The sequence below is a fragment of the Lachnoclostridium sp. An76 genome, from assembly GCF_002161355.1.
Lineage (GTDB): Bacteria > Bacillota > Clostridia > Lachnospirales > Lachnospiraceae > Mediterraneibacter > Mediterraneibacter caccavium.
In genome coordinates, this window is record NZ_NFHL01000006.1 from 57,672 (window position 1) to 115,136 (window position 57,465).

A 57,465-nucleotide genomic window follows, 5' to 3' on the forward strand; every position below is an offset into this window, starting at 1 on the left:
ATGATGAGGATCGCGACAGTAGAGTAAGTCAGGAAGATGATCAGGATACGAGAAGGAGAAGAGAAAAATGAACAAAAGACCGTTTGTGACAAAGGAACAGATCGAGGAGATCGTAAAAACATATCCCACACCGTTCCATCTTTATGATGAGAAGGGGATCAGAGAGAATGTAAAAGCATTAAAGGAAGCATTTGCATGGAATGAGGGGTATAAGGAGTATTTCGCGGTCAAGGCAACGCCCAATCCGTTCCTGATCCAGATCCTGAAGGAGTATGGCTGCGGCTGCGACTGTTCTTCCTATACGGAACTTATGCTCTCTGACGCTATGGATATCAGGGGAGAGGACATCATGTTCTCATCCAATGACACGCCGGCCGAGGATTTTGCCCTTGCGGCAAAGCTGGGCGCGATCATCAACCTGGATGACATCACCCATATTGATTTCCTTGAGAAGACGATCGGGTATATCCCGGAGACGATCAGCTGCCGCTACAATCCGGGCGGGCTGTTCAAGATCAGCAATGACATCATGGACAACCCGGGAGATGCAAAATACGGGATGACCACGGAGCAGATCCTGGAAGCATACAAGATCTTAAAGAGCAAGGGCGCGAAAGAGTTCGGGCTCCACGCATTCCTTGCCAGCAATACAGTGACCAATGACTACTACCCGATGCTCGCGAAAGTGCTCTTCGAGCAGGCGGTGCGCCTGTCAAAAGAGGCCGGAGTGCACATTAAGTTCATCAATCTTTCCGGCGGGATCGGGATCCCGTACCGGCCGGATCAGGAGCCGAACGATATCCGTGCCATCGGTGAGGGAGTCAGGAAAGTGTACGAGGAAGTGCTCGTCCCGGCGGGGATGGGCGACGTGGCGATCTACACGGAGCTGGGCAGATACATGATGGGGCCTTACGGCTGCCTTGTGACAAAAGCCATCCACGAGAAACATACCCACAAGGATTACATCGGCGTGGACGCCTGTGCGGTCAACCTGATGCGCCCGGCGATGTATGGGGCATATCACCACATCACAGTGCTCGGCAAAGAGGACGCTCCCTGCGACCACAAATATGATGTGACCGGATCCCTGTGTGAGAATAATGATAAGTTCGCCATTGACCGGATGCTCCCGGAAATCGAGATCGGCGATTACCTTGTGATCCATGACACAGGCGCGCACGGGTTTGCCATGGGTTACAATTATAACGGCAAGCTGAAATCAGCGGAGCTTCTCCTGAAAGAGGACGGCAGTGTGCAGCTGATCCGCCGTGCGGAGAAACCGTCGGATTATTTCGCTACATTCGACTGCTTTGAGATCGGGAAGAAGCTGCTTGGAAAGTAGAAAAATGTTGCAATGAGATATTACTGGTGATATAATAAAATCCGGCTTCCATAAGAAGCCGGACGTGCCGCTGTGGCGGAATTGGCAGACGCACTTGACTCAAAATCAAGCGGGAAACCGTGCCGGTTCGAGTCCGGCCAGCGGCATTTACAGGTTTGGCTCTCCAGCTTTTCGGCTGGGGAGCCTTTTTTCATATATGTATAACCGGCTTGGTTTATGTTTAAGGATCGTAATATCTGAATGGAGGGAAAGTACATGTTTCAGGGAAAACAGTTGTGGTCACAGGCGGGGCCCAGGGGATCGGAAAGTGTATTGCAGATGAATTCCGCAGGAACGGGGCGCGTGGGCAATCCAATGGGTATCGCCAACATGGTGCTGTACCTTTGCTCGGATAAGGCGGGATTCATTACCGGGGAGAATATCTGTATTGACGGCGGGATGACCCGGCAGATGATCTACCACGGGGATTTTGGATGGTCACTGGAAGGGTGAGACGGACAGAAGAAACCGGAGAATGGGGAATCTGGTAAATTTTGTATATAATGTATACATGTATACATGCGATGAGAACTTGTGATTGCCATTTTTGACAGAAAATGTTATGGTTAAATCGTATCAGTATCTATATCCATAAATAATTAATAAGGTCAAGGAGGGAAGTAAACAGGTGATAAAAAGAAACAAATTACTGATATGCGCGCTCGCTATGTCCATGGTATTTACAATGATGCCGGGGATGACGAGTAAAGCAGCCGGGGCTGAGGGGGAGACAGAAGCCGCGGTATCAGACATTCAGGACGAGAACAGCCAGCGTCTTGAAGAGGTTACGGCAATGGATGAGGACGGAGCTATCCGTGAGATCGCTGATGTGGACGGTACAGTCGATGAGGCGGACGGGGCAGATGGGATCGCGTTGTTCGCAATGCGTTCTTCCAGTCCCCAGGTAGTGAATTTTAATACAAAAGGAAATGCTGTGACTAATTATACAGATGAGGACACCGGGAGCTCAGGGTACACAAACGGAGCTTATGGCGCGGATGCGGCATATCTGGGCATGACTTCTGATGGAAAGATCCGCTTCATGCTCTCTGGGGTGACCGGGACGGTCAGTGCATCTGATGTTCAGCTCGTAGATTACAGCTCTGTGGCAGATCATGTAAGTTACTATACAGTATCATCAGGAAAACTGATCCACTATATCTCTCAGGATCTGGAAAAAGCGCCCACATCTGCTGTGAACAACGGCACTGCGCCGTCTTATTTAAGTGAAGGCGTGAAATACTACAGTTACGACGGGCATTATTTTTATACAGATTACAGTGTAATGCTCACGGATTATCAGAGCGGGGCGGACGGAGCGTCAGCTGTGAATGCGGGCAGTCCGTTCAGCAATTATTTTCAGTTCCTGGATATGAATCTTTCCACAGGCTACAGCGGGGACGAGCTTGACAGCATCTTGAACGCAGCAATGGCAAATGCCGGCGTGGACCAGGCTGCTTCTAAGCTGACAGGAACAGGAAACAGTTTTGTGAAATACCAAAATACATATTCTGTAAATGCACTGCTGTCCCTCGGGATCGCGATCAATGAGAGCGCATGGGGAACGAGCAGCATCTGCCTGACAAAGAATAACATTTTCGGACTCAATGCAGTAGACAGTTCGCCGGATGATGCATATGCATTTCCGAGTATTGACGGCTGTATCCGTGAATTTATGGATTACCAGATGGCAAATGCTTATCTGAAGGACGGACAGTGGTCCAATCATGGGGAATATCTTGGCAATAAAGGCGGGGGGATCAATGTGAGCTATGCTTCTGATCCATACTGGGGAGAGAAGGCAGCAGCACATGCCTGGAACCTTGATACGCTCGGCGGCGGCAGAGATTATCTCAGCGGGACCGGCGGAGCAGAGGATCCGGTGACACCGCCGCCAACGACGGAGGAACCGACAACACCGCCTCCGACGACAGAGGAACCGACAACACCGCCGCCAACGACGGAGGAATCAACAACACCGCCGCCAACGACGGAGGAATCAACAACACCGCCGCCAACGACGGAGGAACCGACGGCACCGCCGACGACGACTACAGGGGAACCGACGACACTGCCGCCAACGACAGAAGAAACGACACCACTGCCGTCGACAGACGGGACGGTGACGGGATCGCCGTCGGATGAAACAGTGACAGTGACGGAACCGCCGGCAAATGAAACAGTGACGGCTGCGCCGCAGACTGGGTCGGAGCCCTCTGACGAAACAGCGGAAACGACAGCGGAACCAAAAGCGGAACCGGCAGGGGTACAGACACAGCCGGCTAACAGCGCCGTGACGATAACGCCGAAGGCGGAGACGCAGCCGACAGACACTGCGGTCAGATCTCCGAAGACCGGTGATGCGGCAGATGCAGCACTGTGGATCGCACTGGCCGGAGTGTCAGGCGTGCTGCTGATCACTGCGTTGTCAGTGAATACAGCGAAGAAAAGGATAAAATAAGCATATGGTGTATGCCATATGCGTGGAACTGATCAACATATTATGAATCTAGATACATGATATCAAGGCTGCTGCCCTGCGGATGGATAACCGCAGAGCAGCAGCCTTTTCAGTACAGAAAATATACAGAAAGACCCGATTGGGAAGTGTTTAAAGGAACATCCCGCAGAGATCGGAAAAACTGCGGATCCTCCTCTCTGCATCCGGCACATCGCCGAAGCCGTATTCCGCGAAGATGAACGGGATCCCAGCCTCCCGGCAGGCGTCGGCATCACCCTGGGTATCGCCCACATATACCGGGTCTTTGAGCCCGTTCCTATCCATCAGCATACGGAGAGTCTGGCCTTTGGGCACCTGAGTCTCCCCAAAGCAGAGGTGGTCCCTGATATAGGACTCAAGACCGCCGCTCCTGACCGTTACTTCGATATATCCGCACTGGCAGTTGCTCACGATAAAGAGCGGGTACTTTTCAGCAAGTTTTTTGATCGTCTCGATGACACCGTTATAAAAAATGCCCGGGTGATCTTCCAGATAAAGATTCTCCTGTTCCATGCAGATCGTGAGGAGACGTTCTTTCTCCTCTTCCGGCATGCCGGGGAAAAGGATATTCCCGATCTCGGTCATTGTCTTCCCGAAAAGGCCGCTTAAGGTCCCGGCATCGATCGTGAGATCCAGGGAAGAGTTCTCGCGGATCGCCTGATTCCAGGAAGCTGCCACGGGATCTGTGGAGTCCCACAGCGTGCCGTCTATATCAAAAATAATTCCGTCCATAGTCTGGTCACTCCTTTTACTGAATATAAGATTTCTGGATACAAGCCATGATGAGCAGATAAGAAGCAAGCTTTCTGCCGCATTATAATACCACAAAATCATCCTTTTAAAAAGAAGGTTTTTAGTGTATACTTTAGTAAGCTATGCGTTGTGCCGACGGCGGCGGGAATCCGGCTGGCCGACGGCTGCTATGGACGGAGGAAGATTTTGATGAGAGAAAAGATCGTACTGATAGACGGGCACAGTATCTTAAACCGTGCTTTTTACGGGGTCCCGGACCTGACGAACTCGGAAGGGCTGCACACGAACGCAGTCTACGGATTTTTGAATATCATGTTCAAGATCCTGGATGAAGAGAAGCCGGAGTACCTGACTGTCACATTTGACGTGCACGCGCCGACGTTCCGGCATGAGATGTATGCAGACTATAAAGGGACGAGAAAGCCTATGGCGGAAGAGCTGCGGCAGCAGGTGCCTGTGATCAAGGATGTGCTGCGGGCCATGGATATCGAGATCATCGAGCAGGCGGGCCTTGAGGCGGACGACCTGCTGGGGACGATCTCCTGCATGTGTGAAGCCAAAGGCATGGATGTGTCTATCATTTCAGGAGACAGGGATACACTGCAGCTTGCCACAGAGCATGTGAAGATCCGCATCCCAAAGACAAAGCAGGGAAAGACGGAAGTGGAAGATTACAATGCTGCGGATGTAAAGGAGAGGTACGGCGTCACTCCGAAAGAATTTATCGATGTGAAGGCGCTGATGGGCGATGCCTCCGACAATATCCCCGGTGTGCCTGGGGTGGGAGAGAAGACGGCGACAAAGATCATACAGGACTATCAGACTATTGAAAATGCATACGAGCATGCAGATGAGCTGAAGCCGCCCCGCGCCAGCAAAAATCTGAAAGAGTACTGGGAGCAGGCGAAGATGAGCAAGGTGCTGGCTACCATCAACACTCATGCGGATATTGAGTTTGATATTGAAAAGGCGCGCCACGGAAATCCATATACAAAGGAAGCGCATGAACTTTTCAAGCGCCTGCAGTTTAAGAACATGCTGAGCCGGTTTGATGTCGAGGCGTCTGCAAATGAGATAGAAAAAGCGTTCCGCGAAGTGACAGATAAGGAAGAGATCCGGAAGATCTTTGCGGAAGCGGCAAAAGCCGGTCGGGCAGGCGCGGCTGTCTCAAAAGATCCCGGGAATGTGCTGCCCCTGTTTGCTCATCCGTCCGGTTTCGGAAGAATCGCCATTGCCTATGGGAAGGACAAGATCTGTTCGATCCCGTGCGGTATGGATACGGACATGGATTTTCTGTTTTCTGAGCTCTCTGAGCTTGCGGGAAAGGTGGAATGCTTTGCCATGTGCGGCCTGAAAGAGTACCTTTCCTATCTTCCGGGGGCAAAGAAGGAAAACAGCTTTGACGTGATCGTGGCAGCATATCTGCTGAATCCGCTGAAAAGTGACTATGATCATGAAGATGTGGCAAGAGAACAGTTAAATCTTCTGATCGATGAAAAGGCAGATGATGCGGCAAAGGCCTGCTATGAGGCATATACCGCTTATGCGGCAGCGCCCATCCTGGAGGAGAAGCTCAGGGAGCAGGAGATGGACCGGCTGTTCTTTGATATTGAGATGCCTCTGGTGTTTACTCTGTTTGATATGGAACAGGCAGGTGTTAAGGTAGAGGCGGAAGCGCTGAAGGTTTACGGCGATCAGCTGGGGAGCCGGATCGTGGAACTGGAAAAGGAAATCTATGGACTGGCGGGCGAAGAGTTTAATATCAATTCACCGAAGCAGCTCGGTGTGATCCTCTTTGAGAAGCTGGGCATGCCCCATGCGAAAAAGACGAAGACAGGATACTCTACGGCTGCGGATGTGCTGGACAAACTGGCGCCGGATCATCCGATCGTGGCGAAGATCCTGGAGTACCGCCAGCTTACAAAGCTGAAATCAACCTATGCGGACGGGCTGGCAGTATATATAGGAAAAGACGGGCGCATCCACGGGAAATTTAACCAGACGGTCACAGCGACCGGACGTCTGAGCAGTACGGAACCGAACCTGCAGAATATCCCGGTGCGCATGGAGCTGGGAAGGCTGATCCGCAAGGTCTTTGTGCCGAAAGAAGGATGTGTGTTTGTGGATGCGGACTACTCCCAGATCGAGCTGAGGATCCTGGCGCACTGCTCCGGCGATGAGCAGCTGATCCAGGCATACAGAGAGGCAAGGGATATCCACAGGATGACCGCGTCCCAGGTATTCCACACGCCTTTTGATGAGGTGACAGACCTTCAGCGGCGAAATGCCAAGGCGGTGAATTTCGGCATTGTGTACGGGATCAGCTCCTTCGGCCTGAGCCAGGACCTGAGCATAACCAGAAAAGAGGCTGCTCAGTATATCGAGCATTATTTTGAAACTTATCCGGGCATTAAGAAGTTTCTTGACGATTCGGTCGCGCATGCAAAGGAAAAAGGATACGCAGTGACTCTGTTCGGGAGAAGAAGACCGGTTCCGGAGCTGAAATCCAGCAATTTTATGCAGAGGAATTTCGGGGAGAGGGTAGCCATGAACGCGCCGATCCAGGGAACTGCGGCTGACATCATCAAGATCGCCATGATCGGCGTCAACGAGGAGCTGAAAAAAAGGAATATGAAATCCCGCCTGATCCTTCAGGTGCATGATGAGCTTCTGATCGAGGCGGAAGGGTCGGAAGTGGACGAGGTGAAAGCAATCCTGAAGGACAAGATGGAGAACGCTGCGGATCTGTCTGTGCCCCTGATCGCAGACATGCATACAGGAAAGAACTGGTATGAGGCCAAATGACAGGGACGAGCAGTGAGGATATGGCAGGAGCAGTAAGGAGAGCAGAAAGGTGAAGGTTCTTGGTATTACCGGCGGGGTAGGCTCCGGCAAGAGCAAAGTGCTCCGCTGGCTGAAAGAGGCATATGGAGCTTATGTGTGCCAGATGGATGAGACGGCAAAAGAGCTCCAGAAGAAAGGGACTGACTGTTTCCGGCGGATCAGAGAACGTTTCGGCAGCCGCGTGGTCGGCAGGGACGGGGAACTGGACCGGGCGGAGCTTTCCCGGATCGTTTTTTCTGACGAGGAAGAACTTGAGGCGCTGAACGAGATCGTCCATCCGGCGGTGATGCGCCGGGTAAAAGAAGATATCGCGCAGAGAGCGGCGGAGGGCGTGAGCCTCTATGTGGTAGAAGCGGCGCTCCTCCCGGATGCGGGGAAGGAGCTGTGCGATGAACTGTGGTATATTTATACGGAAGAAAGTGTGCGCCGGGAGCGGCTGAAAGCTTCCCGGGGGTATACGGATGAAAGGATCACGCAGATGATCGCTTCACAGCCGGGGGAGGAGAGGTTCCGCTCGGTGTGCACTGCTGTCATAGACAACAGCGGGGATTTTGAAGATACAAAGAGACAAATAGGAGAGAGATTAGGATTATGAGAATGTGCAGCATTGCCAGCGGCAGCAGCGGCAACTGTATCTATGTGGGGAGCGATGATACGCACCTGCTCGTAGATACAGGGATCAGCAAAAAAAGAATAGAGGAAGGCCTGAAAAAGCTGGAGATCAAAGGGGAGGAATTAAGCGGGATCCTGATCACGCACGAACACTCGGATCATATCCAGGGGCTGGGTGTGTTCAGCAGGAAATATGAGATCCCGGTGTACGCGACCCCGGGGACGATCGAAGGGATATTAAGTTATTCTGGGCTGGGGAAGATGCCGGAAGGCCTCCTTCACCCGATACATACGGATGAGCCGTTTACTCTCGGAGATGTGACCATCGATCCGTTCGCCATTTCCCATGATGCGAACGAGCCGTCCGGATACCGTCTGGAGTGCGGCGGCAAGGCAGTGGCAGTAGCAACAGACCTGGGCAAGTATGACGGGTATACAGTGGACCATCTGAAAGACCTGGACGCGGTGCTCCTCGAGGCCAACCATGACATCCATATGCTGGAAGTGGGCGGGTATCCCTACTATTTAAAACAGCGTATCCTGGGGGATAAGGGGCACCTGTCAAATGAATTGTCAGGGCGTCTGCTTTGTGATATACTACATGATAATCTGAAGCACATTGTCCTCGGACATTTAAGCAAAGAGAATAATTATGCGAAACTAGCATATGAAACGGTGAAGCTGGAGGTGACTCTCGGCGACAATGATTACCGCGGCGAGGACCTGGATATGTTCGTCGCCAGCAGAGATACCGTTTCCGATATCATCATGGTCTGATCAGGGAGGATAAGAAAAATGAAGAAATGTATAGTGACAGTACTCGGTAAGGATACAGTTGGGATCGTGGCAAAGGTGTGCACGTATCTTGCGGAAAATGAGATCAATATCCTGGATATCTCTCAGACGATCATCCAGGGATACTTCAATATGATGGTGATCACAGATGTGACAGATCTGAAAAAAGACTTTACGGTCCTGTGCGATGAGATGGCGAAGCTGGGAGAGGAGATCGGTGTGAATATCCGCTGCCAGAGAGAAGAGATCTTTGAAAAAATGCACAGATTATAAAAATCAGGCAGCAGGCACAGACTGGAATAGATGGAGATTGTGAGGATACAGATATGATCAATATGTACGAAGTGTCAGAGACAAATAAGATGATCGAGCATGAGAACCTGGATGTGAGGACGATCACACTGGGGATCAGTCTTCTCGACTGTATCGACTCTGACTTAAATGAACTGAACCGCAAGATTTATGAAAAGATCACGAAGACAGCAGAAAACCTGGTATCTGTGGGACAGGATATCGAGACGGAATTCGGGATCCCGATCGTGAACAAGAGGATCTCAGTCACTCCGATCGCCCTTGTAGGCGCGGCGGCGTGCAGGACGCCGGAAGATTTTGTGACAGTGGCGAAGACGCTGGACCGGGCAGCAGAGACTGTGGGCGTGAACTTTATCGGCGGTTATTCCGCGCTGGTGTCCAAGAGTATGACAAAGAGCGAGGAAAACCTGATCCGCTCGATCCCGCAGGCACTTGCGGAGACAGAGCGCATCTGCAGTTCTGTAAATGTGGGATCCACAAAGACCGGGATCAATATGGACGCTGTGCGGCTCTGCGGAGAGATAGTAAAAGCTTCAGCAGAGGCGACAAAAGAGAGAGATTCTCTTGGGTGCGCGAAGCTGGTGATCTTCTGCAATGCCCCGGACGACAATCCGTTCATGGCGGGTGCCTTCCTCGGCGTGACGGAAGGAGATGCGGTGATCAATGTAGGAGTCAGCGGTCCGGGAGTTGTAAAAAAAGCTCTGGAAAAGGTGCGCGGCAAAGGGTTTGAGGAACTGTGCGAGACCATCAAGAAGACTGCGTTCAAGGTGACCCGTGTGGGACAGCTCGTGGCAGGGGAGGCTTCCCAGCGCCTGGGGATCCCGTTCGGCATCGTGGACCTGTCCCTTGCGCCGACCCCGGCAGTGGGCGACAGTGTGGCAGAGATCCTGGAAGAGATCGGTCTGGAGAGAGTGGGCGCCCCGGGTACCACGGCAGCCCTTGCGATGTTAAACGACCAGGTGAAGAAAGGCGGCGTCATGGCTTCTTCTTACGTGGGCGGCTTAAGCGGCGCGTTTATCCCGGTCAGCGAGGACCAGGGCATGATCGATGCGGTGCACGCAGGCTCCCTGACACTGGAAAAGCTCGAGGCAATGACCTGCGTCTGCTCGGTGGGGCTTGATATGATCGCGATCCCCGGAAAGACAAGCGCAGCTACGATCTCAGGGATCATTGCGGATGAGATGGCGATCGGAATGGTAAACCAGAAGACAACGGCAGTGCGCCTCATCCCGGTGATCGGAAAAGACGTAGGAGATATGGCGGAATTCGGCGGGCTTCTGGGCTACGCGCCGATCATGCCGGTCAATGAATTCGGCTGCGAGGCATTTATCAGCAGAAAGGGAAGGATCCCGGCGCCGATCCACAGCTTTAAGAACTAAAACAGACTTGCAATAAAACACAGAAAATCTGACACCGCCGCGGCAGGCGGCAGAAACGGAGAAGAAGATGACGAAGCCATCAAAAACAGCGATCGTTACAGACAGTAACAGCGGGATCACGCAGGACAGAGGCAGAGAACTGGGGATTTACGTGCTGCCCATGCCGTTCTTTATTGACGGGGAATTGTTTCTGGAAGATATCACACTGACGCAGGAGCAGTTCTATGAGAAGCTGGGGGCGGATTCGGACATTTCCACGTCACAGCCTTCACCCGGCAGTGTGATGGAGCTCTGGGAAAAGGTGCTCAAAGAGTACGATGAGATCGTCTGCATCCCCATGTCCAGCGGACTTTCCAGTACGTGCTTTACAGCAATGTCCATCGCGGCAGAATATAAAGGAAGAGTCCAGGTCGTGGACAACCAGCGGATCTCAGTTACCCAGGAGCAGTCCGTATATGACGCGATGAAACTCAGGGACCAGGGAATGTCCGCGGCACAGATCAAGGAGATCTTGGAGCGTGAAAAACTCCAGGCGAGTATCTATATCACGGTCGATACGCTGAAATATCTGAAAAAAGGCGGGAGGATCACACCGGCGGCAGCAGCGATAGGCACAGTGCTCAACTTAAAGCCCGTACTCCAGATCCAGGGAGAGAAGCTGGACGCCTTCGCCAAAGTAAGAGGCTGGAAAGCCGCGAAAAAGACCATGCTGAATGCCATTGAGAATGATCTGAACGAACGCTTCGCGGACGTGAAAGACGACATGATCCTGGGAATGGCATACACGTGCACAAAAGAGGAAGCACAGGAGTGGAAGCAGGAGATCATGGATCGCTTCCCGGGATATGAGATCCTGGAAGGACCGCTGTCGCTGAGCGTGGCGTGCCATATCGGACCAGGGGCAATGGCAGTGACGTGTATGAAGCGGGTGTAAATCTGCATTTGTGGGGGAGCCTTCCTTGTGAATATGACGTCCGAAAACCGTCGGTTTGATGCAGGACGTTTTCGCGGCGGACGGGGATATGGCTCAGGTTCCGGTTCCGTAATCTGGGAAAGACGTAAAAGGGAGAAAGCATGGCTAAAAGCAATTGTCCGGCGGAAGATTCGGCTCCGCCTCAGGCATCCGCCGGACAATTAACGCCACGCTTCCTCCCTTTAAGTCTTTCCGGCAGATTACTCCAAGTCACCGTCGCCATATCCCCGCCCGCCGCGAAAGGTGCATCAAAGGGGCCGGTTTTCTGCGCGCATCCGATCGGCAGGTCCCCGCAGTCAAATGCAGGATTTCGAAAGTTGGATGAAAGGGGAGCTTCTGTGGCGAAACAGAAATTTAAACTAAGTGGCAGTTCAGTCTGGACTTCCGGGAGAGGGTTAGCCGTTCGATTTGGCGCAGCGAGCTGCGCCTCTCTGGTCATAGAATTCTGCCGGTTGGGGGGGATTTTATCTTTTGGCGGATAGTTTTTCCCCATTGTATGTTTCTGCCGGATGGGGAGGGGGGGCTTTTTGTCGAAGAAGTTCCCCTCTCTCACTACGTTTTTAAATGCTGTATTTGTCGGGGACCTTCCGTCTTGAGCAAAACCAGAAAACAGCGAAGCGCCTTTTTCGAAAACCTTTCAGCACGGGTGTGTGGGTGACTGAGGTGACTGCGGAGGGGCTTGAAAAAACTTGAAATCCGGAACTATGCGTTGAAAGCAGCAGGGGGCTTGTCTGAGCCAAAGGCGAGTTGCTCCCTGCTGCTTTCTGCCTTTAGCATAGTCCCGGATTTCTTAGTTTTTGCTGCCACGGAGCCCCGGAGCCGAAGCCACCCACACACCCGTGCTGAATACGTCTTCTATAACCGCGCTTCACTGTTTTCGGACGTTTAGCCAACAGGAAGGCTCCCCCACAAATACAGATTTCATCAACCGATGCCCCCGAAAAATATCCCAAGTATATACACGAGCACTGCCACTCCGCAGAACACGTATTTTGTCATCGGCTCAAACCACTTCCCGAGAGTGCGGTTCCTGCCGAGCTGTACAGCGTTGCGGGCGAATGTGCTGCCGCATACCCAGAATATTGTGATTCCGGCAAGGAGTGCGCCGAGGGGGATCACATAGATGGAGATACTGTCCATCCAGGGACTTAAGAGTCTGCCTTCTACGAAGATGCCTGCGGCTGCAGTCACAGCGCCGACTGCGGCGATGGCGGCTTTTCTTGACCAGCCGAGCCGTTTCTGGAGCGCTTCCACAGGGCTTTCCAGAAGGTTGATCAGAGAGGTCACCCCGGCGAAGAATACAGCGAGGAAGAACAGGATGGCAAATACCTGTCCGAAAGGGATGCTCCGGATCACGGCGGGGATGGTGATGAAAAGCAGCCCGGGGCCGGAGTTCGGTTCCGCGCCGTAGGCGAAAACGGCGGGGATAATGACCAGACCAGCCAGGATCGCTGCCAGTGTGTCAAAGATTGCCACATATTTTGCACTGCTTACTACGTCAACATCAGATTTCAGGTAGCTTCCATATACAACAGTCCCGTTTCCGGCGATGGAAAGGGAGAAAAATGCCTGCCCCATAGCGTATACCCATGTTTTCGGATCAGCCATAGCGGTCCAGTCCGGCTTAAAGAGATAAGAATAGCCGGCAGCTGAACCGTCGAGGAAAGCGACCCGCACTGCGAGAAAGAGAAACAGGACAAAAAATGCAGGCATCATGACTTTGTTCATGTTTTCGATACCCCGGGAGATGCCGAAAGACATAAAGATCAGTACAAGGACCAGTCCGAGCAGATGCCACGGGATGCTCCCGAATTCCCGGGAAAGATCTGCGAACACTGCTGCGGGGTCTTCCGTATTTATGATGCTGCCGGTGATGGAGTCTGCGAGAAATTTCAGGATCCATCCGATGATCACACTGTAACCGATGGCAATCCCGAGAGATCCGATCACTGGGATCAGTCCGATGAAAGAACCAAGACGGGGATGCTTTTTCATTTCAAATGCTTTTTTGAAAGCGCCGAGAGGGCCGGACTGCATGGCGCGCCCGAAAGCCATTTCCCCGATGACGCCGGAAAAGCCGATCAGGATGACAAAGATGATATATGGGATAAGAAAAGCGGCGCCGCCGAATTCCCCTGCCCGGTATGGGAAGAGCCAGATATTAGCCATTCCCACGGAACTTCCGATACAGGAAATGATAAAGCCCCATTTGCTGTTAAATTTATCTTCTGATATTCTGCCTTTGGATTTCATGAAACATTTGCTTCCTTTCCTTATAATAGGCGCCGCCGGCTGCAAAGGCAGCGGAACGGGCCCGAAAACAGTCTTATTATAGCATGCCCCGGATGGCTGTGGAATAAGAAGAGTGGCAGAAATTCCGAAATGATTCAGAAAAGCCACTGAAATAGAGGCTCTGAAATAGACCAGAAAATATCGGGAAAATGTTGACAGGGAAGAGGAAATGTGGTAAATTAATCTCTGCGTGAAGCAAAAAACAAAGTAGAGTATCCACTCTCACCATAGCACGATCGGGTGACTATTGGTCTGATATTGATGTATCGGTTCTCCTGTCCGTTTAGGAGGGCGCGGTTTTATTGATTGTCGGGTGGATATGATATTCACTCGTTTTTTTGTGTTTCGCATAAGAAACCTGAAGGAATTCATTTGACGGAGGTATACGACAATTAGCGATTTAATGATTAACGAGCAGATCAGGGACAGGGAGATCCGTCTGATCGGTTCGGATGGGGAACAGTTAGGTATCATGTCAGCCCGCGAGGCTATGAAAATCGCTCAGGAGGCAGAGCTTGATCTGGTGAAGATCGCGCCCACGGCTAAACCGCCGGTCTGCAAGATCATCGATTACGGCAAGTATAAGTATGAGCAGACGAGAAAGGAAAAAGAGGCGAGAAAGAAACAGAAAACGGTCGAGATCAAAGAAGTGCGTCTTTCTCCGAACATCGACACCAATGACCTGAATACAAAGACAAACAATGCGAGGAAGTTTCTCTCTAAGGGAAACAAGGTGAAGGTGACGCTCCGTTTCCGCGGAAGAGAGATGGCTCATGTACAGCAGAGCAGGCATATCCTTGATGATTTCGCAGAATCTCTTGCGGACATCGCGGTGGTTGAGAAACCGGCGAAGATGGAAGGAAGAGCAATGAGCATGGTTTTAACTGAGAAACGTTAAAATAATATATGTCCGGGATGAAGATCCGGTAAGGCAGCACAATAAAGGAGGAAATTATCATGCCAAAGATCAAAACAAATAGAGCGGCAGCAAAGCGCTTCAAAAAAACAGGTACAGGAAAACTGAAAAGAAATAAAGCCTACAAGAGCCATATCTTAACAAAGAAGTCTACGAAGAGAAAAAGAAATCTCAGACAGTCAACGATCACTGACGCAACAAATGTAAAGAACATGAAGAAGGTATTACCGTATCTGTAAGATTCCCGCCCGGCTTTACAGCTTTACGGCTGACGCAGGCCGGATTGACGATGGAAACAGCAGGTATCGTATTTTGATAGGAGGATTAAGAAATGGCAAGGATCAAAGGCGGAATGAACGCTAAGAAGAAACATAACAGAACATTAAAACTGGCAAAGGGATACAGAGGAGCGCGCTCCAAACAGTACAGAGTGGCAAAACAGTCTGTCATGAGAGCTCTCACATCTGCTTACGCGGGAAGAAAGCAGCGCAAGCGTCAGATGAGACAGCTCTGGATCGCTCGTATCAACGCGGCGGCAAGGATGAACGGACTGTCATACAGCAAGTTTATGCACGGCCTGAAGCTGGCAAACGTTGACATGAACAGAAAGATGCTGGCTGAGCTCGCAGTGAATGACAGAGAAGCATTCGCAACACTTGCAGCACTTGCAAAAGAGAAGGTTGCGTAGTAAAATAGAAACAGAAGCCCGGTCCCGGTTGGGATTCGGGCTTTTTCTATTCGCTGACATGGGGAGTGATGGCTATGAGAAATCATGAAGTAACGGAATTTCAGCCTCTTTTGGATGCTGAGGGGCGGATCAGGGAGCCCGGCTGGGCGAGGAAGCCGGTCTGGAAGTATGACCGCAGCATGATCAAAGCCGCGAAATTCCGCATCAAAGAATGGGATTACTATCTTGTTATGAATGAGGACTACGCAGCGGCGTTTACACTGTCTGACGACGGGTATATCGGGCTTCAGTCGGTCTCTCTTCTGAATTTTAAAGAGAAGTGGGAGCATACGGAGACGATCCTGAAGCCGTTTCCCATGGGTAAGATGAAGATGCCCGCGTCGTCATCAGAGGGAAATGTCGTTTACCATGACAAGCGCCTGCGGCTGGAATTCAGGGCGGAGAGAGGCAAACGGATGATCTCCTGTGATTTTAAGGATTTTTACCAGGGAAAGCCGTTCTTCTGTGAGATCGCCCTGGAACAGCCCAGGATGGACAGCATTGTCATGGCGACGCCGTGGCAGGGCAGGAAAGCGTTTTATTATAATCAGAAGATCAATTGTATGCCCGCGGAGGGGTATATGTCATTCGGAGATGTGACTTACTGGTTCAGCCCAAAGACGGATTACGGCACACTTGACTGGGGACGGGGCGTATGGACTTACGACAACACATGGTACTGGGGATCCGGGAACGGGACAGTGGGCGGAAAGCCGTTCGGGTTCAATATCGGATACGGGTTTGGCGACACTTCGGCGGCCACGGAGAATATTCTCTTTTATGACGGAAAAGGCCACAAACTGGATGATGTGACATTCCATATACCGGAAGGGGATTATATGAAACCGTGGACCTTCTCGTCCAGCGACGGGCGCTTTGAGATGGAATTCGAACCGGTTTTAGACCGGTCGGCAAGCCTGTCGGCATTTCTCATATCATCCGACCAGCATCAGGTTTTCGGGCGGATGAGCGGCAGGGCGGTCCTGGATGACGGGAGGTTTATAGAGCTGAAAGATTTTATGTGTTTTGCGGAAAAAGTGCATAACAGATATTGATGAAAAAGGAGTCCGGAGTTCAGGACGAGTGATTTCAGATGCACGATTTCGGGGGTTGACATCTATGCTGTACCGTGGTAAAGTTTTTTTAAACCGTTGAGGAAGAGTAAGTAACTTCAGGATACTGCTTTACAGAGAGCCGCGGCTGGTGGGAAGCGGCATGCAAGTGGTGAGGCGAATGGGCTTCTGAGGGCGAGCTGAACGTGCGGCGCAAAAGTGCAGTGCAAGTAGGTGAGACGGAGACCATACTCCGTTAGGAAAAGGAGCATATGTCAGTATGCATGAGAGGATGTTTTTACATCAAGCCGGGTGGCACCGCAGGAGTTTGCATTATCAGCTCTTGTCCCTGCAATGTATGATTTGTATGGGATGAGGGCTTTTTCATTTGATCAGACAGGCTTGAATCCCGGAATGAGAAAGGAGAAGAAAAATGAGTGAGAAAAAGATTCCTTACAAAATCTATCTTGAAGAGAGCGAGATGCCGAAGACATGGTATAATGTCCGCGCGGATATGAAAAATAAGCCGGCGCCGCTCCTGAATCCGGCGACACACGAGCCTATGACAGCCGAAGAGCTTGGGGCTGTGTTCTGCGATGAGCTTGTAAAACAGGAGCTGGACAATGACAACCGGTATATCGAGATCCCGGAGAAGATCAGGGATTTCTATAAAATGTACCGTCCGTCGCCGCTTGTCCGCGCGTACTGCCTTGAGGAGAAGCTTCAGACTCCGGCAAAGATCTACTATAAGTTTGAAGGAAACAATACGAGCGGAAGCCATAAGCTGAATTCTGCGATCGCGCAGGCATTTTACGCAAAAGATCAGGGCCTGAAAGGCGTGACCACAGAGACAGGGGCAGGACAGTGGGGAACCGCGCTGTCGATGGCGTGCTCTTACCTTGACCTGGACTGCAAAGTGTATATGGTGAAATGTTCTTATGAGCAGAAACCGTTCCGCCGTGAAGTGATGCGCACCTACGGCGCAAGCGTGACACCGTCCCCGTCGGAGACGACTGAGGTGGGCAGGAAGATCCTGGCTGAGCATCCGGGGACAACAGGAAGTCTCGGGTGCGCGATCTCGGAGGCAGTTGAGGTGGCGACCCACACAGAAGGATACAGATATGTGCTCGGAAGTGTGTTGAATCAGGTGCTCCTGCATCAGTCAGTCATCGGTGTAGAGACAAAGATCGCAATGGATAAATACGGGATCAAACCGGATATCATCATCGGATGTGCCGGCGGAGGCTCAAACCTGGGCGGCCTGATCTCACCGTTCATGGGCGAGCAGCTCCGCGGAGAGGCAGATTATCAGTTCATCGCTGTAGAGCCGGCATCCTGCCCGAGCCTGACAAGAGGCGTGTACGCTTATGATTTCTGCGATACCGGAATGGTATGCCCGCTGGCGAAGATGTATACCCTGGGAAGCGGCTTCATCCCGTCTGCAAACCATGCGGGAGGTCTCCGCTACCATGGCATGAGCTCCGTCCTGTCACAGCTTTATCATGACGGATATATGGAAGCCCGTGCGGTCGAGCAGACATCTGTATTTGAGGCGGCAGAAAAGTTTGCGCGCGTGGAGGGTATCCTTCCGGCTCCGGAGAGCAGCCATGCGATCAAAGTAGCGATCGATGAGGCGATGAAGTGCAAGGAGACAGGAGAAGAGAAGACGATCCTCTTCGGCCTTACAGGCACCGGATATTTTGATATGTATGCATATGAGAAGTTCCATAATGGAGAGATGACAGACTACATCCCGACAGATGAAGATCTGAAAGCAGGATTCGATGGGATCCCGAGATTCCCGGGGAATATGGAATAAATGTGAAAAAAGTGTGAATGGGGTCAGACCCCTTTGAGGAGAATTTTCTGATAATTTTCCCCAAAGGGGTCTGACCCCATTTGCCAGAATCGTCTAAAATTTTTTCGAATTTTCGAACTTCTTTTTTTTGAAAAATAATTGTTGACTTTTTAACGATGAGATAGTATTATATCACTTGTGGTCAGCACCGAGCGGTAAAGACCACAGCCAATATGGAATGCGGAAGTGTCGGAACTGGCAGACGAGCAAGACTAAGGATCTTGTGACATTCGTGTCGTGTGGGTTCAAGTCCCATCTTCCGCATTGAACGAAAAGCCTTGTATTCAGGGCTTTTTTCTTTTATTCTTTTTCATCCGGTATGATCAGTTCAGACCGCCCGGTCAGCTCGTCCAGCGACACTCCGAAATAGTCTGCGATCTCGATGAGCGCAAGGACATCGGGCAGTGTGACTCCGCGCTCGTAAGCGGATAATGTCTGTCTTCCGATATTGAGCTTTGAGGCGAGCACCGCCTGCTTTATTTCCTGCTGTTTCCGCAGTCTTTTGATATTTTCACCGATCACATTTTTCATATGGCGCTTCCCGCCTGTCCGACACCAAGTCTATTTTACCATGCAATCTTCATGGATATTGCAGATATCCCTATTGTGAGTACCAGGATATGTAAAAATATAGTGCAGCAGTGGTCCTGCAGCCCCAAAAGAGCCGGTCGGCCATCCGGCAGCCTGCTTTGGTGCAGAAAATGATATCCTAAATATGAGTGCTACAATATATTGCATTTGGATAGCACACCTGTTTGTTTAAGATACAATAAATATAATGTAAAATACTAAAGGGTGTGAGGTACTTTGGATAACCGCGTGAGGGAGCTGCGGTGCGAGAAAGGACTCAGACAGGAAGATCTTGCAGGGGCGATCAATGTTTCCCAGCAGACGATCAGCCGGATAGAAAACGGAATGAATTCGATCCCGGCGGATATCCTTATCCATCTGTCTAAATACTTTCGGGTATCAGCGGATTACATATTAAAACTGAGCGACGCTAGAGTGACGCAGGAATGCCGGGTCGAAGTGGAGCGGAAGATTGAAAAAGGCAAAGAATTTTTTCTCGCTTTTGAAAAACTGAGCAGGACCAACCAGGAACTGATCGGCTGTCTGATGAGACAGCTTGGAGAACAACAGAAATGAAATGGTGGATGAACAGAATAAAGGTTGAAAAAAGAAAGGATCTTTCGGGGATTTTTTCTTTTTTTTATGCATTTTATGGTATAATTACAATAATTCAGACGGATAAGTCAATAATATCAGAATAAGAGAGACGGAGGAAAAGTTATGTTAGAAAAAGTTGATCTCACAAAAAAATTGTCAAAGGAAGAGTATAAGGAAAAAATGCCTCAGCTGGAGGCTGAGATTGGACGTCTCCAGCGAGAGTGCAAAGCGCTGGGGATCCCGATCATGATCGTTTTTGAAGGATTCGGCGCATCGGGAAAAGGGCTCCAGATCGGACGCCTGATCCAGAGCATGGATCCCAGGGGATTTGAGGTGCATCCGATCAAAAATGAGACGGAAGAGGAAAGGATGCATCCGTTCATGTGGCGTTTCTGGACAAAGACGCCTGCCAGAGGCAGGATCGCGATCTATGACGGGAGCTGGTACCGCAGAGTCCTTATCGACCGATTTGAAAAACGGACGAAAAACAAGGATCTGGCCGCTGCATTCCACTCCATCAACTCTTTCGAAGAACAGCTGGCCGAGGACGGGAACCTGATCATCAAGCTTCTGCTGGATATTGACAAAAAAGAACAGAAAAAACGTTTCGACAAACTGGAAAAGAATAAAGAGACCGCATGGCGGGTGACGCAGGGGGATAAAGAGCGGAATGTCCATTATGATGAATACGCCGCAATGATGGAAGATATGCTTTTTAAGACAGATACAGATTACGCGCCGTGGACGATTATTGAATCTATGGACAAACGGTTTGCTACGCTTAAGATTTATACGACTGTGATCAAGGCAATGGCGGATCAGATCGAAAAAGTACAGAAGGAAAAAGCGGAGAAGGCGGCGAAGAAACTGGCGGAAGCAGAAGGGACAGAAGGCGGGAAAACAGATATCGTGGCTGAGATCGCGAAGAAAGCGGACGAAGAGATGAAGGATCTCCAGGTGTCGATCCTGTCAAAGACGGATCTGTCGCTTCACTATACGCGGGAAGAGTATAAAGAAAAGCTTGATAAACTCCAGAAAAAGATGGAAAAACTCCACGGGGAGCTGTACCGCAGGAGGATCCCTGTAGTGCTCGGCTTTGAAGGCTGGGATGCAGGCGGAAAAGGCGGAGCGATCAAGCGGCTCACAGAGCGGATGGATGCCCGCGGTTATGTGGTGAATCCGACGGCATCGCCCAATGACATCGAAAAAGCACATCATTACCTGTGGAGATTCTGGAGGGCAATGCCAAAAGACGGACATGTGGCAATCTTTGACCGTACATGGTACGGGCGTGTCATGGTGGAGAGGATCGAAGGCTTCTGTACGACAGAAGAATGGAAGCGCGCATATAAAGAGATCAATGACATGGAGAAGGATCTGTATGACGCGGGCGCGATCGTGATCAAATTCTGGATGCATATCGATAAGGACGAGCAGGAACGGCGCTTCAGGGAGCGACAGGAAAATCCGGAGAAACACTGGAAGATCACGGATGAGGACTGGAGAAACAGAGAAAAATGGGATCAGTATGAGGACGCGGTCAACGAAATGCTGATGCGCACGTCCACGGATTACGCGCCGTGGGTCGTTGTGGAAGGGAATGATAAGTACTATGCCAGAGTCAAAGTGCTCCGCACGGTCGTGGAGGCTATTGAGGCAAGGCTGAAAGAGGAAGAATAACATTATCAGAGTAAGGCGGCACGGCGTCCGCCGGGTATACCTGCAAAAGGGGAGGAGAAAATGATGACGATCAGAGAACAGCTTGAAGAACGTGAACTCGGATACTTAAGCCCGTATGCCACATTGAGCAGAGCATCAAAAGGCAGGATGCGTGATGAGCCCCAGTGCGATATCCGCCCGGTCTTCCAGAGAGACCGGGACCGGATCCTGCACTGCAAAGCATTCCGCAGGCTGAAACAGAAGACCCAGGTCTTTCTTCTCCCAAAAGGCGACCACTACCGGACACGGCTCACCCATACACTGGAAGTGTCCCAGAACGCGCGGACCATTGCAAAGGCGCTGCGCCTAAATGAGGATCTGGCGGAAGCGATCGCGCTGGGGCATGACCTGGGGCACACGCCGTTCGGTCATGCCGGGGAGCGCGCGCTGAACACGGTTTATCATTTCTCCCATCACAGACAGAGCCTGCGGGTCGTGGACTGTATTGAAAAAGAGGGCAGAGGGCTGAACCTGACCTGGGAAGTCAGGGACGGCATCCTGAACCATCAGACTGCCGGACATCCCCATACTCTGGAAGGCTGGGTAGTCCGCCTTTCAGACAAGCTTGCCTACATCTACCATGATATGGATGATGCGATCAGGGGCGGGATCCTCACGGAGGATGACATACCGGCGGATATCAGGGCAGTGCTGGGAAATTCCTGCAAGGAAAGGCTGAACCGGCTGATCCATGATGTGGTGACGAACAGCATGGACCGTCCGGAGATCAGGATGTCGCCTGATGTGGAAAAAGCGATGGCAGATCTCCGGGCGTTTATGTTTGAGCATGTCTACCTCAACCCGAAAGCAAAGGGAGAGGAAGACAAGGCGGTGCATATGATCGAACAGCTCTTTGACTATTATATGAGACATCCCAGCGCCCTGCCACAGCAGTTTAAAAATGCGCTGGAAAATTCAGATACGTGCAGAGAGCAGATCGTCTGTGATTACATAGCAGGGATGACGGACCCTTATGCGGTGAAGAAATTCCAGGATCTGTTTGTCCCGGAAGCGTGGAAAGTATGAGGCGGTGAAAAATTTAAAAAAATAAAGGAAAGAAAAAACTTTTGTCGAATATATATTATAGGGTATTCTTTATGGAGGGAAAGCATGTACTATCCAGATGAGCTGATCGAAGAGATAAGGACAAGAAATGATATAGTAGATGTGATATCCGGCTATGTCCGGCTGCAGAAAAAAGGCAGCTCTTATTTTGGGCTGTGCCCTTTCCACAATGAGAAATCGCCTTCTTTTTCCGTGAGCAGGCAGAAGCAGATGTACTACTGTTTCGGCTGCGGGGCGGGAGGCAATGTATATACCTTCCTTATGGAATATGAGAACTTTTCTTTTGTGGAGGCGGTGAAATACCTGGCGGACAGGGCGGGTATCGAGCTCCCGGAGGCAGAATACTCAAAAGAGGCAAAAGCAAAGGCAGACCTGAAGACATCGATCCTGGAGGTGAACAAGACCGCCGCGAAATATTTTTATGCCCAGCTCAAATCCGAGAGAGGGACCCAGGCGTATACATATCTGAAGGACAGGGGGCTGTCCGATGAGACGATCACAGCGTTCGGCCTGGGATATTCCAATAAATACAGCGATGACCTGTACAAGTACCTCAGAGGGAAGGGGTACAGCGAGGAACTGATCCGACAGGCGGGGCTGGTAAATACAGATGAGAAGCATGGAGTGTATGACAAGTTCTGGAACCGGGTCATCTTCCCGATCATGGATGTGAACAGCCGGGTCATCGGCTTCGGCGGGCGGGTTATGGGTGATGCAAAGCCCAAATATCTGAACTCCCCGGAGACTCCGGTCTTTGACAAGAGCCGGAACCTGTACGGGCTGAACCGGGCCAGGACATCGAGAAAGCCCTATTTCCTTCTCTGCGAAGGATATATGGATGTGATCTCCCTGCATCAGGCGGGATTTACAAATGCAGTGGCATCGCTTGGGACAGCGCTCACATCGGGACATGCCTCTCTGATCAAACGGTATGTCCATGAAGTGTACCTGACTTATGACAGTGATGACGCAGGAACGCGCGCTGCACTCCGCGCGGTGCCGATCCTCAGGGAAGCGGGGATTTCTGCGAAGGTGGTGCGGATGGATCCTTATAAAGACCCGGATGAATTCATCAAGAACCTGGGAGCGGAGGAATATGAAAAGCGGATCCAGAATGCACGGAACGGCTTTATGTTCAGCCTTGAGATGCTGGAAAGGGAATTTGACATGGCATCTCCGGAAGGAAAGACGGATTTCTTCCGGGAGACGGCAAGGCGATTGCTGAGTTTTGAGGATGAACTCGAGCGGAATAATTACATAGAGGCTGTATCCTCCGCCTATAAAGTCAGCAGGGAGAGCCTGGAAAAGCTGGTTGCAAAGACTGCGGTCAGCGCAGGGATGGCAAAGCCGGTCAGCCGGCCGAAGCGGGCGGATGGCGCTGAAAAACCAAAGGAGGACGGCATCCTGACATCTCAGAAAGCGCTCCTTACCTGGATGATCGAAAGCGAAAAGCTGTACAGGACGATCAGCAGCCTGATCAGCCCGGACGATTTTACCGAAGGCATATACCGCACAGTGGCGGAGCTTTTGTATGAACAGCATGAAAACGGCGGCCTGAACCCGGCGAAGATACTGGACCATTTCACGGCGGAAGAGGAACACAGGGAGGCTGCGTCCCTCTTTCACACGAAGATACGCCAGCTGAATTCAAAAGAAGAAGAGGAACAGGCGCTCAAAGAGATCATACTGAGAGTCAAAGCCCACGGCATCGACGCGAAATCATCAGAGCTGGATCCCACAGATATGGCGGGATTACAGCGACTGATGGAAGAGAAGCGGAAGCTGGAGGACCTCAGGGCACTGCATATTTCTATTGATTAAGGATAAAATAAAACAAGATAGCCCGCGCTCCCGCGCCGGCGAAGGAAGGATGGACACATGGAAGAAAACACACAGAAATTTCTGGAAAGAATGAAGGAACTCGTAGCGCTCGGGAAAAAGAAAAAAAGCGTGCTGGAAGTTCAGGAGATCAATGATTTCTTTACAGATATAGAATTGAGCCCGGACCAGATGGAGAAGGTGTTCGACTATCTGGAGGCAAATAATATTGATGTGCTCCGGATCAGCGCGGATGTGGATGACACAGACGTGGATATCGACGACATGATATCTGACGAGGACGAGGTGGATATGGAGCATATCGACCTGTCTGTGCCGGAGGGTGTGAGTATCGAAGATCCGGTCCGCATGTATCTGAAAGAGATCGGAAAAGTCCCCCTTCTGAATGCGGAGAGGGAGATCGAGCTTGCAAAAAGAATGGAAGAAGGAGACGAGGAGGCGAAAAAAGAGCTCGCGGAGGCAAACCTTCGTCTTGTCGTCAGTATTGCAAAAAGGTATGTGGGAAGAGGCATGCTTTTCCTTGATCTGATCCAGGAGGGAAATCTGGGTCTGATCAAGGCGGTTGAGAAATTTGATTACCACAAGGGATATAAATTCAGTACGTATGCTACCTGGTGGATCCGCCAGGCGATCACAAGGGCCATCGCGGACCAGGCAAGGACGATCCGTATTCCGGTGCACATGGTAGAGACGATCAACAAGCTGATCCGTGTATCCCGCCAGCTCCTCCAGGAACTGGGGCGGGAGCCGCTCCCGGAAGAGATCGCAAAGGAACTGGACATGCCTGTGGAGCGTGTGCGTGAGATCCTTAAGATCTCCCAGGAACCGGTATCGCTGGAGACTCCGATCGGCGAGGAAGAAGACAGCCATCTGGGCGATTTCATCCAGGATGACAATGTGCCGGTGCCGGCAGAGGCGGCTGCCCAGACTCTCTTAAAGGAGCAGCTCGACGAGGTGCTCGATACTCTGACAGAGAGGGAGCAGAAAGTACTCAGGCTCCGTTTCGGCATGAATGACGGAAGAGCGCGCACACTGGAGGAAGTGGGCAAGGAGTTTGATGTTACCAGAGAGCGTATCCGCCAGATCGAGGCGAAGGCGCTTCGGAAACTCCGCCATCCGAGCAGGAGCAGAAAATTAAGAGACTACCTTGACTGACAGCCGGCGCGGACGGAGCGCGGGGATCCCGGGCTGTCACAGAGACATGGGGAAATGTATGGAATTATCAAAGAGACTTCAGGCGGTCGCAGGACTTGTGACCGCCGGGTCTGTACTGGCGGATATCGGTACGGACCATGCTTATATCCCGATCTGGCTTGCGGAGAACGGGCGGATCAGAGGAGCGGTGGCAATGGATGTGAACCGCGGCCCTTTGGAGAGGGCGGAAGAGAATATACGGGAACACGGACTGGAAGACCGGATCCTCACAAGGCTGTCGGACGGATTCGCGGCGCTGGAGCCAGGAGAAGCGGACTGTGCCGTGATCGCCGGCATGGGAGGCGGGCTGACAGTGCGCATCCTGAAGGAAGGGATGGGGCTTGTCAGGACGCTGAAAGAATGTATACTCCAGCCCCAGTCAGAGATTGAAAAAGTGAGAGCCTTTCTTTTAGAGGAAGGTTTTTTGTTTATCTCGGAAGATATGGTGGAAGAGGACGGCAAATATTATCCTATGATGAAGATCGCCTGTCCGGGGAGAAAAGAAAGCCTGATAACGGGTGAGGATCCCGCGGCGGAGGAGCGGCGTGAAAATGACTGGGATGAGACGGAGCTGTTATATGGGAGATATCTTCTGCGGGACAGGAATCCTGTGCTCAGGCAGTACCTGGAGCGCGAGATACATATAAAACAGCAGATCCTGAAGGGGATCGAGGGCCAGGATTCCCCGAGGATAGCTGCGAGGAAGCAGGAACTGGAAAAAGAGATCAGAAAAGCAGAGAAAGGGCTGGTGTATTATGCTGTGTAAAGAGATCATACAGGTGATAGAGGCTGCTTATCCGAGGGAGGCCGCGTTGGATTTTGATAATGTGGGCCTGATCGCCGGAAGGACGGAAAAAGAAGTTAAGAGAGTATATATCGCGCTGGACGCGACGGACGCTGTCATCGACCGTGCGGTCGAGGCGGGGGCGGATATGCTTATCACGCACCATCCGCTGATCTTCTCCCCGCTGAAAAAAGTGACGGATGAAGATTTTGTAAGCAGGAGAGTCGTGAAGCTGATCCAAAATGATATTTCTTATTATGCGATGCACACGAATTACGATGTGCTCGGAATGGCGGAGCTTGCGGAAAAGATCCTGGGCATCCGCAATACCGAGGTGCTGGATATCACGATGGAAAAGGATGGGAAGCCGGAAGGGATCGGAAGGATCGGCGAGCTTGAAAAGCCCATGACACTGGAGGAATGCTGCGTCTATGTAAAGCATAAACTGAATCTGGGGAGCCTGAAAGTATTCGGGGATATGCAGGCGGAAGTCTCCAGGCTCGCCATCTCCCCCGGGTCCGGGAAGACTGCCATCGCAGCCGCGATCGCAAAAGGGGCGGATGTGCTCGTGACAGGGGATATCGGGCATCACGACGGGCTGGATGCCGTAGAACAGGGATTGTCTGTGATCGACGCCGGGCATTACGGGACGGAATATATTTTTATCGATGATATGAGGAGATTCCTGGAAGATAAGCTGCCTGTGCTCGATGTTATAACGACGCCTGTGATCCATCCGTTCCAGGTCATATAAGTGCCGCAGGCTGTACGAAGAATAAGGAGGAGCAGATTTGGAAAGTCGGAAATGTAGTGTCTGTATCAATGGAGAGACGAGAGAGTATGACGCGGGGACTTCTTATCAGGATATTGCCGAAGAGTTCCAGCCCCGGTATGAGCACCAGATCGTGCTCGCTTTCGTGGATGGGAACCATCTGAGGGAGCTGCGCAAAAGGGTGGAGAGGGACTGCGAGATCGCGTTTATCACAACAGGGGACCCGATCGGGCATGAGGCTTATAAAAGGAGTATGTGCTTTCTCCTGGTCAAGGCTGTCCATGATGTGGCGGGACATGACAGGATAGAGAGGGTGCGGATCCATTTTTCGGTGGATAAAGGGTATTACTGTACAGTGGAAGGCGGTGTCGAACTGACAGAAGGATTCCTGGAGAAGGTATCCGCCCGGATGAGGGAGCTCTCTGCTGAAAAGATCGCCATCGGAAAGCGGAGCGTCCATACTTACGATGCGGTGGAAATGTTCCACAGGCACGGCATGTATGACAAGGAACGGCTGTTTGAGTACAGGCGCGTGTCAAAGGTCAATATATACAGCATCAATGAATTTGAAGACTATTACTATGGCTATATGGTACCTGATGCGGGATGCCTGAAATATTTCTCCCTGCATCTGTATGATGAAGGCTTTGTGATCCAGATGCCAACCCGGGAAAAACCTGAGGAAGTGCCCAGGTTTCAGCCCAGCCCGAAGCTCTTCCAGGTGCTGAAGGAATCGGTGCTCTGGGGCGACTGTCAGGATATTGAGACTGTGGGCGCGTTGAATGATATGATCACAAAGAATGATATGCGGGAGGTAGTCCTGGTCCAGGAGGCCCATCAGGAACGGCAGATCGGAGAGATCGCCAAGAAGATCGCTGAGAAGGGAAATGTCAAGTTTGTCCTGATCGCAGGGCCTTCATCATCAGGGAAGACGACTTTTTCGCACCGTCTTTCCATACAGCTGCGCGTAAACGGGATGAAGCCCCATCCGATCGCAGTGGACAATTACTTTGTGGACAGGGAGTACACGCCGAAGGATAAGGACGGGAATTATAACTTTGAATGCCTGGAAGCCATTGATATCGCGAAATTCAATGAGGATATGAAGGCGCTGCTGGAGGGAAAAGAAGTCTATCTCCCTGTTTTTGATTTTAAGACAGGGAAGAGGAAGTATGAGAACCGGCCGAAGAAACTGGGACCCCATGATATCCTCGTCATAGAGGGGATCCACTGCCTGAATCCGAAGCTGACAGAGCTGATGGATGATGAAAATAAATTTAAGATCTATATCAGCGCTCTGACCCAGCTTAATATCGATGAACACAACCGGATCCCGAGCACGGACGGGCGGCTGATCCGCAGGATCGTCCGGGATGCCCGCACGAGAGGCGCTTCTGCCACGAAGACGATCGCCATGTGGTCCTCTGTGAGGAGAGGGGAGGAGGAGAATATCTTTCCTTTCCAGGAGCAAGCGGATGTGATGTTCAATTCCTCTCTGCTCTATGAGCTCGCTGTGCTCAAGCAGTATGTAGAACCGCTGCTGTTCGGCGTGGACAAAGATTCGCAGGAATATCTGGAAGCAAAGAGGCTGCTGAAGTTTTTTGATTATTTTGTCGGGATCGGAAGCGAATATATTCCGACGAATTCCCTGCTGAGAGAATTTATCGGGGGAGGGTGCTTCCATGTATGAAAAAAAACCTCGTTCAAAACGAGGTTTTTTATAAGTAGCGGAAACTGGATTTGAACCAGCGACACCACGGGTATGAACCGTGTGCTCTAGCCAACTGAGCTATTCCGCCATGATCAGGTTTTATATGGGGCCTATAGGGCTCGAACCTATGACCCTCTGCTTGTAAGGCAGATGCTCTCCCAGCTGAGCTAAGACCCCATATTTTGGCGGGTTTCGAAGTTCTTTCCGCAACCCGCTTTGCTATTATACTATCAGGATGAGCCAAATGTCAACACTTTTTTTGAAAAGTTTTTCAAAGTATTTGACCGGGGATATTTCTGGAATTGCAGTGCAAGTTATGATAGAATAATGCACAGAATGATCACGGAGGATAAAGACAATGAACAACAGGACAGGATATGGATTACGGATCGTGCTCGGAGGCTATCTGGCTTACCTCGGTATCAGGATGCTGATCCAGACAGTAAACGAAAGACCGGCGAATATGATGTTTATGGGAGCGATGGCTGTTATTTTTTCAGTGGTAGGTATCGCGTATGTGGCATACAGCCTGAAAAAAGTATGGGAGCTGAGGAAAGAAGAGTTAAAATCCCAGGGAGACGGCGAAAGTGGGACAGACTTATATCAGGAAGAAGCAGCCGGTGTGCAGGAGAAAGAGGAAAAAGAAGTAAAGTCACCGGCGGAAGATACAGAAAAGATATCTGATGAGAAAACAGAGAAAGCCCCCGGACCGGAAGCTGTTCCGAATGAGCCGGCAGAAGCGAATGAGCCGGCAGAAGATCAGTCGGGGACGCAGGGGACGGAAGAGCTTGAAAATGACTATGAGGAGAAGTAAAGATGCGGGTAGGTATGGGATATGACGTCCACAGGCTGACTGCGGGCAGGAAACTGATCCTGGGAGGAGTGGAGATCCCTTATGGCAAAGGGCTCCTGGGACATTCGGATGCGGACGTGCTGGTGCACGCGGTGATGGACGCCCTTCTGGGGGCGGCTGCCCTGGGGGATATCGGGAAGCATTTCCCGGATACGGATCCGGAATATGAAGGAATTTCCAGCATCCGGCTCCTGGAGCATGTGGGCAGGCTTTTGGATGAAAAAGGATATGTGATCGAGAATATCGATGCTACGATCATCGCGCAGCGGCCGAAGATGCGTCCGTATATTGACCAGATGCGGGAAAACATCGCAGAGGCGCTGAAGATCGAGACAGACCAGGTGAATGTAAAGGCGACGACAGAGGAAGGGCTTGGATTTACCGGCTCAGGCGAGGGTATTTCCTCCCAGGCGGTCTGCGCGCTGGAAAGATATCTGAATTACGGGAGCATGGATGTGACGGACGCTGGTCCGGCATGCGGTGGATGCTGTGCCCGTGCGGCGGGAAAGGAAGATCAGGATGAAACTGCGCAGGCTTGACCCGTCGGAACACGGGAAGACGAGAGAACTTTGGGAAGAGGTCTTTCCGGACGACACAAAAGCTTTTCTGGATTACTATTATTATATCAAGACAAGGGACAATGCGATCTATGTCATAGAGGAAGACGGGGAAATCTGCTCCATGCTCCAGCTTAACCCGTATATGGTCAGGGTGGAGGGGCAGGAATTCCCGTCCGCCTATATCATTGCGGTCGCCACGAGAAAAGAATACCGTAGCCGGGGCTATATGGGGGCTTTGCTCAGGACCTCCCTGAAAGAAATGTACAACAGGGGGCTCCCGTTTACGTTCCTGATGCCCGCGGCGGAAGCGATCTATACGCCGTATGATTTCCGGTATATATACAGCCAGGACCAGGGAACGCTGATCTGCGGGAAAAGAGACGGAGAGCTGCACTGGAAAAGCGAAGGAGTCCTCTTTTCGGACGCCGGGCTCTGGGACGCGGAAGAAATGTCGCACTTTTTCGAAACATATTTTGCGGACAGGTTCCAGGTGTGTACGGTAAGGGACGCCGCCTATTATCAGACTATGATCCTGGAACAGCAGAGCGAAAGGGGCGGTGTGCGGCTCATGCGCCGGGACGGTGTCCTGAAAGGCTTTTATGCCTATGCGGGTGAGGAAGGTCTGGAGATACGGGAGCCGCTCTTCCTGTCTGGTTATGAGGAGAATTTCAGGAACTCTGTGGAAGAACTGGCAGACAGGATGCAGGCGGGGCAGCAGGAGATTCCAGTTTATGCGTGCCCGCCGGAGTATGCGGATCGCAGGAAGCCACTCATCATGGCCAGGATCGTCAGCCTCAGGAATCTCCTGTCCGCGCTGATGGTGCCGGAAGAGGAGTGTGTGGAGTGCTCTTTCGCTGTGATCGATCCTCTGATAACGGAGAACAGCCGTGTCTGGAAGCTGACAAGCGGGATCGGTGAGACAGAGCTCCATGTGGGAGAGACTGAGGATTCGGAAGGCGTCCTGCCGGTCGCGGACTTTACAGAGCTGATCTTCGGGCAGGTGACGCCGGAAGAACTCGCGGGCAGGGAGGGTGTGATCCTGACAGAGCATCTCGCCGGAGAGTTCAAAAAGATCATCAGACTGTCCAGGGTGTGCTTTAATGAAATCGTTTAAGCGGCTTATTATAATGAGATCGTTTGGGCGCTTTGGGTTGACAAACCGCTGAAAGTTGCATAAGATAGGGAAGAAAGGCGAAGAACGGGAAGAGTAACGGTTTTGGTAATGCTCAGAGAGGGGATGCCGCCGGCTGAGAGCAGCCCTGTATGGATAAACTGTGAAGTGCGCCCGGGAGCTGATCCCGCGAACAGACAGAGTAGCGGGATACGTGTGGCAGACGTTACAGGCTCATGAGTGAAAGAGAAATTCTTTTATTAGAGTGGAACCGCGGAACTAACTTCGTCTCTGAGCAGAGGCGGAGTTTTTTAGTCTTTCGGAAAATCCCGGGGCAGTTTCTGCGGACATTTTTGACGATAAGACGATAAGGAGAAAAAATGGGGCTAATATCGTATATTAAAGAAGAGATACAGGTTGTCAGGGAGAGGGATCCGGCGATCAAGTCCAACATGGAGGTATTCCTGTATCCCAGCTTCCGGGTGATACTGAGATACCGGCTGGCACATAAGCTGTATTTAAAGAAACATTATTTCCTGGCCCGGTGGATCTCCCAGAGGGCGGCGAGGAAGACCGGGATCGAGATCCATCCCGGAGCGACCATCGGGAGAGGGCTGTTTATCGACCACGGAAGCGGCGTGATCATCGGTGAGACAACAGTTATCGGCGACAATGTGACCCTGTACCAGGGCGTGACCCTGGGAGGCACGGGGAAGGAGCAGGGGAAACGCCACCCGACCCTGGAGGACAATGTGATGGTAAGCGCGGGGGCAAAGATCCTCGGATCGTTTACCATCGGTGAAAATTCGAAGATCGGCGCCGGCTCTGTCGTGCTGGAAGAGGTGCCGCCGAACTGTACGGTGGTCGGGGTGCCGGGAAGGATCGTCCGCATGGGCGATAAGAAGGTGCCGAGGACAGATATGGACCAGATCCATCTGCCGGATCCTGTACTGGATGATATCAGGAAGCTGCAGCAGGAAAATATCCGTCTGCACGGGGAGCTGAGGCGGCTTGTGAAAGAAATAAGATGCGTGGAGAAGAAAGGAGACTATTATGATGAAGATCTATAATACGATGTCAAAGAAGAAGGAAGAGTTTATTCCCCTGGAAGAGGGGAAAGTGAAGATGTACGTGTGCGGGCCGACGGTATATAACTTTATCCATATCGGGAATGCACGCCCGATGATCGCGTTCGATACGGTGAGGCGCTATTTTGAGTATAAAGGGTATGACGTGAATTTTGTGTCTAATTTCACGGACGTGGACGACAAGATCATTAAGAAAGCGATCGAGGAGGGCGTGACCGCGGACGAGATCTCAAAACGCTATATTGCCGAGTGCAAGAAGGATATGGAGGCAATGAATATCAAGCCCGCGACTAAGAATCCTCTTGCCACGGAGGAGATCTGCGGCATGGTGGATATGATCCAGACCCTGATCGATAAGGGCTATGCCTATGAGAAGAACGGCACAGTGTACTACCGTACCAGAAAGTTCGAGGGATACGGAAAACTGTCGCACAAAAATCTGGACGATCTCCGCTCCGGCGGCAGGACCCTCCTGGTGACCGGTGAGGACGAGAAGGAAGATCCCCTTGACTTTGTGCTCTGGAAGCCGAAAAAGGAAGGGGAGCCTGCGTGGGAGTCACCGTGGAGCGAAGGACGTCCGGGATGGCATATCGAGTGCTCGGAGATGTCCAAGAAATATCTTGGCGAGCAGATCGACATCCATGCGGGAGGGGAGGACCTGATCTTCCCTCACCATGAAAACGAGATCGCACAGAGCGAGGCTGCCAATGGCAGGGAATTTGCAAGATACTGGATGCACAACGGATTCCTCAACATCGACAACCGCAAGATGTCCAAATCCCTTGGGAACTTCTTTACGGTGCGCGAGATCAGCGAGAAGTATGATCTCCAGGTACTCCGCTTTTTCATGCTGAGCGCGCATTACAGAAGCCCGCTGAATTTCAGCGCGGAGCTGATGGAGGCCGCGAAGAACGGGCTGGAGCGTATCCTGACCGCTGCGGAAAACCTGAGGTTCCTGTCCGGAAACGCAGGGGACGGAGCGATGACAGAGGAAGAAAAAGAGCTGTTCTCCAGGACGGAAGAATATGTAGCTGACTTTGAGCGCGCCATGGACGATGACTTTAATACAGCGGACGCGATCGCGGCTGTATTTGACCTTGTGAAATATATCAACACCACAGCGGACGGATCCCGTTCCAGGGAGTATCTGGACAGCCTGTATGCGCGCCTTCAGACATTGACGGATGTACTCGGCATTATCGTTGACAAAGAGGAAGAGATGCTTGACGCGGACATCGAGGCTATGATCGAGAAGCGTCAGGCAGCGAGAAAGGAAAGAAATTTCGCCCTGGCTGACCAGATCAGGGATGAACTTCTGGCAAAAGGGATCATTCTTGAGGATACGAGAGAAGGAGTAAAATGGAAAAAAGCGTAGAGTTCGGGTTTGAGCATTATATGGAACAGATACCTGGTATGGGGAAAGTGGATCCCCGTGCCAGCTCTCCGCTCGTGCTGGCGTATATCGGCGACTGCGTCTTTGACCTGATCATCAAGATGATGGTGGCAGGCAGGGGCAACAGGCAGGTCCATAAGCTGCATGAAGAGACCAGCCATTATGTACAGGCGTCTGCGCAGTCCTTTATGATGCGTGCCATGCAGGAGCATCTGACAGAAGAAGAACATGCAGTGTACCGGAGAGGAAGGAATGCCCGGAGTGTCTCCCCGGCGAAAAATCAGTCGATCACAGATTACCGGCGGGCTACTGGTTTTGAGGCGCTCATCGGGTATCTGTACCTGAACCGGGAGTATGCAAGGCTCACGGAGCTGGTGTCCATCGGGCTTGAGAGCATGAGGGCGGCAGACAGGGAAGAGAGCACAGAAGATGCAGGGAAATCATAGGATGCAGGAGAATTACAGTATGCAGGAAAATCACAGAGTGCAGAAAAATGTCGGGAATCAGGACGAATATACAGGAAGGCCGGGACAGGACAGGGAGCACACGCTTGTCATTGAGGGGCGCAACGCGGTGCTGGAGGCGTTCCGGTCCGGGCGCACCATTGACAAGCTCTTTGTGCTGGACGGCTGTCAGGACGGCCCGGTGCGCACTATTATCCGGGAGGCGAAGAAGCACGGCGCGATCCTGAATTTTGTCGGGAAGGAACGTCTCGCCCAGCTCAGCCAGACAGGCAGGCATCAGGGAGTCATAGCCTATGCTGCCGCGTATGATTATGCAGAGGTGGAAGATATGCTGAAGCTGGCAGAGGAGAGGGGAGAGGATCCGTTTCTCATCCTTCTGGACGGGATCGAGGATCCCCATAACCTGGGCGCGATCATACGGACCGCGAATATCGCAGGCGCACACGGGGTCATTATCCCTAAGAGGCGCGCTGTCGGGCTGACGGCGACTGTGGCAAAGACCTCCGCAGGAGCGCTTAATTATACTCCGGTGGCAAAGGTGACGAACCTGGCAAAGACGATGGAAGAACTGAAGGAAAAAGGGATCTGGTTCGTCTGCGCGGATATGGACGGAGAAGAGATGTACAGCCTGGACCTGACAGGCCCCATTGGCCTTGTGATAGGAAACGAAGGGGAAGGGGTGAGCCGGCTGGTAAAAGAAACCTGTGACTTTACTGCCGGGATCCCGATGAAGGGGGAGATCAATTCCCTGAACGCATCTGTGGCAGGAGGAGTCCTGGCGTATGAGATCGTGCGCCAGCGGCTGCAGAAAGCGCGGTGACCGGGATGGGGAAATATGACAGGCTGACGGACGAGCAGCTCATCGAAAGGCTCAGGAAGGGCGAGCGGGAGATCATGGACCATCTTATGGTCAAATATAAATCCATGGTCCGGAAAAAGGCGCGGGCAATGTATCTCCTGGGCGGAGAGAATGAGGATCTGATCCAGGAAGGGATGATCGGTCTGATCAAGGCGGTGCGGGACTATGATCCGTCCCAGGGCACATCTTTTTCCAGCTTTGCGGAGCTGTGTGTGTCCAGGCAGATGTACAGTGCGATCGAGGCGTCGAAGAGAAAAAAACATCTTCCTCTGAATACCTATATCTCACTGTATGAAGAGAGCGAAGTAGAGAAGGACGGCAGGAAGATGCCTCTGATCGATACGATCGAGCCGGAGCAGGAGACTGACCCTGAGGCGCTGTATTTTGGGAAAGAATACACAGAGGCGTTCGTGGAGCAGCTGAAGGGAAACTTAAGCGCCCTTGAAAACCATGTCCTTTATCTTCACCTGATGGGGACGGATTACAGAAAGATCGCGGAGCTGCTTGACAAGAGCCCGAAATCGATCGATAATGCACTGCAAAGGATAAAAAGCAAGGCGGAGAAGATGCTCCGCCGGGACGAGTGAGAAAGACAGGAGATGAGACGATGAAGAAAACAAATAATTACTGGATGGCTGTTCTTGTTTTTGTTCTGACGATGGTACTGCTGTATGGCGGGACGCTTTTTATTTCCCTCGTGGCAGCAGTCGGCGGGGCCGTGATGGGCGGCGACAGGGCTTTGGACCTGGTCGAACGCTTTATAATGGAAAATCAGAACCTGCTCTCCTGCCTGATCTATATCGTGCCGGGTGCGGTATTCCTTACGTGGTACTATTTCGCATTTGTTGAAAAGAGGGGCGTCAGGCAGACTCTGGCTTCCCACACAAGGCGTCTGACCCCTGCGTGCTTCGGCTGGGTGGTGCTCCTGGGATTTGCTGTGCAGCATGTGATCTCCCTCATCATGGCGCTGATCTATGTTCTGCTCCCGTCTGCCATGGACCAGTATACGGAGATGATCGACTCCTCAGGAATTACCGAGTATTCGATCCTGTGGGCAGTGGCTACGCTGATCCTTCCGCCGATCGTGGAGGAGACAATCTTCCGCGGGCTGATCCTTCAGTATCTGGGACGCGCGGGCGCCGGATTTGTCGTGGCGAACCTGATCCAGGCGGTCCTTTTCGGAGTTTTCCACATGAACCTCGTGCAGGGCATCTACACCGCCCTTCTCGGCTTCCTGCTCGGCTGGCTGGCGTACCGATATGACAGCATCCTGGTGCCAATGCTGCTGCATGCCATATTTAACCTGTTCGGGACAGTGCTTGTGGATCTGGAGAGCAGGTTCCTCCCGGACATCGTCCTGACACTGATCATACTTGTCAGTGTCCCGCTGCTCATCGTCACGATCCTGATGATCCACTTTGGGGTCGGCGAGAAGAAAAAGAAGATCAGAGAGGTACAGCAATGAGATTTGTGATACAGGTGGTTAAGGAAGCGTCAGTAAAAGTGGAAGGGGAGACGATCGGACAGATCGGGAAGGGGTACCTTGTCCTGATCGGGGTCTCGGACAGTGATACAGAGGCTGTCGCTGATAAGATGATAAGAAAGATGACCGGGCTTCGGATATTTGCCGATGAAAACGGGAAGACGAACCTGTCCCTCGCGGATGTGGGTGGAAGCCTTCTTCTTGTTTCCCAGTTTACCCTTTACGCGAACTGCAAGAAGGGGAACCGCCCCAGCTTTATCGAGGCGGGAGCACCGGATAAAGCGGAGGCACTGTATGAGTATATCATCCGGGAGTGCGGGAAGACAGTCCCGGATGTACAGACCGGGAAGTTTGGGGCGGAGATGGAAGTAAGCCTGGTCAATGACGGGCCGTTTACCATCCTGCTGGATTCGGAAACGTTATAGATATCTTTTCAAAGAGGAGGATCAGGTATGACGATGAATGGAAGAAGAATAGGCAAAATGATTTTAAACTGCTTTGCGACAGCATTCATATATCTGGTGATGTACTATTTATCATACCGGGTTTTCCGTGAGTATTTATTTGTATGGACAGCGGATAACAGATACTGGTATACATGGATCTTGCCATTTGTATTCATCTTCCTGGGAAAATATATTATAAGTTACAGTATAACTTTTGGCAGTATCGCCGGCACATTTACAGGACAATATCTGGGCGACTATATCCAGAAAATAAGAATGGAAAAGATCACGTTATATTCGACTGCCGAAGAGAGGTGGCATCTGTCCCTGCATTATGGAGTGGCCATATGGCTTGCTGTTATCCTGATCTTTTTAGTCATCGGAATATTGCTGGAAAAGAAATTAAAGAAAAAAACCTCTTCTTAAATACAACCCGAATGAGAAACCGGGAGAACTTCCGTTTATAGTGCGGAAGTTCTCCCGGCTTTTTGAAATAAAAAAGAATTGCTGCTCCGGCAGATCCTCTGTCTGCTTTTGCAGCAATTCTTTCAAAGTAAAAAAGCTGTCTAGGGGACTTGAACCCCCGGCCTCCGCCTTACCAAGGCGACGCGCTACCGACTGCGCCAAGACAGCCTGCTGTATGGTGTTTCATACGCAATGACTAATATACACCAGCAAGAGCGGGATTGTCAAGAAAAAAATGCAATGATTTCTGTCATTTCATGTATGTCTGCCCGGGGTGTGCTATACTGAATGAAACGCAGTGGTGCTTCCCGGACAGGCGGGAGGAAAAAGCTATGAAAATAGGAATGGAGGAACTGGAAGATTTAAGAGACGGACTGGAGCGGCTGCTGGAGTTTATCAGAGGGATGGAGCAAGGGGAACTGCCGTATTTTTATCGGTATTTCCATACGATGAAATCAAATATCGAGATGTTTTTCTGTATCGGCTGTGAGGATATCGCTGACTTTTTTCCTGTGCTGGAACGGGACTGGAAAGCTTCCCACACGATGTTCATCGGAGTGCAGGACTATGACCTGAGAAAGGAACACCCCGAGGCGGATCCCATGCTGTGTCTGTATTTTGCGCGGCTTCTGGCTGAGGTGGGAAAGTATTTTGAGAGAGGGAAAGCGGAATTTGTAAGAGAAGGTTCCTCTGCGGTCTGACGCCGGAGATGCAGGGAGACTGTTGGAACTGCTTATGGGACAGACTGCTGGAACTGATTATGTGATCATGGGACAGGGAGCAGGAGGCGCAGATAATACGCTGATATCGTGAGAGAGCAGGATGAGAAGTCCAGTCTGCTCTCTCACGATGCGGATTACTTCCTGTATGTTGTCTGGTGTTTGAAGGTTTTCTTCTTCCGGCTGACCATGAATACCATGAGCAGGAATGCGATGCCGATCACCATCCACACAGCGAACACGGCAGGACCCTGTGTGCTGAATTTGTCATAATATCCTTTCAGATAGATGATGACAACGATCCATGGCAGCACATAAGTCATATATCCGCGGATGAACTGCGGGAATTTCATGCCGTTCCCGGAATTGGCCTCCCGGATGAAATTATCCCATCCCCAGCCGTTCTTATGCGTACAGAACATCAGGTAGATCACAGAGCCCAGCGGCAGGATGTTGTTGGAGACAAGGAAGTCCTCCAGGTCCATGATGGTGGAACCGCTGCCCAGGGGCTGGAGTCCGGCGAGGACGTTGAAGCCCAGGATGCAGGGGATGCTGAGCACGATAATGATCACGATATTGATCCCCACAGACTTCCTGCGGCTGGCTCCGAACAGGTCCATGCCGAAAGAGACGATATTCTCAAACACGCCTACGATCGTGGACAGCGCGGCGAAGAACAGGAACAGGAAGAACAGCGCTCCCCAGAACCGCCCGCCCGGCATCTGTGTAAAAATATTCGGCAGGGTGATGAACACCAGGCCCGGACCGGCTCCGGGTTCTACGCCGAAGGCGAAGCATGCGGGGAATACGATCAGCCCGGCAGTCAGGGCGACGAAAGTATCCAGCAGCACGATGCTTAAAGATTCTCCCATGAGGGAGCGGGATTTATCCAGATAGCTGCCGAAGATCGCCATGCCGCCCATCCCGATGCTGAGCGTAAAGAAGGACTGGCTCATAGCTCCGAAGATCACATTCCCAAGCCCGGCTTCTTTCAGACGTCCGAAGTCCGGGATGAGATAGAAGCGCAGGCCCTCTGACGCCCCTGTGAGGGTGATGGAGCGGACCGCCAGTACGACCATGATCGCCAGCAGACAGAGCATGGTGGCTTTCATGATCTTCTCCACGCCTTTCTGGAGCCCGATGCTGCAGATCCAGAAGGAGAGCAGGATGACCAGTATGGTCCAGAACATGAGCGTGCCCGGGGACTGGAGCATGGAGTCGTACTTCTCTGCGACAGCTTCGGCGGTGACGCCGGTGAACTCGCCTTTCGCCATGCGGAAGCAGTAGTAGAGCATCCATCCGCCCACCATGGAGTAAAACATCACGAGCAGATAATTGCCCGCGATGGCAAACCAGCGCGTGTAATGCCAGCGGGAGCCCTCAGGTTCCAGTACATTGTAGGATGTGGCGATGCTCTTCTGGCTGGCGCGCCCTACGCTGAACTCGCACACGATGATAGGCATCCCGAGGATCACGAGGAACAGTAAGTAAATAAGGATAAAGGCAGCGCCTCCGTACTGGCCCGCCATGTACGGGAATTTCCATACATTTCCGAGCCCGATGGCGCATCCCGCGGATACGAGGATGAACCCGAGGCGGGAACCGAACTTTTCTCTTTTCATAATATCATTTGTTTCCTTTCTGTAATTCTTTTGAGAGTATAGCACGGAACAGGCGGGATGGAAAGTAAAAAGTGCGCGGGTGCACGAGTAGAAAATGCGGGTTATCCGCCTCTTGTGGTCATTTGTATTTTATGGTAAGATAATCTCCATGAAGTTTTTGCGTTATCAGAGGAGGATATAATGGAAAACGAAGCTGTTTCAAAGAATTTTATCGAGCAGGAGATCGACAGGGATCTGGCGGAAGGTGTATATGATCATGTCTGCACCCGTTTCCCACCTGAGCCGAACGGATATCTCCATATCGGACATGCCAAGTCTATCCTTTTAAATTACGGGCTTGCCCAGGAATACGGCGGGACCTTTCATATGAGATTTGACGACACGAACCCCACGAAGGAGAGAATGGAGTTTGTTGATTCGATCAAAGAGGATATCAAGTGGCTGGGAGCGGACTGGGGAGACCATCTGTATTTTGCTTCCGATTATTTTGATCAGATGTATGAATGTGCGGTCAAGCTGATCAAAAAGGGTAAGGCGTTTGTCTGCGACCTGACTCCGGAGCAGATGAGGGAGTACCGCGGCACGCTGAAAGAGCCGGGGAAGGAGAGCCCGTACAGGAACCGCTCTGTCGAGGAAAACCTGAGGCTCTTTGAGGAAATGCGCGAAGGGAAATATAAGGACGGAGAGAAAGTGCTCCGCGCGAAGATCGACATGGCTTCCCCGAATATCAATATGAGGGACCCGATCATTTACAGGGTGGCGCACATGACCCACCACAACACAGGGGACAAGTGGTGCATCTATCCGATGTATGATTTCGCCCATCCGATCGAGGATGCGATCGAGGGGATCACGCACTCCATCTGTACGCTGGAGTTTGAGGACCACAGGCCGCTCTATGACTGGGTAGTGAGAGAGTGTGAGTTCGAGAATCCGCCGAGGCAGATCGAGTTCGCGAAGCTGTACCTGACAAATGTGGTGACAGGGAAGCGCTATATCAAGAAGCTGGTGGAAGACGGCATTGTAGACGGATGGGACGACCCGAGGCTTGTATCCATCGCAGCGCTGAGACGCCGCGGGTTCACGCCGGAGTCCATCAAGATGTTTATCGATATGTGCGGGGTATCCAAAGCGCAGAGCTCTGTGGATTACGCGATGCTCGAGTACTGTATCCGCGAGGACCTGAAGATGAAGAAGCCGCGTATGATGGCAGTGCTCGACCCGATCAAGCTGGTGATCGACAATTACCCGGAAGGACAGGTCGAGTATCTCGATGTGGCGAATAACCTGGAGAATGAGGAACTCGGCTCAAGGAAAGTCCCGTTCGGACGGGAGCTTTACATTGAGAGAGAAGATTTCATGGAAGAGCCGCCGAAGAAATATTTCCGGCTGTTCCCGGGCAATGAAGTCCGTCTGATGCATGCTTACTTTGTGAAGTGTGAAAGCTTTGTTAAAGACGAAAACGGAAATGTGACAGAAGTGCACTGTACCTATGACCCGGAGACAAAGGCAGGAAGCGGATTTACCGGAAGGAAGGTAAAGGGCACGATCCACTGGGTTCCGGCTGCTTATGCACAGAAGGCAGAGGTAAGGCTGTATGAAAATCTGATCGATGAGGAGAAGGGAGTCTATAATAAGGAAGACGGTTCGCTGAACTTAAACCCGGATTCTCTGAAAGTGATAAAGGATGCTTACGTAGAGCCAAGCTTTGAGGGCGCGGGAGCCTATGACAGCTTCCAGTTTGTGCGCAACGGATATTTCTGTATTGACGCCCATGATTCTGCGCCGGACCATCTGGTGTTTAACCGGATCGTTTCGCTGAAGAGTTCGTTTAAGCTGCCGAAGTAAGGTGCAGGCTGTCAGTTTAACTGGCAGGATCAACAGGGCAGGCGGAATAAGAGGGATTATGAACGAGCTGACGATCAGTTTAAAACAGGGGGATAAAGTCCCCCTGTACGAGCAGATTTATTCTTATATAAAAGAAGAGATACAGAAGGGAGCCATCCCCAGCGGGGAAAAGCTCCCTTCTACTCGTGCGCTCTGCCGTCATCTGGACGTGAGCAGGAGCACTGTGGAGCTGGCTTATGAGCAGCTGCTGTCAGAAGGTTATATTGAAGCGCAGCCTTACCGGGGATATTTTGTATCTGAGATCGAGGGGCTGTATCAGTTCGGTACGGAGAGCGGGACAGAAGAAAAGAAGGAGAGGGCGGAAGAAAAGCAGTATCAGTATGATTTTACTCCGAATGGGGTGGACCTGAAAAGCTTCCCCTACAATGCGTGGAGAAAGCTCTCCCGTGAGTGCCTGACAGACGACCGGGCGGAGCTGTTCCGGCTCGGTTGTCCCCAGGGGGAGTACGGGCTGAGGAATGCGATCAGCAGTTATCTCCACCAGGCAAGAGGGGTGAACTGTACTCCGGATCAGATTATCGTGGGAGCGGGAAATGATTATCTCCTGATGCTTCTCTGTGCGGTGCTGGGGAACCGGCACCGGGTCGCCCTGGAGAACCCGACCTACCGTCAGGCTTACCGGCTTTTTGAGAATCTGTCCTACGAAGTCTGTACGGTGGACATGGACAGCAGGGGCATGCGCGCGGACGGGCTGGAAAAGTCCGGGGCGGACATTGCCTTTGTCATGCCGTCCCACCAGTATCCGCTTGGCACGGTCATGCCTATCCGCCGGAGGATGGAGCTCTTAAGATGGGCGGAAGGCAGCAGGAACCGATATATCATCGAGGATGATTATGACAGTGAGTTCCGGTATAAGGGAAAACCCATCCCGGCGCTCCAGGGATTTGACGGGAGCGGGAAGGTGATCTATATCGGGACGTTTTCCAAATCCATTGCCCCTGCGATCCGCATGAGCTATATGGTGCTGCCGGAGCCGGTGTGCGCCCTGTACCGGAAACGGTGCGGGTTTATCAGTTCTACTGTGTCAAAGGTGGATCAGATGATCCTTCAGAAATTTATCGAAGAAGGCTATTATGAACGGCATCTGAATAAGACAAGGGCATTGTACCGGAGCCGCCATGATACACTGCTGGCGGCTCTCAGAGAGCTGGATCCGGCTGTCCGTATTTCGGGAGAGAATGCAGGGGTCCATCTGCTGCTCCATTTCCGGGACGGAAGGAGCGAGGAAGAACTGATCCGAAAAGCAGCCGAAAAGGGTGTGAAGGTATACGGTCTGTCGGAATACTATGTAGATGGAAAGGAAAATACAGGGGAGACGGTCATTCTGCTGGGATATGCCAATATGAACGAGGAGAAGATCCGGGAAGCTGTAAAGCTTCTGGGTGAAGCGTGGAGGAAATAAAAAGGAGACTGCCCGGCGGATCTGTGGTCCGCCGGACAGTCTCCTGTATTTTATATCACTGATGCTTATTTTTCTTTTGGCTCTTCTGATGTAGTTTCCTCTGGCTTATGAGGTGTTTCTTCTTCTGAGCTTTCTGCCTCTTCTTTTCCGGCATCTTCTTCCGAAGCATCCTGTTTGTCTGTACTTTCAGGATCCTTGCTGAGGGAAACGTACTCCCTCTCGGATGCGGGCTTTAAGTCTGCGTCAAGGTCAAAATCCTCTTCCTCTGTGTGGCCGGAACCGTTTTCGCCGCTGTTTTCGGAATTATTTTTACAGAAATACGCAATCACGAGTCCGATGGCAGTTCCGATCACAGCAAAAATACTGAACCATTTGATCACCTTTTTCAATGTCATGTCTCCTTTCCCTCTGCCTGCCGCCTGTCCGCAGCATGACGGTGCACCTTTAGGTGTTTTTCTGTATTCTAATACTTTTCCCTTTTAATTACAATACCAACACAAAAAACAGGAAATAATATTTTACAGAAAGAAAAAAGTATAGTATAATTCTAACGGCGGTCAATGATAAGTACCGCTGATAAATATTTACAAGCACAATACGCAGGAGGAATAGAGATGGTAAAAGCAGTAGTTGGTGCAAACTGGGGCGATGAAGGCAAGGGCAAGATCACGGATATGCTCGGAAAAGAATCAGACATCATCGTCCGTTTTCAGGGCGGGGCGAACGCAGGTCATACGATCGTGAACGATTATGGCAAATTCGCGCTGCACACACTGCCGTCCGGCGTGTTCTATGAACATACCACGAGCATAATCGGAAACGGTGTGGCTCTGGATGTCCCGAAGCTGTTCGGAGAGATCCAGTCCATTGTGGACCGGGGCGTACCGAAGCCGAAGATCCTTGTGTCTGACAGAGCTCAGATGGTGATGTCTTATCATAAGAATTTTGACGCTTATGAGGAAGAGCGCCTGGGCGGAAAATCTTTCGGCTCCACAAAGTCAGGCATCGCACCCTTCTACTCGGATAAGTACGCAAAGATCGGCTTCCAGGTCAGCGAGCTTTTTGACGATGAGCTGCTCCGGGAGAAAGTCGTAAGAGTGGCGGAGCAGAAGAATGTGCTTCTCGAGCACCTGTACCACAAACCATTGATCGATCCTGAAGAATTATATAAAGAACTGATGGGCTATAAAGAGATGGTAGAGCCCTATGTCTGCGATGTATCCCTCTACCTGCACAATGCGATCAGGGAAGGGAAAAATATCCTTCTGGAGGGACAGCTCGGATCTCTTAAAGATCCTGACCATGGCATTTATCCGATGGTTACTTCCTCATCCACACTCGCAGGATACGGCGCCATCGGAGCGGGAATCCCGCCCTATGAGATCAAACAGATCATAACTGTGTGCAAGGCGTATTCCAGCGCAGTCGGCGCGGGGGCATTTGTCAGCGAGATCTTTGGTGACGAGGCGGAAGAGCTGAGAAGACGAGGCGGTGACGGCGGAGAGTACGGTGCGACGACCGGACGCCCGAGGCGTGTGGGCTGGTTTGACTGCGTGGCTTCCAAATACGGATGCAGGATGCAGGGGACAACGGATGTTGCGTTTACTGTACTTGACGTTCTGGGGTATCTGGATGAGATCCCGGTGTGCGTGGGATATGAGATCAACGGAGAGGTCACCACAGATTTCCCGGTGACACACCTCCTTGAAAAGGCAAAACCGGTACTTAAGACGCTTCCGGGCTGGAAGTGTGATATCCGCGGCATCCGGAAATACGAGGATCTCCCGGAGAACTGCCGGAATTATATCGAGTTCATCGAAAAAGAAGTGGGTTATCCGTTTACGATGATCAGCAACGGTCCGGGAAGAGATGATATCATTTACAGAAATAAGTAAATATTGAAAGCAGATTATAAGAGCTGTCGTACTAAGTGATTAGTGTGGCAGCTCTCCTTTTGGAAAAAAGCATGAAGCAAGGCTGCAATAAGTAACCGCGTGAGTGGTTATTTTTATAGATTTGGGTTAGTTAAAACTTACTAAATAGAGTGGAGAAAATCATGGGCGAAAACAGTAAATTATGGGGAATGTAATAATGAGAAAAATTATCAATAAATATAGTTTTTTGAGAATCATTATTGACAATAAATGTTCCCGGATGGTATATCATATATGGACAAAGTGTTAGTGAGAACTAACTATCTGAAATGAAAGAAGAAAGGATTTTCCCATAATGAAGAAACGAAAGAACCCTTTTCGGATCATCTGGCTGCTGGCAGGCTTCCTGGCCATGGGGATCGGCGCTGTCGGCGTGGCGCTGCCGGTACTCCCGACAACGCCTTTTCTTTTGCTGGCGTCCTTCTGTCTGGCGAAAGGCTCCGACAGATTCCACCGCTGGTTTACCGGGACAAAGCTGTACAAAAGGCATCTTGAGAGCTTTGTGAAAAACCGCTCCATGACGCTGAAGACGAAATTCAGCCTGCTGATCCCGGCGTCCTGTATGCTTGTGCTGGCGCTTCTGGCCATGTCCAATATTTACGGAAGGCTTTTTATTGTGTTCCTGATCATTTTCAAATATGTGTATTTTTTTACAAAGATAAAAACAGTCCCTGCCGGATACCGGCTGGAAAGTGAGGCCGGATGAGAGAGAAGATGACGGTGCGCGCAGAATATACAGAAGCAAAACGAAAGAAGGAGCAGCTGGTTGTGGAGGAGATGATCCGCCTGTACTGCCGGAAACATCATGGGGAGTACGACAGGAAGACAGGGAGGATGTGCCCGGCATGCCGGCAGCTTTCCGATTATGCAAAGCTGCGCAGCGAGAAATGCCCCTTCATGGAGCAGAAGACTTTCTGCAGCTGCTGCAGGGTGCACTGCTATCAGCCGGAGATGCGTGAGAAGATCCGGCAGGTGATGCGGTTCTCAGGTCCCCGTATGCTGCTGTATCACCCCGCGCTGGCGCTGTGGCATGTGGCATGTAGTGTGCGGGAAAAGAGAAAGCAGAGGGAAAGGATGGGAAAAACCGGATGATCAAAAAAAGGCTTGTGGAATTATTGTCCCATGCGAAAAAATATATTGTATATCAGGTGGCGTGGCAGTGGCTGTCCCTGCTCTGTCAGATCGTCATGATCTACTGTGTGTCCATGCTCCTCGAGCAGGCTCTGTTCTGGGAAGTGACGGCTGCGGAGGCGGCCCGCTTCGGCGGGATCGCTGCGCTGGCTATGGGACTTCGCTTTGTCTGTGACCGGGGAGCTTCCAGAGCGTCCTACCATGCGTCTGTGGATGTGAAGCGGATCCTGAGGGATAAGATCTATGAAAAGCTTCTGCGGCTGGGTGCGTCCTACCGGGAAAAGGTGACAACCTCCGAGGTAGTGCAGATGGCGGCGGAGGGCGTGGAGCAGCTGGAGACTTATTTCGGGAAATATCTCTCCCAGCTCTTTTACAGTCTGCTGGCGCCGGTGACACTGTTCATCGTGCTGTCTTTTGTGAGCTGGAAGGCAAGCCTGGTACTGCTCATCTGCGTGCCCCTGATCCCCATATCCATCGTGGCAGTGCAGAAGTTCGCCAAACGGCTTCTCAATAAATACTGGGGCATCTATACGGAACTGGGAGACAGTTTCCTGGAGAACCTGCAGGGATTGACCACGCTGAAGATCTATCAGTCGGACGAACAGAAAGCCCGGGAGATGGACGTGGAATCACAGAAATTCCGGCAGATCACCATGAAAGTATTGACCATGCAGCTTAATTCCACCAGCGTGATGGACATCATTGCATACGGCGGGGCAGCAGTCGGCATGATCGTGACGCTCTCCCAGTTCATGCATGGGAATTTAAGCGTACATGGCGCGCTGATGCTGATCCTGCTGGCGTCGGAGTTTTTTATCCCCTTACGCCTCCTGGGCTCTTTCTTCCATATCGCCATGAACGGTATGGCGGCAAGCGATAAGATCTTCGCTCTCCTTGACCTGCCGGAACCGACGGAGAAGACGGAAACCCTGGATGGGAAGGAGATGGATCTGGAATTTACAGCAGTCCGTTTTTCCTACGAAGCAGGCCGTGAGATCTTGAAGGGCGTCAGTATGGAATTTCCGGCGGGGAGCTTTACTTCCATCGTGGGGACTTCCGGCTGCGGCAAGAGTACGGCTGCGGCTATCCTGATGGGAAGGAATCAGGGATATCAGGGCAGTGTGACCATCGAGGGAAAAGAACTGTCCCTGATCCGGGAGGACAGCCTGATGGAACACATTACTCTGGTCAGCCACAACAGCTACCTCTTCAAGGGAACGGTGGAAGACAACCTGCGGATGGGAAAGCCGGACGCATCGGAGGAAGAGATGGAGAATGCGCTAAAGAGCGTGAATCTGTGGGGATTCCTTTCCGCGCAGCAGGGGCTTGCCACGCCCCTTGCGGAGAAGGGAGCCAATCTCTCCGGCGGTCAGTGCCAGCGTCTGGCGATCGCCCGGGCGCTGCTCCACGACACGCCGGCCTATATCTTTGACGAGGCCACCTCGAATATTGACGCGGAGAGCGAGGAGATGATCATGGACGTGATCCATGCGCTGGCAAAGACAAAGACCGTAATCCTGATCTCCCACCGTCTGGCAAATGTGGTGGGATCAGACCGGATCTATATGATGAAGGACGGGCGGATCGAAGAGGCGGGCAGCCACGAGGAACTGCTGGAAGCTGGCGGAGAATATGCGAAGCTTTATCGCTCCCAGATGGAACTGGAGCAGTATGGAAAGAGAAAAGCAGAAGAGTACGGAAAGGAGGCGGCAGTATGAGCGGAGAAGTGAATCGAGAAACTACAGGCGCAGGGGCGGCAGAGAGAACAGCGACCCGCAGGCGCAGCGGCATCCGGATCATGGGACAGCTGATCGGGCTGGTACGTCCCCTCCTGCCGGTCATGCTCCTTGCCATCGTGCTTGGCACTGTGGGGTATCTGTGCGCTATCTTCCTGACGATCCTTGCCGGATACGGACTGATGCATACGCTCCTTGACGCGGCTATGGAAGCCATGGGACTTGGAATAGAAGCATCCGGCGCCGGGCTGTTTCTTGGGATGGGGACCGGCACCCTGTTTCTTGTACTGATCGTGATGGCAGTGATGCGGGGAATCCTCCACTATGGAGAGCAGTACTGCAACCACTTCATCGCGTTTAAGCTGCTGGCTATCATCCGGCACAAGGTGTTCGCGGCTTTGAGGAAGCTCTGCCCGGCGAAGCTGGAGGGCAGGGATAAGGGAAATCTGATCTCGGTGATCACTTCGGATATCGAACTTCTGGAAGTATTCTATGCCCACACGATTTCCCCTATTGCGATCGCAGTCCTGACATCCCTGGTCATGGTGCTCTTTATCGGGCAGTTTTCCATCCCGGCGGCTGTACTGGCGCTGGCGGGTTATCTCGTGGTAGGTGCGGTTATCCCCCTGTATTTTGGAAAAAGGGGAGCGGATAAGGGGATGGAGTTCCGCACCGGTTTCGGGGAGCTGAACAGTTTTATCCTGGACTCCCTCCGGGGCCTGGATGAGACGGTCCAGTACGGGCAGGGAGAAAAACGGCGGAAAGAAATGACGGAGCGCTCGGACAGACTGGGCGGGATGCAAAAAGAGCTGAATCAGCTGGAGGCTTCCCAAAGATCGGGGACGAATCTGGCAATTTTGTTCTTCTCCTTTGCCATGCTCTTCCTGATGATCGCGCTGAGACAGGCAGGGGGAGTGGATCTGACCGGGATGCTGGTGGGAACCATTGCCATGATGGGATCTTTCGGTCCGGTGACCGCCCTTGCCAATCTGTCCAACAACCTGAATCAGACTCTGGCAAGCGGGGAGAGGGTCCTCTCCATTCTTGAGGAAACGCCTCAGGTAGAGGAAGTATCCGGCATGGAAGAAGTCTCCTTTACTGATGCAGAGGCGGACAATGTGGACTTTGCCTATGGAGAGGAACAGATCTTAAAAGATTACAGTATCCGCATTCCGAAAGGGAAGATCGTGGGGATCCATGGAGCCAGCGGTTCCGGAAAGTCCACGCTTCTGAAGCTTTTGATGCGCTTCTGGGATGTGCAGGGTGGCCAGGTCCGGATATCCGGGCGGGATGTGCGGGGGCTTAATACAGACAATCTCCGCCGGATGGAATCCTATGTCACCCAGGAGACCGTCCTGTTCCACGACTCTATCGCGAATAACATCGCTGTGGGAAAACCCGGGGCATCCAGGGAAGAGATCGTGGAAGCGGCAAAGAAGGCGTCCATCCATGACTTCATCCTGACCCTTCCGAATGGTTATGATACGGAGGTGGGCGAGCTGGGTGATACGCTGTCCGGTGGCGAAAGACAGCGGATCGGGATTGCGCGGGCGTTTCTCCACGACGCGCCTTTTATCCTTCTTGACGAGCCTACCAGCAATCTGGATTCCCTGAATGAAGGCATGATCCTGAAAGCCCTGAAAGAAGGGCGGGGGGATAAGACGGTGCTGCTGGTGTCCCACAGGAAATCTACTATGAATGTGGCGGATGTGGTGTACCGGATGGATAACGGAAGGCTGTCATAGGGCTGCAGTTTACTGCAGCCCTATGACAGCGGAAGAGTGATACATTAAAGACAAGGTTCTTCAGGCCAACGCCGCACCAAGCGCACGGCACTCTGACAGTGCCTCCTCATCCGGGGCTTCATTGCAGATTACGCTGTCGGCAGCAAGATTGGCTCCGTCCTGACTGCAGCGCTCCTCCCAGCTGCGCATCCATTCCCCGTCGCCCCAACCATAGGAACCGAACAGGGCGATGCTTTTCCCCTGCAGCTCTCCCTCGCAGGCGGTGAACATGGGTTCAAACTCGCTTTCCTCCAACTGTTCCGCTCCCATAGAAGGGCAGCCGAAGGCGATGGCGTCATAGGCGCTGACCTGAACCGCCGAAAATTCGGAGGCAGTGAGAAGATCCACTTCCGCACCTTTTTCCCTTGCGCCTTCCGCCACGGCAGAGGCCATGGCTTCCGTGTTGCCGGTACCACTCCAATAAACAACTGCAATTTTACTCATAAGATCAAACTTCCTTTCTGTTTTTTATCGTGGAAACATCATCCAGCTACTGTAAGCTGCTCGATGGATTTCCCTTGTTTCCATTGCTGAAAATAAATTTTGCTGCACAGATCGTATTTTTCAAAGATTCTTTTTGCCGCCTTTTCATCTCCGTATACCTTCCAGCAGCCCTGGCACTTATGGTTAAAGGCTTTGTTGTCGATGAATCCCAGAACATCTTCTGGCGGGTAACTTAAAAACAGGCCGATCTCATGGGGAAATTCTTTCTCAGACTGGAGACGGCGGATCAGGTGCATCACACAGGCATTGAGATTTTCCGGCGTGTAGCCGTAGCGCAGCAGCAGCTCTCTGGCCTGATGATCCGTAAGGTCATTCTCTAACGCATGAGGACGGTAGACATAGATCAGGGCGCGGCCCTGGCAAACCCTGAGCGGCAGGATACGGATTCCCATGGGCACCAGTTTTTTGTTTAAGCCGGATACCAATCTTGTCAGTTCCTTTCTGCAGGGGCAGACACAGGAAAACAGGTTTCCGGTCTTGATCCCCGCCAGGGTAGGAGAGCAGTGGCGGATGAGCAAATCTTCAGACATGAGCATCTTCCCTTCGTGAATCGTGAAATAGCAGCATCTTCTTTACAATGAGTTAGATAGAACTAACCTTTTGACAAAAAAAATAAATACTTTCAAGTAGAGATATAATATCAAGAAGATTAGTTGCAACTAACTAACGTTGATTATAATGTCCCGGAGCGGAATTGTCAAGTTGTTTTTCTTTGAGGTTCCGTCTTATCGTTTTTCCTTATCGTTTTTCCTTAAAGTTCCGCCTTATAGCGGAAGAACCCGTATGGTTAAAGGATGCGGCGGTACATGCCAGGGATTAAAACAGCCGGAGTCACTGTCCATGGACTCCGGCTGCATAGGGATAGAGATGTGTTATCTCAGCCTCCACCCGGCGCTCTGTCTCTGCAGTTCCACCATATGGCGGAAGAGGCCGTTTTGCTTCATCAGTTCCGCAGGGGTTCCCTGCTCTGTCACCCTTCCGTCAGAGAGAACAACGATCTTATCCGCAGCTTCCACGGTGCGCATCCGGTGGGCGATGACTAGGACCGTCTTGCCCTGGAGCAGGCGGGAGAGAGCTTCCTGAACAGCGCTCTCATTTTCCACGTCCAGGCTGGCAGTGGCCTCATCCAGAAGGATGACCGGCGCATCTTTCAGAAGCGCACGGGCGATGGAGATCCGCTGCCGCTCGCCGCCGGAGAGGGTGGAGCCGTTCTCGCCGATGATGGTCTGATAGCCCTGCGGCAGTTCCCGGATAAATTCATCACACCGGGCGGCTCTGGCGGCTGCGATCACTTCCTCATCCGAAGCGCCCCGGCGGCCCAGACGGATATTCTCCATCACCGTATCCCGGAACAGCACCACATCCTGGAATACCATGGAGTAGGAGCGAAGAAGCGTTTCCGGGTCTACTGTGGATACGTCCGTTCCGCCTAAGAGAACCTTTCCGCCTGTGACGTCCCAGAACCGGGCGGCCAATTTGCAGGCAGTGGATTTCCCTCCGCCGGAGGGTCCGATAAGAGCGGTCACCTCTCCCTGCTTTGCCGTGAAGCTCACATCCTCAAGCACGCCGTCTCCCTCCCGGTAGGCAAAGGAGACATGGTCAAAGGTGATGTCATAGTTCTTCGGTGTAAAGTTTTCTGTCCCCTCCTGTACCGGCTGCTCCAGGATGGAGCGCATCCGCTCGATCTGCAGCTTGGCATTGAAGGTGGCGGCGATATTCTGGAGTACCAGTCCCAGCGGGTCATATAATCTGGCGGCTGCAAAGAGAAACCCGAGAAAATAGAGGAAAGAAAGTTTCCCGGCTGCCAGAAGAGCCCCGCCGGTCAGGATAGTGGTTGCCAGACCCAGCCGGAGGAACGCCTGAGCGGAGCAGACGAACACGCCGGTTGCCAGCTCCGAATGGATAGAGCCCTTTTCCATGGCTGCAAGTTTCTTCTCCAGTTTATCCATGTATGCGTCCTGCCGGCTGCATGCCCTGATATCCCGGATGGTTTCCAGTCCTTCCTGGATACAGTCGGCGACTGCCCGTTTGTTTAAAATATTCTTTGTGCCGAAGGCGTCCTGGATCTTCTTGCTGCCTGCCGTCAGAAGGAGCGCAACAGGCACGACCCACAATATGGCCAGCGCCATCCGCCAGTCGCAGAGAAACATGGCGACGCCGATCACCAGCGTGGAGAAGACGGATGCAAAGAGCTGCGGCACGTAGTGGGAGAACAGTTGGTCCAGACTGGAGCAGTCTGCGATCATGGTGGAGGTCAGGTCGCTCAAGTCCCGGTTTCCGAAAAAGCTTAAGGGAAGCCGCCGCAGGGTTTCCGCCAGGCTTATCCGGCGGCTGGCGCTCTCTTTATAAGTGGCAAGATACAGCGAAGCATACTGGAACCAGTGGAGAACAAACAGCAGGACCAGGACCGCCAGGGCAGAGCCTGTATAGATCCAGAAGCCCTCCATGGGACTGCCGCCGGTTTCCATGGTATCCAAAAGGTGCTGCGCCGTAAACAGGACGGCTCCCACAGGAAGCATCAGGCTTAAGTTGCACACAAAACACCAGATGACGGCTTTGACCAGGTCTTTTGCCCCTTTCTCGCTGAGCGCGAATAAGTGCTGTAATTTCTTTGTCATAATGTCTTTTCCCCCTTTCCGTTTCTGTGCACTGCCTGCCGTGCCTTATGGTATTCTCCGGCAGGATTTCCGACTTTCCAACGGGCGCTGCGCTGATAGTCCTCCCACATGGCGGCATATACGCCGTGCTGTGCGAGCAGGCTCTCATGGCAGCCCTGTTCAGAGATCTTCCCGCCGCTTAAGACGATGATGTGGTCGGCATCCTGTACGGTGGACAGCCGGTGGGCGATCATCAATACGGTTTTATTTTTGATCAGCGCTTCAAACGCCTTCTGGATCTGGTGCTCATTTTCCGGGTCGGCAAAAGCGGTTGCCTCGTCCAGCACCACGATGGGAGCGTCTTTTAAAATGGCGCGGGCAAGAGCGATCCGCTGCTGTTCGCCGCCGGAGAGGTACACGCCTCGGGCTCCCACAACAGTGTCCAGACCATGAGGGAGTTTTTCCAGAATGTCATCACACTGCGCGGCATGTGCGGCGGACAGGACTTCCTCTCTGGAAGCGTCCGGCCGGGCTGCCCGGATATTTTCCAGAAGGCTCTCTTTAAACAGCCGGGTATCCTGAAATACAAAGGCCACCTGTCTCATCAGGTCTTCCGTATCCATTTCCCTGACATTGACTCCGCCGATGGAAACCGTACCGCTGTCCGTATCCCAGAAGCGGGGGATCAGGCTGGCGGCTGTCGTCTTGCCTCCCCCGGAGGGCCCTACCAGCGCCGTCACCTGACCGGGGCGGACTGAGAAGGACACATCGGCAAGAGCCGGGCGGTCTGCGCCGGGGTAGGTAAAGGTCACATGGTCAAAGGATACGGCGGCATCTGCCGGATGTTTCTGTACGCCTGTGTTTTCCATCGGTTTCTGGCTCAGGATCTCGTCCAGGCGTCCCACGGCTTCATCCGCCTCCATGACAGCTTCACTCATGTACATGATCCGGTTGATCATCTGGCCGCAGGCAGGGGCGAACAGAGCATAGAAGATAAAGTTGACAAGCACCGCGCGCACGTCCCCGCCGGAGGCAAGCAGCAGAGCCGCCGGGATCAGCAGGGCGAAAGCTCCGTTGATAAAAGTCAGGAAACAGGTCTGCCCCACACGGCAGCTCATGGCGTACTGGCTGGCAAGGTCGCTGTAGTCCCTGATGGCTGCATAGAAAGCTTTGAAAGAGTACACGGTCTGCTGGAACATTTTTACCACGGGGATGCCCCGGACATATTCCACTGCCTCGCCGCTCATGCGCTCGATCTCCTTCTGATAGCGGTGGAAAAAGCCGGCGTTCTTTCCGCCCATCATCAGGCACATGGACAGCAGCGCCAGTACCATGGTGAGCAGGCAGAGAAGCCCCATTTTCCAGTCAAAGAGGAACAGCATCAGGACGGCGGCAATGGGAGTGACGATCGTTCCCGCCAGGTCAGGAAGCTTGTGGGCAAGCAGATCTTCTGTAAGACCGGCATTGTCATCGATCAGTTTCCTGAGCCGTCCGGACTGACTGCCTGTGAAGAATCCAAGAGGCAGCTTCAGAACATGCGCCATGGCAGAGCGCCGGATATTCCGGGCTGTGCGGAAGGCTGCGATATGAGTGGACATGAGCGCTGCAAAATACAGGACGATACTGCCGATGGCGGTCCATACCGCCCACCAGCCCCAGCGGGAAAATCCGGACACTCCGGTGAGAGAGGGCCAGCTCTCCAGCACATTCCTCGCCGCAAGCCATACGCATACATAGGGGATCAGCCCCAGTACCGCGGACAGGGCGGAGAGGACACAGCCCAGCAGGGTGAGATTTCTGTGCCCGCCCGCATAACCCAGGATGCGGGCAAGGCTGCTTTGCTTTTTTTGCTTCAAAAGATTACCTCCCTTTCGGTTAAAATATTTATCATGAAGTTAGAATTAACTAACCATCATGCAAAAAAGATGGGGGCTACGGCCCCATCAGTTTCAGCCATCCGGCTGTATAAAAGTCCCTGAGCTGATCTGTATAGCGCAGGGCCCTGTCTTTTGGCATATCGTGTATCACGACCTCAAAGATCCCGTTAAACATGCCGCTGGCAATGATATGGCACATCTGTTCATCCAGTTCGGGGATATCCCGTCCAAGACGGCGGAGAACATCCATGTATTTCAGCGTATATTCCACTTCTACCTCGACCATGTTGTGGACGAAATGTTCATAACTGGTGCCTTCTGACCGGCTAAGCAGCAGCTTTACCGGTTCCCGGTGCCGGCAGATATAATCCACCATCCAGTGGACGCAGTCCGAGGACTCCACTCCCATGTGATCCGGCTGCTGTTCTTCGGGCAGTTCCGCGAAAGAAGTCTGGGCTTCCATAAACCTGCCCATAAGGGCGGCGGCATGGGGTTCCACGATGGAGGCGAACAGGGCTTCCTTGCTGGAAAAGTAGCCGTAGAAAGCTCCGGTGGTCACACCGGCATTTTTCACGATCTGGCGAAGGGAAGCGCCCAGGAATCCTTTCTCTGAAAATTCATCCAATGCGGCCTGCTGGATCCGCTCTAATGTAGATACTGTTTTTTCGTCCATTGCGACCTCCGTATAACAGTGATATATAACAATGTTATATTATGAGAATATCCCTTTCCTGTCAAGAGGGTTTCAAGGATTCTATGGGATAGTGAGAAGATTTATCGATAAGCCGGGTTAGGTTTGACTAGCCTGCTCCGGTGTTGCTATGCTGATACGGTATTCTTATGGAAAATCAGCAAAAAGAAAGAAGGGATGACGTGTGAAACAGCACAGATTCTGGGCATGGGCTGCAGTGTTCTGTTTCATAATGGTATTTTATACCGGATACAGACATAAGTGATCAGTCAGCCTTGGACAATTCAGCAATTATTTTTATAGTTTAACAGGAGGTAAGTTATTATGTTCAGTGAATCATTGATGAAGAAGATCGGATTATTTGCAGGGGGCGTCCTCTTCGGGACAGCAGGGGTAAAGATTTTATCCAGCAGGGACGCAAAGAAAGTATATACAGAGTGTACGGCGGCCGCGCTGCGGGCAAAGGACTGCGTGATGAAAACAGTCACGACCGTACAGGAGAATGCGGAGGATATCCTTGCGGAAGCACAGCAGATCAATGAAGAAAGGGCTGCACAGGAAGCAGAGACAGTGCAGGAGACAGAGGAAGACGGTGCGGATCCTTCAGACGAAGGAACTATGTAACCGCCCATGAAATTTATCATAAAGCATGAGATCAGGGGCCGTCTCCGCATCCATGTCGTTCAGGGAAAAATGACATGTGTGGAGGCGGATACTCTTTTCTGGTTTCTGGACAGGCAGAAAAATATAACAGATGTGAAAGTGTATGAACGCACCGCAGACGCTGTCATCTGTTATACAGGGGATCGGAGCGGACTGATCCGTCTGTTGAAGAGCTTCCGGTATGAAGATGTAACCGTGCCGGAAACCGTTGTCCGCAATTCCGGAAGGGCGCTGAACGCCTCATATAAGGAAAAACTGATCGCGAAAGTGCTGCTGCATTACGGCGGAAAGCTTCTGATGCCCTCTCCCCTGCGCGCGGGGCTTGTGATGATCAGGTCGCTTCGATATCTGGCTGCGGGGCTTCGCTGCATCCGGAAGAGGAAGATCGAAGTCCCGCTTCTGGACGCGGCGGCGATCGGGGTCTCTGTCCTGCGGCGGGATTTTAATACCGCCGGGTCGGTCATGTTCCTGCTGGGGGTGGGAGAGCTTCTGGAAGAGTGGACCCACAAAAAATCCGTGGGAGACCTGGCGCGGAGCATGTCCCTGAATATCAAAAAGGTCTGGCTGAAGCGGGACGGGCAGGAAATTCTGGTAAAGGCGGACCAGATCCGAAAAGGCGACGTGGTGACTGTACATATGGGAAATGTGATCCCCTTTGACGGTGAGGTATCCGGCGGGGAAGGTATGGTAAACCAGGTTTCCCTGACCGGCGAGGCCATGCCTGTGCGCAGGGTGCAGGGGCAGTCCGTCTATGCGGGGACCGTGGTCGAAGAGGGAGAGCTGGACGTCCTGGTAAAGGCGGTTTCCGGCTCCACCAGATTTGAAAAGATCGTGGCCATGATCGAAGACTCGGAGAAGCTGAAGTCTTCCATGGAGAGCAGGGCGGAGCATCTGGCCGACAGGCTGGTGCCGTATACACTGCTTGGAACGGCAGGGGTATGGCTCCTGACCAGAAACGTGACAAAGGCATTGTCCGTGCTCATGGTGGACTTCTCCTGCGCGCTGAAGCTTGCCATGCCGCTGACCGTGCTGTCGGCGATCCGGGAGGCAGGCGGGTACGGGATTACTGTAAAAGGCGGAAAATTCCTGGAAGCAGTGGCGGAAGCGGACACCGTGGTCTTTGATAAGACCGGGACGCTCACCAAGGCAAAGCCCACGGTGAAAGAAGTGATCCCCTTTGGAGAGGAACCGGAAGAAGAGTGCCTGCGGATCGCAGCGTGCCTGGAGGAACATTTCCCCCATTCCATGGCAAAAGCCGTGGTGGATGCCGCGAAGAAGCGCCGGCTCGCCCATGAGGAAATGCATTCCAAGGTGGAGTATATCGTGGCTCACGGGATCTCTTCCTATATTGACAGGAAAAAAGTGGTGATCGGAAGCAGCCATTTTGTCTTTGAAGACGAGGGATGCAGGGTCCGCCCGGAATACCGGGAGCGATTTGAGGCGCTGCCGGAAGAATACTCCCACCTGTATCTTGCCATCGAGAAGGAGCTGACGGCGGTGATCTGTATCGAAGATCCGCTGCGGGAAGAG

55 protein-coding genes, 5 tRNA genes and 1 other annotated feature (2 of these 61 running past the window's edge) are annotated in these 57,465 nt (G+C 52.1%); of the genes, 46 read left to right on the plus strand and 14 right to left on the minus strand.

Annotated features, from left to right (window positions below; all coding sequences use genetic code 11):
- From pyk to B5G27_RS11310, 5 genes are all read left to right on the plus strand, one after another.
- Nucleotides 1-27 carry the final stretch of a pyruvate kinase gene (gene pyk, locus B5G27_RS11290; protein ID WP_087178977.1) on the plus strand. 1,410 nt of this gene lie to the left of the window's left edge, so the window shows 27 of its 1,437 coding nt (coding positions 1,411-1,437); the start codon falls outside the window, past its left edge; its stop codon occupies nt 25-27.
- Nucleotides 28-67: 40 nt separating this feature from the next.
- Entirely contained in the window at nt 68-1,342 is a 1,275-nt protein-coding gene (locus tag B5G27_RS11295) for a diaminopimelate decarboxylase (protein ID WP_087178978.1), read from the plus strand.
- A 66-nt stretch (nt 1,343-1,408) separates the two neighbouring features.
- Nucleotides 1,409-1,488: transfer RNA gene (locus tag B5G27_RS11300), tRNA-Leu, on the plus strand.
- Nucleotides 1,489-1,597: 109 nt separating this feature from the next.
- Nucleotides 1,598-1,834, plus strand: coding sequence for an SDR family oxidoreductase (locus B5G27_RS11305; RefSeq protein ID WP_330399055.1), 237 nt, complete (start codon nt 1,598-1,600; stop codon nt 1,832-1,834).
- 175 nt (nt 1,835-2,009) lie between these two features.
- Nucleotides 2,010-3,842: an N-acetylglucosaminidase gene (locus B5G27_RS11310; RefSeq protein ID WP_087178979.1), complete on the plus strand. Its 1,833-nt coding sequence runs from the start codon at nt 2,010-2,012 to the stop codon at nt 3,840-3,842.
- A gap of 150 nt (nt 3,843-3,992) precedes the next feature.
- Here B5G27_RS11310 and B5G27_RS11315 read toward each other — a convergent pair whose 3' ends face one another.
- Nucleotides 3,993-4,613, minus strand: a complete 621-nt coding sequence (locus B5G27_RS11315; RefSeq protein WP_087178980.1) for an HAD family hydrolase — start codon at nt 4,611-4,613, stop codon at nt 3,993-3,995.
- A gap of 210 nt (nt 4,614-4,823) precedes the next feature.
- On the opposite strand from B5G27_RS11315, the gene polA reads away from it, so the two are divergent.
- From polA to B5G27_RS11345, 6 genes are all read left to right on the plus strand, one after another.
- Nucleotides 4,824-7,439, plus strand: a complete 2,616-nt coding sequence (gene polA / locus B5G27_RS11320; RefSeq protein ID WP_087178981.1) for a DNA polymerase I — start codon at nt 4,824-4,826, stop codon at nt 7,437-7,439.
- Between the two features lie 49 nt (nt 7,440-7,488).
- Complete coding sequence (gene coaE, locus B5G27_RS11325; RefSeq protein ID WP_087178982.1) at nt 7,489-8,073, plus strand: dephospho-CoA kinase; 585 nt, start codon at nt 7,489-7,491, stop codon at nt 8,071-8,073.
- On the plus strand, nt 8,070-8,867 hold the full coding sequence (locus B5G27_RS11330) for an MBL fold metallo-hydrolase (protein ID WP_087178983.1): 798 nt from the start codon (nt 8,070-8,072) through the stop codon (nt 8,865-8,867). The genes coaE and B5G27_RS11330 overlap by 4 nt, the downstream gene beginning before the upstream one ends.
- A gap of 18 nt (nt 8,868-8,885) precedes the next feature.
- Nucleotides 8,886-9,158, plus strand: a complete 273-nt coding sequence (locus B5G27_RS11335) for an ACT domain-containing protein (protein WP_087178984.1) — start codon at nt 8,886-8,888, stop codon at nt 9,156-9,158.
- 53 nt (nt 9,159-9,211) lie between these two features.
- Entirely contained in the window at nt 9,212-10,576 is a 1,365-nt protein-coding gene (locus tag B5G27_RS11340) for a PFL family protein (RefSeq protein ID WP_087178985.1), read from the plus strand.
- A gap of 67 nt (nt 10,577-10,643) precedes the next feature.
- Nucleotides 10,644-11,510 (plus strand): DegV family protein, encoded by an 867-nt coding sequence (locus tag B5G27_RS11345; protein ID WP_087178986.1) that lies wholly within the window; start codon nt 10,644-10,646, stop codon nt 11,508-11,510.
- A 181-nt stretch (nt 11,511-11,691) separates the two neighbouring features.
- Here the strand turns inward: B5G27_RS11345 and B5G27_RS11350 are convergent, their stop codons facing one another.
- Nucleotides 11,692-12,042 carry a hypothetical protein gene (locus tag B5G27_RS11350; protein WP_143449710.1) on the minus strand — a complete coding sequence of 117 codons (351 nt, stop codon included), beginning with the start codon at nt 12,040-12,042 and terminating at the stop codon, nt 11,692-11,694.
- Nucleotides 12,043-12,473: 431 nt separating this feature from the next.
- The gene (locus tag B5G27_RS11355; protein ID WP_087178988.1) at nt 12,474-13,802 is read right to left on the minus strand and encodes a sodium-dependent transporter; all 1,329 of its coding nucleotides are present in this window, start codon (nt 13,800-13,802) and stop codon (nt 12,474-12,476) included.
- A 442-nt stretch (nt 13,803-14,244) separates the two neighbouring features.
- Here B5G27_RS11355 and infC point away from each other — a divergent pair, with 442 nt between their 5' ends.
- From infC to B5G27_RS11385, 6 genes are all read left to right on the plus strand, one after another.
- The gene (infC, locus tag B5G27_RS11360) at nt 14,245-14,739 is read left to right on the plus strand and encodes a translation initiation factor IF-3 (RefSeq protein WP_087178989.1); all 495 of its coding nucleotides are present in this window, start codon (nt 14,245-14,247) and stop codon (nt 14,737-14,739) included.
- Nucleotides 14,740-14,798: 59 nt separating this feature from the next.
- The gene (rpmI, locus tag B5G27_RS11365; protein ID WP_004846382.1) at nt 14,799-14,996 is read left to right on the plus strand and encodes a 50S ribosomal protein L35; all 198 of its coding nucleotides are present in this window, start codon (nt 14,799-14,801) and stop codon (nt 14,994-14,996) included.
- A gap of 92 nt (nt 14,997-15,088) precedes the next feature.
- On the plus strand, nt 15,089-15,445 hold the full coding sequence (gene rplT / locus B5G27_RS11370; protein WP_087178990.1) for a 50S ribosomal protein L20: 357 nt from the start codon (nt 15,089-15,091) through the stop codon (nt 15,443-15,445).
- Nucleotides 15,446-15,519: 74 nt separating this feature from the next.
- On the plus strand, nt 15,520-16,539 hold the full coding sequence (locus B5G27_RS11375) for a DUF2804 domain-containing protein (RefSeq protein ID WP_087178991.1): 1,020 nt from the start codon (nt 15,520-15,522) through the stop codon (nt 16,537-16,539).
- A gap of 430 nt (nt 16,540-16,969) precedes the next feature.
- Nucleotides 16,970-18,355 carry a TrpB-like pyridoxal phosphate-dependent enzyme gene (locus B5G27_RS11380; RefSeq protein WP_087178992.1) on the plus strand — a complete coding sequence of 462 codons (1,386 nt, stop codon included), beginning with the start codon at nt 16,970-16,972 and terminating at the stop codon, nt 18,353-18,355.
- A 219-nt stretch (nt 18,356-18,574) separates the two neighbouring features.
- Nucleotides 18,575-18,658, plus strand: a tRNA-Leu gene (locus B5G27_RS11385).
- A gap of 36 nt (nt 18,659-18,694) precedes the next feature.
- Here the strand turns inward: B5G27_RS11385 and B5G27_RS11390 are convergent.
- Nucleotides 18,695-18,925, minus strand: a complete 231-nt coding sequence (locus tag B5G27_RS11390) for a helix-turn-helix transcriptional regulator (protein ID WP_087178993.1) — start codon at nt 18,923-18,925, stop codon at nt 18,695-18,697.
- Between the two features lie 276 nt (nt 18,926-19,201).
- On the opposite strand from B5G27_RS11390, the gene B5G27_RS11395 reads away from it, so the two are divergent.
- The 8 genes from B5G27_RS11395 (at nt 19,202) to B5G27_RS11430 (ending at nt 28,624) form a co-directional block, all read left to right on the plus strand.
- Entirely contained in the window at nt 19,202-19,540 is a 339-nt protein-coding gene (locus B5G27_RS11395) for a helix-turn-helix domain-containing protein (protein WP_087178994.1), read from the plus strand.
- 144 nt (nt 19,541-19,684) lie between these two features.
- Complete coding sequence (pap, locus tag B5G27_RS11400) at nt 19,685-21,241, plus strand: polyphosphate:AMP phosphotransferase (RefSeq protein WP_087178995.1); 1,557 nt, start codon at nt 19,685-19,687, stop codon at nt 21,239-21,241.
- Nucleotides 21,242-21,304: 63 nt separating this feature from the next.
- Complete coding sequence (locus tag B5G27_RS11405; protein ID WP_087178996.1) at nt 21,305-22,306, plus strand: deoxyguanosinetriphosphate triphosphohydrolase; 1,002 nt, start codon at nt 21,305-21,307, stop codon at nt 22,304-22,306.
- Between the two features lie 84 nt (nt 22,307-22,390).
- Entirely contained in the window at nt 22,391-24,166 is a 1,776-nt protein-coding gene (dnaG, locus tag B5G27_RS11410; protein ID WP_087178997.1) for a DNA primase, read from the plus strand.
- A gap of 57 nt (nt 24,167-24,223) precedes the next feature.
- Nucleotides 24,224-25,339 carry an RNA polymerase sigma factor RpoD gene (gene rpoD, locus B5G27_RS11415; RefSeq protein ID WP_087178998.1) on the plus strand — a complete coding sequence of 372 codons (1,116 nt, stop codon included), beginning with the start codon at nt 24,224-24,226 and terminating at the stop codon, nt 25,337-25,339.
- 58 nt (nt 25,340-25,397) lie between these two features.
- The gene (locus B5G27_RS11420) at nt 25,398-26,144 is read left to right on the plus strand and encodes a tRNA (adenine(22)-N(1))-methyltransferase (RefSeq protein ID WP_087179099.1); all 747 of its coding nucleotides are present in this window, start codon (nt 25,398-25,400) and stop codon (nt 26,142-26,144) included.
- Nucleotides 26,134-26,916: a Nif3-like dinuclear metal center hexameric protein gene (locus B5G27_RS11425; protein ID WP_087178999.1), complete on the plus strand. Its 783-nt coding sequence runs from the start codon at nt 26,134-26,136 to the stop codon at nt 26,914-26,916. The genes B5G27_RS11420 and B5G27_RS11425 overlap by 11 nt, the downstream gene beginning before the upstream one ends.
- A gap of 37 nt (nt 26,917-26,953) precedes the next feature.
- Nucleotides 26,954-28,624, plus strand: a complete 1,671-nt coding sequence (locus B5G27_RS11430) for a nucleoside kinase (protein WP_087179000.1) — start codon at nt 26,954-26,956, stop codon at nt 28,622-28,624.
- 35 nt (nt 28,625-28,659) lie between these two features.
- On the opposite strand, the gene B5G27_RS11435 is transcribed toward B5G27_RS11430, so the two are convergent.
- Both B5G27_RS11435 and B5G27_RS11440 read right to left on the minus strand, forming a co-directional pair.
- Nucleotides 28,660-28,733: transfer RNA gene (locus B5G27_RS11435), tRNA-Met, on the minus strand.
- Between the two features lie 16 nt (nt 28,734-28,749).
- Nucleotides 28,750-28,822 (minus strand) — tRNA-Val (locus B5G27_RS11440).
- A 181-nt stretch (nt 28,823-29,003) separates the two neighbouring features.
- On the opposite strand from B5G27_RS11440, the gene B5G27_RS11445 reads away from it, so the two are divergent.
- The 11 genes from B5G27_RS11445 (at nt 29,004) to B5G27_RS11495 (ending at nt 37,328) form a co-directional block, all read left to right on the plus strand.
- Nucleotides 29,004-29,459 carry a hypothetical protein gene (locus B5G27_RS11445; protein WP_087179001.1) on the plus strand — a complete coding sequence of 152 codons (456 nt, stop codon included), beginning with the start codon at nt 29,004-29,006 and terminating at the stop codon, nt 29,457-29,459.
- A 2-nt stretch (nt 29,460-29,461) separates the two neighbouring features.
- A complete protein-coding gene (gene ispF / locus B5G27_RS11450; protein WP_087179002.1) occupies nt 29,462-30,037 on the plus strand; it encodes a 2-C-methyl-D-erythritol 2,4-cyclodiphosphate synthase in 576 nt (191 codons plus the stop codon).
- Nucleotides 30,018-31,172: a GNAT family N-acetyltransferase gene (locus B5G27_RS11455; RefSeq protein WP_087179003.1), complete on the plus strand. Its 1,155-nt coding sequence runs from the start codon at nt 30,018-30,020 to the stop codon at nt 31,170-31,172. Before ispF ends, B5G27_RS11455 begins: the two co-directional genes overlap by 20 nt.
- Before the next feature lie 71 nt (nt 31,173-31,243).
- Nucleotides 31,244-31,465: a binding site (T-box leader), on the plus strand.
- Nucleotides 31,466-31,549: 84 nt separating this feature from the next.
- Complete coding sequence (epsC, locus tag B5G27_RS11460) at nt 31,550-32,239, plus strand: serine O-acetyltransferase EpsC (RefSeq protein WP_087179004.1); 690 nt, start codon at nt 31,550-31,552, stop codon at nt 32,237-32,239.
- Nucleotides 32,226-33,632 (plus strand): cysteine--tRNA ligase, encoded by a 1,407-nt coding sequence (gene cysS, locus B5G27_RS11465; RefSeq protein WP_087179005.1) that lies wholly within the window; start codon nt 32,226-32,228, stop codon nt 33,630-33,632. The genes epsC and cysS overlap by 14 nt, the downstream gene beginning before the upstream one ends.
- Complete coding sequence (locus tag B5G27_RS11470; protein WP_087179006.1) at nt 33,617-34,096, plus strand: Mini-ribonuclease 3; 480 nt, start codon at nt 33,617-33,619, stop codon at nt 34,094-34,096. The genes cysS and B5G27_RS11470 overlap by 16 nt, the downstream gene beginning before the upstream one ends.
- Nucleotides 34,097-34,115: 19 nt before the next feature.
- Nucleotides 34,116-34,934, plus strand: coding sequence for a 23S rRNA (guanosine(2251)-2'-O)-methyltransferase RlmB (gene rlmB, locus B5G27_RS11475; RefSeq protein WP_242958299.1), 819 nt, complete (start codon nt 34,116-34,118; stop codon nt 34,932-34,934).
- Nucleotides 34,935-34,939: 5 nt separating this feature from the next.
- Entirely contained in the window at nt 34,940-35,560 is a 621-nt protein-coding gene (locus tag B5G27_RS11480) for a sigma-70 family RNA polymerase sigma factor (protein ID WP_087179101.1), read from the plus strand.
- Between the two features lie 20 nt (nt 35,561-35,580).
- Nucleotides 35,581-36,438, plus strand: a complete 858-nt coding sequence (locus B5G27_RS11485) for a CPBP family intramembrane glutamic endopeptidase (RefSeq protein WP_087179007.1) — start codon at nt 35,581-35,583, stop codon at nt 36,436-36,438.
- On the plus strand, nt 36,435-36,881 hold the full coding sequence (gene dtd, locus B5G27_RS11490) for a D-aminoacyl-tRNA deacylase (protein WP_087179008.1): 447 nt from the start codon (nt 36,435-36,437) through the stop codon (nt 36,879-36,881). The genes B5G27_RS11485 and dtd overlap by 4 nt, the downstream gene beginning before the upstream one ends.
- A gap of 27 nt (nt 36,882-36,908) precedes the next feature.
- Nucleotides 36,909-37,328, plus strand: coding sequence for a hypothetical protein (locus B5G27_RS11495; protein ID WP_087179009.1), 420 nt, complete (start codon nt 36,909-36,911; stop codon nt 37,326-37,328).
- A 134-nt stretch (nt 37,329-37,462) separates the two neighbouring features.
- Here B5G27_RS11495 and B5G27_RS11500 read toward each other — a convergent pair.
- A tRNA-Thr gene (locus B5G27_RS11500) sits at nt 37,463-37,535 on the minus strand.
- 164 nt (nt 37,536-37,699) lie between these two features.
- Here B5G27_RS11500 and B5G27_RS11505 point away from each other — a divergent pair.
- Entirely contained in the window at nt 37,700-38,068 is a 369-nt protein-coding gene (locus B5G27_RS11505) for a hypothetical protein (RefSeq protein ID WP_087179010.1), read from the plus strand.
- A 155-nt stretch (nt 38,069-38,223) separates the two neighbouring features.
- Here B5G27_RS11505 and B5G27_RS11510 read toward each other — a convergent pair whose 3' ends face one another.
- Nucleotides 38,224-39,708, minus strand: a complete 1,485-nt coding sequence (locus B5G27_RS11510; RefSeq protein WP_087179011.1) for a sodium-dependent transporter — start codon at nt 39,706-39,708, stop codon at nt 38,224-38,226.
- 180 nt (nt 39,709-39,888) lie between these two features.
- Between B5G27_RS11510 and B5G27_RS11515 the strand changes: the two genes are divergently transcribed.
- Entirely contained in the window at nt 39,889-41,556 is a 1,668-nt protein-coding gene (locus tag B5G27_RS11515) for a glutamine--tRNA ligase/YqeY domain fusion protein (RefSeq protein WP_087179012.1), read from the plus strand.
- Nucleotides 41,557-41,614: 58 nt separating this feature from the next.
- Nucleotides 41,615-43,018, plus strand: a complete 1,404-nt coding sequence (gene pdxR / locus B5G27_RS11520; RefSeq protein ID WP_087179013.1) for a MocR-like pyridoxine biosynthesis transcription factor PdxR — start codon at nt 41,615-41,617, stop codon at nt 43,016-43,018.
- Nucleotides 43,019-43,083: 65 nt separating this feature from the next.
- Here the strand turns inward: pdxR and B5G27_RS11525 are convergent, their stop codons facing one another.
- Nucleotides 43,084-43,407, minus strand: coding sequence for a hypothetical protein (locus tag B5G27_RS11525; RefSeq protein WP_087179014.1), 324 nt, complete (start codon nt 43,405-43,407; stop codon nt 43,084-43,086).
- 225 nt (nt 43,408-43,632) lie between these two features.
- Here B5G27_RS11525 and B5G27_RS11530 point away from each other — a divergent pair, with 225 nt between their 5' ends.
- The 5 genes from B5G27_RS11530 to B5G27_RS11550 all read left to right on the plus strand — a co-directional run bounded on the left by B5G27_RS11530 (nt 43,633) and on the right by B5G27_RS11550 (nt 49,564).
- The gene (locus B5G27_RS11530) at nt 43,633-44,913 is read left to right on the plus strand and encodes an adenylosuccinate synthase (protein ID WP_087179015.1); all 1,281 of its coding nucleotides are present in this window, start codon (nt 43,633-43,635) and stop codon (nt 44,911-44,913) included.
- A 334-nt stretch (nt 44,914-45,247) separates the two neighbouring features.
- Nucleotides 45,248-45,658, plus strand: a complete 411-nt coding sequence (locus B5G27_RS11535; RefSeq protein ID WP_087179016.1) for a YbaN family protein — start codon at nt 45,248-45,250, stop codon at nt 45,656-45,658.
- Entirely contained in the window at nt 45,655-46,044 is a 390-nt protein-coding gene (locus tag B5G27_RS11540; RefSeq protein WP_242958300.1) for a nitrous oxide-stimulated promoter family protein, read from the plus strand. The genes B5G27_RS11535 and B5G27_RS11540 overlap by 4 nt, the downstream gene beginning before the upstream one ends.
- A complete protein-coding gene (locus B5G27_RS11545) occupies nt 46,041-47,801 on the plus strand; it encodes an ABC transporter ATP-binding protein/permease (protein ID WP_087179017.1) in 1,761 nt (586 codons plus the stop codon). Before B5G27_RS11540 ends, B5G27_RS11545 begins: the two co-directional genes overlap by 4 nt.
- Complete coding sequence (locus B5G27_RS11550) at nt 47,798-49,564, plus strand: amino acid ABC transporter ATP-binding/permease protein (protein WP_087179018.1); 1,767 nt, start codon at nt 47,798-47,800, stop codon at nt 49,562-49,564. The genes B5G27_RS11545 and B5G27_RS11550 overlap by 4 nt, the downstream gene beginning before the upstream one ends.
- A gap of 60 nt (nt 49,565-49,624) precedes the next feature.
- Here the strand turns inward: B5G27_RS11550 and B5G27_RS11555 are convergent, their stop codons facing one another.
- The 5 genes from B5G27_RS11555 to B5G27_RS11575 all read right to left on the minus strand — a co-directional run bounded on the left by B5G27_RS11555 (nt 49,625) and on the right by B5G27_RS11575 (nt 55,254).
- Nucleotides 49,625-50,047, minus strand: coding sequence for a flavodoxin (locus tag B5G27_RS11555; protein ID WP_087179019.1), 423 nt, complete (start codon nt 50,045-50,047; stop codon nt 49,625-49,627).
- 38 nt (nt 50,048-50,085) lie between these two features.
- Nucleotides 50,086-50,637: a DUF3793 family protein gene (locus B5G27_RS11560; protein WP_087179020.1), complete on the minus strand. Its 552-nt coding sequence runs from the start codon at nt 50,635-50,637 to the stop codon at nt 50,086-50,088.
- A gap of 342 nt (nt 50,638-50,979) precedes the next feature.
- Nucleotides 50,980-52,725, minus strand: a complete 1,746-nt coding sequence (locus B5G27_RS11565) for an ABC transporter ATP-binding protein (protein ID WP_087179021.1) — start codon at nt 52,723-52,725, stop codon at nt 50,980-50,982.
- Nucleotides 52,722-54,560, minus strand: coding sequence for an ABC transporter ATP-binding protein (locus B5G27_RS11570; RefSeq protein ID WP_087179022.1), 1,839 nt, complete (start codon nt 54,558-54,560; stop codon nt 52,722-52,724). The genes B5G27_RS11565 and B5G27_RS11570 overlap by 4 nt, the downstream gene beginning before the upstream one ends.
- Nucleotides 54,561-54,636: 76 nt before the next feature.
- The gene (locus B5G27_RS11575; RefSeq protein WP_087179023.1) at nt 54,637-55,254 is read right to left on the minus strand and encodes a TetR/AcrR family transcriptional regulator; all 618 of its coding nucleotides are present in this window, start codon (nt 55,252-55,254) and stop codon (nt 54,637-54,639) included.
- A gap of 342 nt (nt 55,255-55,596) precedes the next feature.
- Here B5G27_RS11575 and B5G27_RS11580 point away from each other — a divergent pair, with 342 nt between their 5' ends.
- Together B5G27_RS11580 and B5G27_RS11585 are read left to right on the plus strand one after the other, a co-directional pair.
- A complete protein-coding gene (locus B5G27_RS11580) occupies nt 55,597-55,896 on the plus strand; it encodes a DUF6110 family protein (protein WP_087179024.1) in 300 nt (99 codons plus the stop codon).
- A 6-nt stretch (nt 55,897-55,902) separates the two neighbouring features.
- Nucleotides 55,903-57,465: the 5' portion of a heavy metal translocating P-type ATPase gene (locus B5G27_RS11585; RefSeq protein ID WP_087179025.1), read on the plus strand. 648 nt of this gene lie beyond the right edge of the window; only the first 1,563 of its 2,211 coding nucleotides appear in the window; the start codon lies at nt 55,903-55,905; its stop codon lies off the right edge, out of view.

Bases quoted from the DNA above. Each gene is read 5' to 3' on its own strand.
- B5G27_RS11295 (WP_087178978.1), top strand. From the start codon at position 68: ATGAACAAAAGACCGTTTGTGACAAAGGAACAGATCGAGGAGATCGTA.
- B5G27_RS11305 (WP_330399055.1), top strand. From the start codon at position 1,598: ATGTTTCAGGGAAAACAGTTGTGGTCACAGGCGGGGCCCAGGGGATCG.
- B5G27_RS11315 (WP_087178980.1), bottom strand. From the start codon at position 4,613: ATGGACGGAATTATTTTTGATATAGACGGCACGCTGTGGGACTCCACA.
- polA (WP_087178981.1), top strand. From the start codon at position 4,824: ATGAGAGAAAAGATCGTACTGATAGACGGGCACAGTATCTTAAACCGT.
- B5G27_RS11330 (WP_087178983.1), top strand. From the start codon at position 8,070: ATGAGAATGTGCAGCATTGCCAGCGGCAGCAGCGGCAACTGTATCTAT.
- B5G27_RS11335 (WP_087178984.1), top strand. From the start codon at position 8,886: ATGAAGAAATGTATAGTGACAGTACTCGGTAAGGATACAGTTGGGATC.
- B5G27_RS11340 (WP_087178985.1), top strand. From the start codon at position 9,212: ATGATCAATATGTACGAAGTGTCAGAGACAAATAAGATGATCGAGCAT.
- B5G27_RS11345 (WP_087178986.1), top strand. From the start codon at position 10,644: ATGACGAAGCCATCAAAAACAGCGATCGTTACAGACAGTAACAGCGGG.
- B5G27_RS11350 (WP_143449710.1), bottom strand. From the start codon at position 12,042: ATGGGGAAAAACTATCCGCCAAAAGATAAAATCCCCCCCAACCGGCAG.
- B5G27_RS11355 (WP_087178988.1), bottom strand. From the start codon at position 13,802: ATGAAATCCAAAGGCAGAATATCAGAAGATAAATTTAACAGCAAATGG.
- infC (WP_087178989.1), top strand. From the start codon at position 14,245: ATGATTAACGAGCAGATCAGGGACAGGGAGATCCGTCTGATCGGTTCG.
- rpmI (WP_004846382.1), top strand. From the start codon at position 14,799: ATGCCAAAGATCAAAACAAATAGAGCGGCAGCAAAGCGCTTCAAAAAA.
- rplT (WP_087178990.1), top strand. From the start codon at position 15,089: ATGGCAAGGATCAAAGGCGGAATGAACGCTAAGAAGAAACATAACAGA.
- B5G27_RS11375 (WP_087178991.1), top strand. From the start codon at position 15,520: ATGAGAAATCATGAAGTAACGGAATTTCAGCCTCTTTTGGATGCTGAG.
- B5G27_RS11380 (WP_087178992.1), top strand. From the start codon at position 16,970: ATGAGTGAGAAAAAGATTCCTTACAAAATCTATCTTGAAGAGAGCGAG.
- B5G27_RS11390 (WP_087178993.1), bottom strand. From the start codon at position 18,925: ATGAAAAATGTGATCGGTGAAAATATCAAAAGACTGCGGAAACAGCAG.
- pap (WP_087178995.1), top strand. From the start codon at position 19,685: ATGTTAGAAAAAGTTGATCTCACAAAAAAATTGTCAAAGGAAGAGTAT.
- B5G27_RS11405 (WP_087178996.1), top strand. From the start codon at position 21,305: ATGACGATCAGAGAACAGCTTGAAGAACGTGAACTCGGATACTTAAGC.
- dnaG (WP_087178997.1), top strand. From the start codon at position 22,391: ATGTACTATCCAGATGAGCTGATCGAAGAGATAAGGACAAGAAATGAT.
- rpoD (WP_087178998.1), top strand. From the start codon at position 24,224: ATGGAAGAAAACACACAGAAATTTCTGGAAAGAATGAAGGAACTCGTA.
- B5G27_RS11420 (WP_087179099.1), top strand. From the start codon at position 25,398: ATGGAATTATCAAAGAGACTTCAGGCGGTCGCAGGACTTGTGACCGCC.
- B5G27_RS11425 (WP_087178999.1), top strand. From the start codon at position 26,134: ATGCTGTGTAAAGAGATCATACAGGTGATAGAGGCTGCTTATCCGAGG.
- B5G27_RS11445 (WP_087179001.1), top strand. From the start codon at position 29,004: ATGAACAACAGGACAGGATATGGATTACGGATCGTGCTCGGAGGCTAT.
- ispF (WP_087179002.1), top strand. From the start codon at position 29,462: ATGCGGGTAGGTATGGGATATGACGTCCACAGGCTGACTGCGGGCAGG.
- B5G27_RS11455 (WP_087179003.1), top strand. From the start codon at position 30,018: ATGAAACTGCGCAGGCTTGACCCGTCGGAACACGGGAAGACGAGAGAA.
- epsC (WP_087179004.1), top strand. From the start codon at position 31,550: ATGGGGCTAATATCGTATATTAAAGAAGAGATACAGGTTGTCAGGGAG.
- cysS (WP_087179005.1), top strand. From the start codon at position 32,226: ATGAAGATCTATAATACGATGTCAAAGAAGAAGGAAGAGTTTATTCCC.
- B5G27_RS11470 (WP_087179006.1), top strand. From the start codon at position 33,617: ATGGAAAAAAGCGTAGAGTTCGGGTTTGAGCATTATATGGAACAGATA.
- rlmB (WP_242958299.1), top strand. From the start codon at position 34,116: ATGCAGGAAAATCACAGAGTGCAGAAAAATGTCGGGAATCAGGACGAA.
- B5G27_RS11480 (WP_087179101.1), top strand. From the start codon at position 34,940: ATGGGGAAATATGACAGGCTGACGGACGAGCAGCTCATCGAAAGGCTC.
- B5G27_RS11485 (WP_087179007.1), top strand. From the start codon at position 35,581: ATGAAGAAAACAAATAATTACTGGATGGCTGTTCTTGTTTTTGTTCTG.
- dtd (WP_087179008.1), top strand. From the start codon at position 36,435: ATGAGATTTGTGATACAGGTGGTTAAGGAAGCGTCAGTAAAAGTGGAA.
- B5G27_RS11495 (WP_087179009.1), top strand. From the start codon at position 36,909: ATGACGATGAATGGAAGAAGAATAGGCAAAATGATTTTAAACTGCTTT.
- B5G27_RS11505 (WP_087179010.1), top strand. From the start codon at position 37,700: ATGAAAATAGGAATGGAGGAACTGGAAGATTTAAGAGACGGACTGGAG.
- B5G27_RS11510 (WP_087179011.1), bottom strand. From the start codon at position 39,708: ATGAAAAGAGAAAAGTTCGGTTCCCGCCTCGGGTTCATCCTCGTATCC.
- B5G27_RS11515 (WP_087179012.1), top strand. From the start codon at position 39,889: ATGGAAAACGAAGCTGTTTCAAAGAATTTTATCGAGCAGGAGATCGAC.
- pdxR (WP_087179013.1), top strand. From the start codon at position 41,615: ATGAACGAGCTGACGATCAGTTTAAAACAGGGGGATAAAGTCCCCCTG.
- B5G27_RS11530 (WP_087179015.1), top strand. From the start codon at position 43,633: ATGGTAAAAGCAGTAGTTGGTGCAAACTGGGGCGATGAAGGCAAGGGC.
- B5G27_RS11535 (WP_087179016.1), top strand. From the start codon at position 45,248: ATGAAGAAACGAAAGAACCCTTTTCGGATCATCTGGCTGCTGGCAGGC.
- B5G27_RS11540 (WP_242958300.1), top strand. From the start codon at position 45,655: ATGAGAGAGAAGATGACGGTGCGCGCAGAATATACAGAAGCAAAACGA.
- B5G27_RS11545 (WP_087179017.1), top strand. From the start codon at position 46,041: ATGATCAAAAAAAGGCTTGTGGAATTATTGTCCCATGCGAAAAAATAT.
- B5G27_RS11550 (WP_087179018.1), top strand. From the start codon at position 47,798: ATGAGCGGAGAAGTGAATCGAGAAACTACAGGCGCAGGGGCGGCAGAG.
- B5G27_RS11555 (WP_087179019.1), bottom strand. From the start codon at position 50,047: ATGAGTAAAATTGCAGTTGTTTATTGGAGTGGTACCGGCAACACGGAA.
- B5G27_RS11560 (WP_087179020.1), bottom strand. From the start codon at position 50,637: ATGTCTGAAGATTTGCTCATCCGCCACTGCTCTCCTACCCTGGCGGGG.
- B5G27_RS11565 (WP_087179021.1), bottom strand. From the start codon at position 52,725: ATGACAAAGAAATTACAGCACTTATTCGCGCTCAGCGAGAAAGGGGCA.
- B5G27_RS11575 (WP_087179023.1), bottom strand. From the start codon at position 55,254: ATGGACGAAAAAACAGTATCTACATTAGAGCGGATCCAGCAGGCCGCA.
- B5G27_RS11580 (WP_087179024.1), top strand. From the start codon at position 55,597: ATGTTCAGTGAATCATTGATGAAGAAGATCGGATTATTTGCAGGGGGC.